Annotated in this window: 50 protein-coding genes, 2 pseudogenes and 1 riboswitch (2 of these 53 only partly in view); of the genes and pseudogenes, 29 read left to right on the top strand and 23 right to left on the bottom strand. The window is 72.2% G+C overall.

Annotation, left to right across the window (positions count from 1 at the left end):
• A protein-coding gene (locus OG933_RS24155) for an RNA polymerase sigma-70 factor (protein ID WP_405628885.1) crosses the window boundary here: on the top strand, window positions 1-678 show its 3' portion. 192 nt of this gene lie to the left of the window's left edge; only the last 678 of its 870 coding nucleotides appear in the window; the start codon falls outside the window, past its left edge; the stop codon is at window positions 676-678.
• Between the two features lie 63 nt (window positions 679-741).
• Here the strand turns inward: OG933_RS24155 and OG933_RS24160 are convergent, their stop codons facing one another.
• Window positions 742-1,317 (bottom strand): TerD family protein, encoded by a 576-nt coding sequence (locus OG933_RS24160; protein ID WP_020130301.1) that lies wholly within the window; start codon window positions 1,315-1,317, stop codon window positions 742-744.
• A 199-nt stretch (window positions 1,318-1,516) separates the two neighbouring features.
• On the opposite strand from OG933_RS24160, the gene arfB reads away from it, so the two are divergent.
• Together arfB and OG933_RS24170 are read left to right on the top strand one after the other, a co-directional pair.
• Window positions 1,517-1,954, top strand: coding sequence for an alternative ribosome rescue aminoacyl-tRNA hydrolase ArfB (gene arfB / locus OG933_RS24165; RefSeq protein WP_362528516.1), 438 nt, complete (start codon window positions 1,517-1,519; stop codon window positions 1,952-1,954).
• Between the two features lie 135 nt (window positions 1,955-2,089).
• Entirely contained in the window at window positions 2,090-2,953 is an 864-nt protein-coding gene (locus OG933_RS24170; RefSeq protein WP_405628886.1) for a sigma-70 family RNA polymerase sigma factor, read from the top strand.
• A gap of 70 nt (window positions 2,954-3,023) precedes the next feature.
• On the opposite strand, the gene OG933_RS24175 is transcribed toward OG933_RS24170, so the two are convergent.
• Window positions 3,024-3,500 carry a GNAT family N-acetyltransferase gene (locus OG933_RS24175; protein WP_054243893.1) on the bottom strand — a complete coding sequence of 159 codons (477 nt, stop codon included), beginning with the start codon at window positions 3,498-3,500 and terminating at the stop codon, window positions 3,024-3,026.
• 50 nt (window positions 3,501-3,550) lie between these two features.
• Window positions 3,551-4,141, bottom strand: coding sequence for a flavin reductase family protein (locus tag OG933_RS24180; protein WP_362528510.1), 591 nt, complete (start codon window positions 4,139-4,141; stop codon window positions 3,551-3,553).
• Window positions 4,142-4,506: 365 nt separating this feature from the next.
• Here OG933_RS24180 and cdgB point away from each other — a divergent pair, with 365 nt between their 5' ends.
• A complete protein-coding gene (gene cdgB / locus OG933_RS24185; RefSeq protein ID WP_267022477.1) occupies window positions 4,507-6,174 on the top strand; it encodes a diguanylate cyclase CdgB in 1,668 nt (555 codons plus the stop codon).
• Between the two features lie 120 nt (window positions 6,175-6,294).
• On the top strand, window positions 6,295-7,245 hold the full coding sequence (locus OG933_RS24190) for a carbohydrate-binding protein (protein WP_362528507.1): 951 nt from the start codon (window positions 6,295-6,297) through the stop codon (window positions 7,243-7,245).
• A 10-nt stretch (window positions 7,246-7,255) separates the two neighbouring features.
• Here the strand turns inward: OG933_RS24190 and OG933_RS24195 are convergent, their stop codons facing one another.
• The 3 genes from OG933_RS24195 to OG933_RS24205 form a co-directional block, all read right to left on the bottom strand.
• Window positions 7,256-8,185 (bottom strand): 1-phosphofructokinase family hexose kinase, encoded by a 930-nt coding sequence (locus OG933_RS24195; RefSeq protein WP_405628887.1) that lies wholly within the window; start codon window positions 8,183-8,185, stop codon window positions 7,256-7,258.
• 136 nt (window positions 8,186-8,321) lie between these two features.
• Window positions 8,322-9,503 carry an N-acetylglucosamine-6-phosphate deacetylase gene (gene nagA / locus OG933_RS24200; protein WP_362528501.1) on the bottom strand — a complete coding sequence of 394 codons (1,182 nt, stop codon included), beginning with the start codon at window positions 9,501-9,503 and terminating at the stop codon, window positions 8,322-8,324.
• The gene (locus OG933_RS24205; RefSeq protein ID WP_362528498.1) at window positions 9,503-10,444 is read right to left on the bottom strand and encodes an ROK family protein; all 942 of its coding nucleotides are present in this window, start codon (window positions 10,442-10,444) and stop codon (window positions 9,503-9,505) included. The genes nagA and OG933_RS24205 overlap by 1 nt, the downstream gene beginning before the upstream one ends.
• Window positions 10,445-10,659: 215 nt before the next feature.
• Between OG933_RS24205 and OG933_RS24210 the strand changes: the two genes are divergently transcribed.
• From OG933_RS24210 to otsB, 3 genes are read left to right on the top strand one after another with little or no spacing between them, the layout of a single operon-like run.
• On the top strand, window positions 10,660-11,895 hold the full coding sequence (locus OG933_RS24210) for an ABC transporter substrate-binding protein (RefSeq protein WP_405628888.1): 1,236 nt from the start codon (window positions 10,660-10,662) through the stop codon (window positions 11,893-11,895).
• Between the two features lie 51 nt (window positions 11,896-11,946).
• Window positions 11,947-12,192 carry a DUF3263 domain-containing protein gene (locus OG933_RS24215; protein WP_020130290.1) on the top strand — a complete coding sequence of 82 codons (246 nt, stop codon included), beginning with the start codon at window positions 11,947-11,949 and terminating at the stop codon, window positions 12,190-12,192.
• 30 nt (window positions 12,193-12,222) lie between these two features.
• Window positions 12,223-13,095 (top strand): trehalose-phosphatase, encoded by an 873-nt coding sequence (gene otsB, locus OG933_RS24220; protein WP_362528496.1) that lies wholly within the window; start codon window positions 12,223-12,225, stop codon window positions 13,093-13,095.
• Here the strand turns inward: otsB and OG933_RS24225 are convergent.
• Window positions 13,083-14,495: a trehalose-6-phosphate synthase gene (locus tag OG933_RS24225; protein WP_362528493.1), complete on the bottom strand. Its 1,413-nt coding sequence runs from the start codon at window positions 14,493-14,495 to the stop codon at window positions 13,083-13,085. The two genes, otsB and OG933_RS24225, sit on opposite strands and share 13 nt — an antisense overlap.
• 116 nt (window positions 14,496-14,611) lie before the next feature.
• Window positions 14,612-15,556 (bottom strand): glucosyl-3-phosphoglycerate synthase, encoded by a 945-nt coding sequence (locus OG933_RS24230; protein ID WP_362528490.1) that lies wholly within the window; start codon window positions 15,554-15,556, stop codon window positions 14,612-14,614.
• 170 nt (window positions 15,557-15,726) lie between these two features.
• Window positions 15,727-15,892, top strand: a riboswitch (SAM riboswitch).
• 18 nt (window positions 15,893-15,910) lie between these two features.
• Between OG933_RS24230 and thrC the strand changes: the two genes are divergently transcribed.
• The 4 genes from thrC (at window position 15,911) to groL (ending at window position 20,231) form a co-directional block, all read left to right on the top strand.
• Entirely contained in the window at window positions 15,911-17,209 is a 1,299-nt protein-coding gene (gene thrC / locus OG933_RS24235; protein WP_362528488.1) for a threonine synthase, read from the top strand.
• A gap of 118 nt (window positions 17,210-17,327) precedes the next feature.
• Entirely contained in the window at window positions 17,328-17,603 is a 276-nt protein-coding gene (locus tag OG933_RS24240) for a MoaD/ThiS family protein (protein WP_020130285.1), read from the top strand.
• A gap of 453 nt (window positions 17,604-18,056) precedes the next feature.
• Window positions 18,057-18,263 carry a cold-shock protein gene (locus OG933_RS24245; protein ID WP_007493268.1) on the top strand — a complete coding sequence of 69 codons (207 nt, stop codon included), beginning with the start codon at window positions 18,057-18,059 and terminating at the stop codon, window positions 18,261-18,263.
• Between the two features lie 345 nt (window positions 18,264-18,608).
• Window positions 18,609-20,231, top strand: a complete 1,623-nt coding sequence (gene groL, locus OG933_RS24250; protein WP_020130284.1) for a chaperonin GroEL — start codon at window positions 18,609-18,611, stop codon at window positions 20,229-20,231.
• Between the two features lie 149 nt (window positions 20,232-20,380).
• Here groL and OG933_RS24255 read toward each other — a convergent pair whose 3' ends face one another.
• Window positions 20,381-21,061 (bottom strand): methyltransferase domain-containing protein, encoded by a 681-nt coding sequence (locus OG933_RS24255; protein ID WP_362522849.1) that lies wholly within the window; start codon window positions 21,059-21,061, stop codon window positions 20,381-20,383.
• A 179-nt stretch (window positions 21,062-21,240) separates the two neighbouring features.
• Between OG933_RS24255 and OG933_RS24260 the strand changes: the two genes are divergently transcribed.
• From OG933_RS24260 to OG933_RS24275, 4 genes and pseudogenes are all read left to right on the top strand, one after another.
• Window positions 21,241-22,368 carry an NADH:flavin oxidoreductase gene (locus OG933_RS24260; protein WP_405628891.1) on the top strand — a complete coding sequence of 376 codons (1,128 nt, stop codon included), beginning with the start codon at window positions 21,241-21,243 and terminating at the stop codon, window positions 22,366-22,368.
• Between the two features lie 73 nt (window positions 22,369-22,441).
• Window positions 22,442-23,296 carry a metallophosphoesterase gene (locus OG933_RS24265; protein WP_362522845.1) on the top strand — a complete coding sequence of 285 codons (855 nt, stop codon included), beginning with the start codon at window positions 22,442-22,444 and terminating at the stop codon, window positions 23,294-23,296.
• A gap of 101 nt (window positions 23,297-23,397) precedes the next feature.
• Window positions 23,398-24,888, top strand: coding sequence for an MFS transporter (locus OG933_RS24270; protein ID WP_362522843.1), 1,491 nt, complete (start codon window positions 23,398-23,400; stop codon window positions 24,886-24,888).
• A 130-nt stretch (window positions 24,889-25,018) separates the two neighbouring features.
• Window positions 25,019-26,577, top strand: a pseudogene (locus OG933_RS24275) (carboxylesterase/lipase family protein).
• On the opposite strand, the gene OG933_RS24280 reads toward OG933_RS24275, so the two are convergent.
• Window positions 26,574-27,149, bottom strand: a complete 576-nt coding sequence (locus OG933_RS24280; RefSeq protein WP_362522839.1) for a hypothetical protein — start codon at window positions 27,147-27,149, stop codon at window positions 26,574-26,576. The pseudogene OG933_RS24275 and the gene OG933_RS24280 overlap by 4 nt on opposite strands.
• Before the next feature lie 178 nt (window positions 27,150-27,327).
• Here OG933_RS24280 and OG933_RS24285 point away from each other — a divergent pair, with 178 nt between their 5' ends.
• Window positions 27,328-28,878, top strand: coding sequence for a subtype B tannase (locus tag OG933_RS24285; RefSeq protein WP_405628893.1), 1,551 nt, complete (start codon window positions 27,328-27,330; stop codon window positions 28,876-28,878).
• Here the strand turns inward: OG933_RS24285 and OG933_RS24290 are convergent.
• The 3 genes from OG933_RS24290 to OG933_RS24300 are packed head-to-tail and all read right to left on the bottom strand — an operon-like array spanning window position 28,811 to window position 32,160.
• Complete coding sequence (locus OG933_RS24290) at window positions 28,811-30,262, bottom strand: PTS transporter subunit EIIC (protein WP_362522835.1); 1,452 nt, start codon at window positions 30,260-30,262, stop codon at window positions 28,811-28,813. The genes OG933_RS24285 and OG933_RS24290 overlap by 68 nt on opposite strands.
• A gap of 16 nt (window positions 30,263-30,278) precedes the next feature.
• Window positions 30,279-31,214 (bottom strand): N-acetylmuramic acid 6-phosphate etherase, encoded by a 936-nt coding sequence (gene murQ, locus OG933_RS24295; protein ID WP_405628894.1) that lies wholly within the window; start codon window positions 31,212-31,214, stop codon window positions 30,279-30,281.
• 52 nt (window positions 31,215-31,266) lie between these two features.
• Window positions 31,267-32,160 (bottom strand): MurR/RpiR family transcriptional regulator, encoded by an 894-nt coding sequence (locus OG933_RS24300; RefSeq protein ID WP_405628896.1) that lies wholly within the window; start codon window positions 32,158-32,160, stop codon window positions 31,267-31,269.
• 55 nt (window positions 32,161-32,215) lie between these two features.
• On the opposite strand from OG933_RS24300, the gene OG933_RS24305 reads away from it, so the two are divergent.
• Window positions 32,216-32,599 carry a hypothetical protein gene (locus tag OG933_RS24305; RefSeq protein WP_267022497.1) on the top strand — a complete coding sequence of 128 codons (384 nt, stop codon included), beginning with the start codon at window positions 32,216-32,218 and terminating at the stop codon, window positions 32,597-32,599.
• Window positions 32,600-32,606: 7 nt separating this feature from the next.
• Complete coding sequence (locus OG933_RS24310; protein WP_405628898.1) at window positions 32,607-32,873, top strand: DUF4031 domain-containing protein; 267 nt, start codon at window positions 32,607-32,609, stop codon at window positions 32,871-32,873.
• A 71-nt stretch (window positions 32,874-32,944) separates the two neighbouring features.
• On the opposite strand, the pseudogene OG933_RS24315 reads toward OG933_RS24310, so the two are convergent.
• A pseudogene (locus OG933_RS24315) lies at window positions 32,945-33,439 on the bottom strand (GNAT family N-acetyltransferase); the annotation flags it as partial.
• 11 nt (window positions 33,440-33,450) lie between these two features.
• A complete protein-coding gene (locus OG933_RS24320; protein ID WP_362522827.1) occupies window positions 33,451-34,095 on the bottom strand; it encodes a hypothetical protein in 645 nt (214 codons plus the stop codon).
• A 122-nt stretch (window positions 34,096-34,217) separates the two neighbouring features.
• Between OG933_RS24320 and OG933_RS24325 the strand changes: the two genes are divergently transcribed.
• Window positions 34,218-34,937 (top strand): copper homeostasis protein CutC, encoded by a 720-nt coding sequence (locus OG933_RS24325; protein ID WP_405628899.1) that lies wholly within the window; start codon window positions 34,218-34,220, stop codon window positions 34,935-34,937.
• A 17-nt stretch (window positions 34,938-34,954) separates the two neighbouring features.
• On the opposite strand, the gene OG933_RS24330 is transcribed toward OG933_RS24325, so the two are convergent.
• Window positions 34,955-37,018: a HelD family protein gene (locus OG933_RS24330; RefSeq protein WP_405633490.1), complete on the bottom strand. Its 2,064-nt coding sequence runs from the start codon at window positions 37,016-37,018 to the stop codon at window positions 34,955-34,957.
• A gap of 417 nt (window positions 37,019-37,435) precedes the next feature.
• On the opposite strand from OG933_RS24330, the gene OG933_RS24335 reads away from it, so the two are divergent.
• Entirely contained in the window at window positions 37,436-37,618 is a 183-nt protein-coding gene (locus tag OG933_RS24335; protein ID WP_054243921.1) for a hypothetical protein, read from the top strand.
• Window position 37,619: 1 nt separating this feature from the next.
• On the opposite strand, the gene OG933_RS24340 is transcribed toward OG933_RS24335, so the two are convergent.
• Entirely contained in the window at window positions 37,620-39,266 is a 1,647-nt protein-coding gene (locus OG933_RS24340) for a DNA repair helicase XPB (protein ID WP_057601091.1), read from the bottom strand.
• Between the two features lie 161 nt (window positions 39,267-39,427).
• On the opposite strand from OG933_RS24340, the gene OG933_RS24345 reads away from it, so the two are divergent.
• Window positions 39,428-39,982 (top strand): hypothetical protein, encoded by a 555-nt coding sequence (locus tag OG933_RS24345; RefSeq protein ID WP_385252981.1) that lies wholly within the window; start codon window positions 39,428-39,430, stop codon window positions 39,980-39,982.
• A 96-nt stretch (window positions 39,983-40,078) separates the two neighbouring features.
• Here the strand turns inward: OG933_RS24345 and OG933_RS24350 are convergent, their stop codons facing one another.
• Window positions 40,079-42,736, bottom strand: a complete 2,658-nt coding sequence (locus OG933_RS24350) for a helicase-associated domain-containing protein (RefSeq protein ID WP_405628900.1) — start codon at window positions 42,734-42,736, stop codon at window positions 40,079-40,081.
• A 182-nt stretch (window positions 42,737-42,918) separates the two neighbouring features.
• Here OG933_RS24350 and OG933_RS24355 point away from each other — a divergent pair, with 182 nt between their 5' ends.
• Entirely contained in the window at window positions 42,919-43,908 is a 990-nt protein-coding gene (locus tag OG933_RS24355) for a hypothetical protein (protein WP_362522823.1), read from the top strand.
• Window positions 43,909-43,931: 23 nt separating this feature from the next.
• Window positions 43,932-44,579: a haloacid dehalogenase-like hydrolase gene (locus OG933_RS24360; RefSeq protein ID WP_362522822.1), complete on the top strand. Its 648-nt coding sequence runs from the start codon at window positions 43,932-43,934 to the stop codon at window positions 44,577-44,579.
• Here OG933_RS24360 and OG933_RS24365 read toward each other — a convergent pair.
• The gene (locus tag OG933_RS24365; RefSeq protein WP_020130261.1) at window positions 44,555-44,806 is read right to left on the bottom strand and encodes a hypothetical protein; all 252 of its coding nucleotides are present in this window, start codon (window positions 44,804-44,806) and stop codon (window positions 44,555-44,557) included. The genes OG933_RS24360 and OG933_RS24365 overlap by 25 nt on opposite strands.
• 181 nt (window positions 44,807-44,987) lie before the next feature.
• Between OG933_RS24365 and OG933_RS24370 the strand changes: the two genes are divergently transcribed.
• Window positions 44,988-45,371, top strand: a complete 384-nt coding sequence (locus OG933_RS24370) for a cold-shock protein (protein ID WP_020130260.1) — start codon at window positions 44,988-44,990, stop codon at window positions 45,369-45,371.
• Window positions 45,372-45,411: 40 nt separating this feature from the next.
• Here OG933_RS24370 and OG933_RS24375 read toward each other — a convergent pair whose 3' ends face one another.
• From OG933_RS24375 to OG933_RS24390, 4 genes are all read right to left on the bottom strand, one after another.
• Window positions 45,412-46,299: a 1,4-dihydroxy-6-naphthoate synthase gene (locus OG933_RS24375; protein ID WP_362522821.1), complete on the bottom strand. Its 888-nt coding sequence runs from the start codon at window positions 46,297-46,299 to the stop codon at window positions 45,412-45,414.
• Window positions 46,289-47,038 (bottom strand): futalosine hydrolase, encoded by a 750-nt coding sequence (locus tag OG933_RS24380; protein WP_405628901.1) that lies wholly within the window; start codon window positions 47,036-47,038, stop codon window positions 46,289-46,291. The genes OG933_RS24375 and OG933_RS24380 overlap by 11 nt, the downstream gene beginning before the upstream one ends.
• A complete protein-coding gene (locus OG933_RS24385) occupies window positions 47,008-47,520 on the bottom strand; it encodes a DUF2771 domain-containing protein (RefSeq protein WP_362522819.1) in 513 nt (170 codons plus the stop codon). Before OG933_RS24385 ends, OG933_RS24380 begins: the two co-directional genes overlap by 31 nt.
• Window positions 47,521-47,594: 74 nt before the next feature.
• A complete protein-coding gene (locus OG933_RS24390; RefSeq protein ID WP_362522818.1) occupies window positions 47,595-49,028 on the bottom strand; it encodes an MFS transporter in 1,434 nt (477 codons plus the stop codon).
• Window positions 49,029-49,415: 387 nt separating this feature from the next.
• On the opposite strand from OG933_RS24390, the gene OG933_RS24395 reads away from it, so the two are divergent.
• The 4 genes from OG933_RS24395 to OG933_RS24410 all read left to right on the top strand — a co-directional run.
• Window positions 49,416-50,378: a DUF3027 domain-containing protein gene (locus OG933_RS24395; RefSeq protein WP_362522817.1), complete on the top strand. Its 963-nt coding sequence runs from the start codon at window positions 49,416-49,418 to the stop codon at window positions 50,376-50,378.
• Between the two features lie 674 nt (window positions 50,379-51,052).
• Window positions 51,053-54,256 carry a sacsin N-terminal ATP-binding-like domain-containing protein gene (locus tag OG933_RS24400; protein ID WP_362522816.1) on the top strand — a complete coding sequence of 1,068 codons (3,204 nt, stop codon included), beginning with the start codon at window positions 51,053-51,055 and terminating at the stop codon, window positions 54,254-54,256.
• Between the two features lie 148 nt (window positions 54,257-54,404).
• The gene (locus tag OG933_RS24405; protein ID WP_362522815.1) at window positions 54,405-55,172 is read left to right on the top strand and encodes a calcium-binding protein; all 768 of its coding nucleotides are present in this window, start codon (window positions 54,405-54,407) and stop codon (window positions 55,170-55,172) included.
• Between the two features lie 162 nt (window positions 55,173-55,334).
• A protein-coding gene (locus OG933_RS24410; protein WP_362522814.1) for a hypothetical protein crosses the window boundary here: on the top strand, window positions 55,335-56,149 show its 5' portion. The gene runs 115 nt beyond the window's last position; the window shows 815 of its 930 coding nt (coding positions 1-815); the start codon lies at window positions 55,335-55,337; its stop codon lies beyond the right edge, outside the window.

Here is a 56,149-nt window from a genome sequence, read left to right on the forward strand (position 1 = left end):
CTGCGCGCGTTGTCGCGCAGCCGGGAGGACTACGTGGGCGAGTGGCTGCCGGAGCCGCTGCTGACCAGCCCCGACGTCGCCGAGGACGTCGAACTCGCGGAGAGCGTCTCGATCGCGATGCTGACCGTGCTGGAGACGCTCGGGCCGACGGAGCGGGCGGTGTTCGTGCTTCGTGAGGTCTTCGACCTGCCGTACGGCGAGATCGCCGGGGCGACGGGCAAGTCCGTGGCCGCGGTACGCCAGATCGCGCGGCGGGCCCGCGAGCACGTGGCGGCCCGGCGGCCGCGGATGCGGGTGAGCCGGACGGAGCAGCGGGCCGTGATGGAGCGGTTCCTGGCCTCGCTGCGCACCGGGCGGTTGCAGGAGCTGATGGAGGTCCTGGCGCCGGACGTGGTGATGATCGCCGACGGCGGTGGGATCGCGGCGGCGGCGCTGGCTCCGGTGTGTGGAGCCGCGCAGGTGGCGGCGGTGCTCGCGCGCGCGAACCAGTTGGTGGCGGGAGCCTGCGAGACGACGACCGTGTGGCTCAACGGCGCGCCCGCGGGCCGGATCGACATCGACGGCGAGCCGACCGCGGTGAGTGTCGTGGTGGAGAACGGCCTGGTCACCCGGGTCTATCTGATGAGGAACCCGCGGAAGCTGACCCGGCTGGACGAACCGGCCGAACTCGCCAGGTAGGCCGCGGAGCCCCCGGCCTGGTGGCCGAGGGCTCCGATGAGGCGTGCGCGTGGGCGCAGGACGTCAGACGCTGACGCCGAAGTCCTGGGCGATGCCCACGAGGCCCGAGGCGTAGCCCTGGCCGACGGCGCGGAACTTCCACTCCGCGCCGTTGCGGTAGAGCTCGCCGAAGACCATGGCCGTCTCGGTGGCCGCGTCCTCCGAGAGGTCGTAGCGGGCGATCTCGGCGCCGCCGGCCTGGTTGACGATACGGATGTAGGCGTTGCGGACCTGGCCGAAGTTCTGCGAGCGGTTCTCCGCGTCGTAGATCGAGACCGGGAAGACGATCTTGTCGATGTCGGCCGGGAGACCGGCCAGGTTGACGTTGATCGCCTCGTCGTCGCCCGCGCCCTCGCCGGTGCGGTTGTCGCCGGTGTGGACGATGGTCTGGTCCGGCGTCTGCTTGTTGTTGAAGAAGACGAAGTGACCGTCGGAGTAGACCTTGCCCTGGGGGTTGACCGCGATCGCCGAGGCGTCGAGGTCGAAGTCCGTGCCGGTGGTGGTGCGGACGTCCCAGCCGAGGCCCACGGTGACGGCGGTCAGGCCCGGAGCCTCCTTGGTGAGCGAGACGTTGCCACCCTTGGACAGGCTTACAGCCATGGTTGGGAGTCCTTCCCTCGTTGCGTACGGCTTCGTACGGGGCTTCGTACGGGCACGAAGCTACAGCTATCCCTATGAACGCAGCGAAGGGTGCTCAAGGTTCCCCGCCACTCCGCGTTTCTTTACTTTCTTTACCAAGATGACCGCGCGGCGGGTTCCGGGGATATTCGCGTGACGTGGGGGCGGCGCGAGCGGGAACATGGTGGGCATGTCTGGTCCCTATGTCGTCCGCGGCTCCGTCTCGCTTCCCGAGGCCGAGCTCATGTGGCGTTTCTCGCGGTCTTCGGGGCCGGGCGGGCAGCACGTCAACACCAGTGACTCGCAGGTGGAGCTCCGCTTCGACGTCGCGGGCACCGAGGCGCTGCCCGAGGTGTGGAAGGCGCGGGCGCTCGAGCGGCTGGCCGGCCGGCTCGTCGACGGCGTCGTCACCGTCCGCGCCTCCGAGCACCGCTCCCAGTGGCGCAACCGCGAGACCGCCGCCGTGCGCCTCGCCGCCCTCCTCGCCGAGGCCACCGCCCCGCCGCCCAAGCCGCGCCGGCCGACCCGGATCCCGCGCGGGATCAACGAGCGCCGGCTGCGGGAGAAGAAGCAGCGCTCGCAGACGAAGCGGGGCCGGAACGGACGAGACTGGGGCTGACCGGGCTGACCGGACGGGATCGTTCCTGACTGGTATTGATCGAATTTCCCGGCACCTTGCGTGCGTGTGTCACATCTCGGGCGCGACATCCGTCAGTTACATGACAGTCAATCGCGACCGGGGATGTGACGAACGATGGCAACAGATGACGCCGAATTCCTCGCTGAGCGCTTCGAAGCGCACCACAGCCGCCTGCATGCTGTCGCGCACCGCATGCTCGGGTCCGCCATCGAGGCCGACGACGCCGTGCAGGAGGCGTGGGTACGGCTCAGCCGGAGCGAGAGCGAGAGCGCGGGCAGGGAGATCGACAACATGGCGGGCTGGCTGACGACCGTCGTCGGCCGGGTCTGCCTGGACATGCTGCGCTCGCGCCGCTCACGCGCCGAGGAGCCGCTGGACGACTGGGCGCCGGCCCCGTCGTGCGAGGACCCCGACCCGGCGCAGGACGCGCTGCTCGCCGACTCCTTGGGCGTCGCGCTGCTCGTCGTCCTGGACACCCTCACCCCCGGCGAGCGGCTGGCGTTCGTGCTGCACGACCTGTTCGGCGTGCGCCACGAGCAGGTCGCGAGCATCGTCGACCGGACCCCGGAAGCCGCCCGGCAGCTCGCGGGCCGGGCCCGGCGCCGGGTGCGGGGCGCACAGGAGCCGGACGTCGATCCCGCCCGGCGGCGCAAGGTCGTCGGCGCCTTCCTGTCCGCCGCGCGGGACGGGGACCTCGTCAAGCTGCTCGCCGTGCTGGACCCGGACGTCGTGGCCCGCTCGGAGGCCGGCGTGGTCGCGGGCGCGACGGCGGTCGCGGCGGTCGCGTCCGGCTTCGCCTTCGTCGGGGCCGTCGTCAGGCCCGCCCTCATCGACGGCGCGACCGGACTGGCGGTGCTGTTCGAGGGCCGGGTGGAGCGAACGCTCGGCTTCGCGTTCGTGCGCGGTGGCCGGATCGCCGTGATCGACGTCGTGGCCGACCTCGATCGCATCTCCGAACTGGAGGTGGAGCTGCTCTAGTTCCGAAGGCGGGCCCCGGGGCGGGAAGGCGTCTCCGGGGCCGGAAGGCGGGCTCCGGGGCCGGGGGCGGCTAGTCCAGGGCGAGGACGCCGACCGTCTCTCCCTCGCTGGTCTCGCCGTTCTTCCGGAAGCCCAGCCCGAGATAGAAGTCCGCGGGACCGTTCTCGCCCTCGTGCCAGGTCACGTACATCTCCTCGGTGCCCCGGCGGCGCAGTTCCGCGGCCACGGACCGCACGGCGAACCGGCCGTAACCGCGGCCCTGTTCACCGGCGGCGATGTTCAGCCGCCACAGTCCGGAGCGGATCGGGCCGCCGTCGCCGCGCCCGTTCCAGTCGATGTCGAGAAAGGCCATCAGAAAGCCGACGGCCCGGTCGCCGTCCATGATCAGGCGTGGCCAGGCGACTCCCGCGCGATGGACGTAGGCCTCCGCGAGCGACTGCATCACCGGAGAGACGGCGAACTCCTGGTCGGGGCGGACCCGAATGCCGGTCGCGGCCTCGAAATTCGCGGGAGTGATGATTTCGAGTCGGGGCCCTGAAGTCGTCATGCGGGCACCCTAGGCGGGCCGATCGTCCGGCGGCCACGGCATTTCCGGTGTCACCCCAACTGCCGGTAACGGCCCCGGAAATGCACCAGCGGACCGCCGTCCGCGCTCGGTACCGACGCGGTGAGCACGCGGCCGATCACCAGCGTGTGGTCGCCGGCCGTGATCTGCTGCTCGGTGCGGCACTCCAGGGTCGCCAGGGCGCCGCCGACCAGGGGTGCGCCGGCCACCTCGCCGCGGGTGTACGGGATGTCCTCGAAGAGCAGCCGGTCGCTGATGCGGCCCTTCATGGCGAAGCGGCCGGCGATGTGCCGCTGGCTCTCGGAGAGCACCGAGACCGCCCACAGGGGCTGCTCGTCGAGCAGGTCGTCCATCCGGGAGCCGGTGCGCAGACTGACCAGGACCAACGGCGGGTCCAGGGAGACCGACATGAACGCCGTCGCGGTCATGCCGACGTCCTCGCCGTCCGGCGCCCCGGGGTCGTCCGGGTCGAGGGACGGCTCCCGGGCGGTCACCAGGACCACGCCGTCGGCGAGCCGGGACATGGCGGCGCGGAACTCGTCGTTGCTCACTCCCTCAGCATGCCTGGAGCGGGTCTCGGACACGGTCTTGAGCACAGTCGGCTCGAGTACGTCTGGGGGCATGTCCGAAACGCTAGTGTCCGTCCGGTGCGCGGCGCATCGGACCTCCGCCCGAGTAGGGTCGTAGGACCGTGGACCGATTCCCCCGGCGCCCGATTCCGGTGTCCGTCCGGGCATGTTCGTGCCTGTCCGTGTTCAGGAAACACACAGGAAAACGCGGAAACTCCACTCAAATGTTCATCTTCACCTGTGACTTGAGTCACAAGAAGCATTAATTGTTGACCCTGTGTACCGAGTGGGCAGCGCGCTGTGATTCAGTGGCGGAGGCGTCACAAGGAGACACACACCGACAGCACAGCACCAGAAACGACGTTACGCCGAGAACAACCCTTGATTCGCTGCGAAGTCTCGGGGGGAGGGCGAAACACATGGAGACCGAGTCGGAGCCTTACGTCCGCCTTGCGTCCCTGCGACAGCTGCACCAGGTCATGGCCGACATGAACACGGCCCGCAGCCTGGCCGACACCTTGCAGACCGTCGCCGACGGCGTGGTCACGGCACTCGGGTACGAGCTGGCGTGCGTCAACCTCGTGCGTCCCGACGGCGATCTCGTGGTCGCCGCCTTCGCCGGCAACCCGGCCGCCGAGGCCCTGATCACCGGCCGGGTCGGCTCGCGCGAATCCTGGGACCGGCGCCTCGCCATGGGGGAGACCTGGGGCGACCTGATCTTCATACCCCACACCGAGGGCTGGGTCCTCGACGACGACGACGTGCCCCAGTGGTACACCGACGGGCCCGCGCCCCGCTTCGAGGACGAGTGGCACCCCTCGGACCGTCTCTTCGCCCCCATGTACATGCCCGCCGCCCCCGGCAGCGGAGGCACCTGCGGTGAGCTGATAGGCGTCCTGTCCGTGGACCGGCCGCGCAACGGCCGCCGGCCCGGCGCGTGGGGGCGCGAGGCCCTCCAGATGTACGCCTTCCAGGCCGCCATCGCCATCAGCAACGCGCGTCTACGCGCGAATATGCAGCGGGCACTGGTACGGCTCGAACGCGAGCAGCAGGCCCTGCGCGCCAGTGAGGAAAGCTTCCGGCAGGCCTTCGAGTACGCCCCCTCCGGCATGGCGATAGCCGAGATGGGCGGCGACCAGCACGGTCGGATACTCCGGACCAACGACGCCCTGTGCCGCCTGCTGGGCCGCCCCGCCTCCGCGATGCGCCGCTACTCCTTCTCCGACCTCGTCCACCCCGAGGACATAGGCACCCTGCTCCGCACCTCCGCCGAGGGCGGGCGGGCCGAACTCCGCCTCGGCCGCCGGGACGGCACCTACGTCTGGGTCAGCCTCCGCAACTCCGTCGTGGCCGACGCCGCCGACGGGCCCCGCTTCCTCCTCACCCACGTCGAGGACATAGAGGACCGCAAGCGCCGCGAGCTCCAGCTCGCCCACCGCGCCTCGCACGACTCCCTCACCGGACTGCCGAACTCCGCCGAACTGCGCTCGCGGCTCTCCGCCCGGCTCTGTCAGCGCCCCCAGTCCACCCACCCCGCCGCCGTCGACGCCATGGACACGGCGTACGGCCATGCCGCCTTCGACGCCAACGGGCACGGCTTCGACTACCGGCCCGGCGGCACCGAGTCCTTCGACGGCTACGACCACCATGTGCACACCGCCGCCCCCGAGGAGGGGCGCGACGACGGCACCAAGGGGCTCGCGGTCCTCTTCTGCGACCTCGACGGCTTCAAGTCGATCAACGACCGGTTCGGCCACAACGCCGGCGACGCGGTCCTCATCGAGGTCGCCCGCCGGCTCTCCCGCCAGGTCCGCGACGGCGACACGGTCGCCCGGCTCGGGGGCGACGAGTTCGTGATCCTCGCCGACGGCCTCGGCCGCGCCGACGCGGCCGACCTGGCCGTACGGCTGCGCAACGAGATCATCCAGCCGATCCGCGCCGAGGGCCGGGCCGTGCGGGTGGGCGCGAGCTTCGGTATCGGCTGGGCACATTGCGGGATGACCGCGGACGAAGTGCTGAAGTCCGCCGACGAACGCATGTACGTCGAGAAACGATCTCGTCCCAAACAGCACCGGCGTGCGGGATGATCACCAGGTCAGCGAGCTGATGCGATCAGAGTCACCTGTTTGGGCCATCCGGAGCGGGTAGGCTCGCCAGTCTGACCGCACCATCGCATCCGACCCGCACTTGCTGAGGAGTACCAAGGGATGACGTCCGGCAACAACGGCGCGAGTACGCCCGAGGACGACGACCCGTTCGGCTACCTCTACGCCGACGGCCAGGCCAACGGCGCGCAGCCGCCGTCCGGTGGTGGCTACGGCTACCCCAACTCGGTCAGCAGAGTGCGCGCGGTCGGCGAGCGCCAGTACGGACAGCAGCAGACCGCGCAGTACGGGCAGCAGCCGACGATGCCTCAGCAGCAGGGCACGTACGGCCAGCCGAACGCGCACTACGCCGCGCCCGAGAACTTCGGTGGCGGCGGCCCCTCCACCGGCCGTCAGCCCGCGCAGAACGGCGGCGGCCGCGGCCGCGGCCCCAACACCAAGGGGCTGCTGATCGGCGCGGTCGCGGTGGTCGCCGCGGTCGTGATCGGCATCGCGGTGGCCATGGCGAACGGCGACGACGGCTCCGACGACAACAAGGCGAGCGACCAGCCCGCCACCTCGGCCTCCGCCTCCGCGAGCCCCTCGCCCAGCGAGTCGGCCGGCGACGACGAGAACAAGGCCGAGATCCCGCCGGTGGACGCGAAGGCGCTGAACCTCGGCGGCAGCGCCGCCCTGGCCTCGGACGTCGAGGGCGCGCAGGCGGCCGGCGGGGTCTACGTCGGCAACCTCAACCAGGTCGGCAACTCGGTCACCTGGACGGTCAACGGCGTCCCGTCGGACGGCGATTACACCCTCTTCGCGCACTACAGCGTGCCGGGTGAAGACCAGGAGATGACGCTCACGGTCAACGGCAAGACCTTCGGCAGCAAGTTCCCCCTCAAGAACTACGCCAAGGGGCCCGCCGGCGACTTCGTCAAGGGCTGGACGACGAGCTACACGTATCCCACGCTCACCAAGGGCACCAACACGCTCACCCTCTCCTGCCAGGACGGCGACAAGTGCAACGTCCTGCTGGACCAGTTGTGGGTGAAGTCGGGCCACGTCAAGAGGTGAGCCCGCGGGTTCAGGCCGCGGTGATCTCCGCGGCCACCGTGATCCGGCCGAGCAGCTCCTCGTAGGCGGCGCGGTCGAACTCGCCCGCCGCCGGGGCCGCCACGGTCGCCGCCGACAGGGCCACCGCGCGGGACAGGCGGTCCGGCCAGGGGAGGCGTTCCACCAGGCCGGACAGCAGGCCCGCGACCGCCGAGTCGCCCGCGCCGGCCGGATTGCCGTGGACGCGGCGTGGCGGGGCGGCGCGCCAGCGGCCCTCCGGGGTGACCGCGAGGAACCCTTCGGCGCCCAGCGAGGCCACGACGGCGTGCGCGCCGCGCCTTCGCGCGTCCCGGGTTGCCTGCAACGGCTCGTGCGAACCGGTGAGTTCGGCCAGTTCGATGGCGTTCGGCTTGACGATGTCCGGGCGGGCGGCGACCCCGCGGCGCAACGGCTCTCCGCTCGTGTCCAGCAGCACGGGGACACCCGCGGCCCGTGCCCGCCGCACCAGGACCGCGTACGCGCCCACCGGCACCCCCGGCGGCAGACTGCCGCACAGGGCCACCGCGTCGGCGCCGGCGAGCAGTCCCTCGTACGCCTCCTGGAACGCGGACCACTCGGCCGGCGCGATCACCGGGCCGGGTTCGTTCAGCTGGGTCGTGTCGCCGGTGCGGGCGTCGACGACCGCGACCGTGCGGCGGGTGGCCCCGGCGACCGGGACGAGGGCGTCCACGATCCCGGTCACGGCGGTGAGCCTTTCCTGTACGACCCGGCCGGTGGGGCCGCCCACGAAACCGGTCGCCGTCACCTCGTGGCCGAGGGCGGCCAGCACCCGGGCGACGTTCAGCCCCTTGCCGCCGGGCCGTTCCCGCACGTCGGTCACCCGGTGCGAGGCGTGCGGCCGCAGCGCGGGCACGCGATAGGTGAGGTCGAGAGCGGTGTTCAGGGTGACGGTGAGGATCACCTGGCGGCCTCCCCCGGCTGGCGTGCGTACATGAACGGTTCCGGAACTTTCCCGCTTCCGGAGGCCTGATCATGCCAAAGAGACGGCGACCGGCCCAGTGCGCGGGTCGGCCACCGTTCCTGTGCGGGGGGACGTTTCAGGCCAGTTGGGGATCCACCACCCAATCCCCCTTGCGCATCACGCCCTTGAGCTCGAAGTTCTCGTCCAGCAGGACCAGGTCGGCGTCCTTGCCGGGTTCCAGCGAGCCCACCCTGTCGTCGATGCCCAGCAGCCGTGCCGGATTGGCGGACAGCGCGGCGACGACGTCCTCGACCGGCAGCCGGTCGATCGTCACCGCCCGCTGGAAGGCGCGGTCCTGGGTGAGCGTGGAGCCCGCGATCGAGCCGCCCTCCACCAGCCGGGCGACGCCCTCGCTGACCTCGACCTCCAGCGGACCGAGCAGATAGCGGCCGTCGCCGATGCCGGCCGCGTCCATCGCGTCCGTGATGAACGCCACCCGGCCCGGGCCCGCGTGACGGAACGCCAGCTCCAGGGCGGCCGGGTGCAGGTGCGTGCCGTCGTTGATGAGCTCGACCGTCACCCGCTCGTCCTCCAGGAGCGCGGCGATCGGCCCGGGGCTGCGGTGGCCGAGCGGCGGCATCGCGTTGAAGAGGTGGGTGGCGACGGTGGCTCCGGCCTCGATGGCCTGAACCGTCTGCTCGTACGTCGCGTCCGTGTGCCCGACGGCGGCGATCACGCCGTGCTCGGCGAGCAGTCGTACGGAGTCCAGGCCGCCCGGGAGTTCCGTCGCGAGGGTGACCATGCTCGCCCGGCCGCGCGCCGCGTCGATCAGCTTGCGCACCTCCGCAGGGTCGGGGTCGCGCAGCAGCGCCTCGGAGTGCGCGCCCTTGCGGCACGGCGAGATGAAGGGGCCCTCGAAGTGGATGCCGGCCAGGTCGCCCTGCTCGGCCAGCTCGCTCAGCAGGCCGGCCTGACGGACCAGGAAGTCCATCTCGTCGGTGACGGTCGAGGCGACGAGGGTGGTGGTGCCGTGCAGCCGGTGGGTGTGGATGGCCTTCAGGACGTCCTCGGCCGTGCCGGAGAAGGAGGCTCCGCCGCCGCCGTGGTTGTGCAGGTCGATGAAGCCGGGGACCAGCCAGTGGCCCGTGACGTCGAGGACGTCCCCGTGCGGGGCCTCGGCCGCGATTTTCGTGCCGTCGATCGTGAGGCGGCCGTCGGGAACCGTGCCCGTCGGCAGTACCACCCTGGCGCCGATGAGTACCTGCGGGCGCGTCGTGGGTCGTTGCGCAGTTCCCCGCGCCCCTAGGGGGGTGGCCATCAGGGTGTTACCTCCATACCGTCGGTTGTGTTGAGGAGATCCCAGGCCAGGAGGCCCGCGCCCAGGCAGCCGGCGGTGTCGCCCAGGGCCGCCGGCACGATCTCCGGCAGCTTCTGGAAGGTCACCCGTCGGCGGACCGCGTCCCGTAGGGGCGTGAACAAGGTTTCCCCCGCCTCGGCGAGGCCGCCACCGATGACGAGCGTGCGGGGGTCCAGCAGGGTGAGGGCGGTGACCAGGCCGTCGGCGAGCGCGTCCACGGCCGTCTGCCAGACCCGGACGGCGTTCGGGTCGCCGGACGTGACGGCCTTCGCGCAGTCCGCGGCGTCCGCCTCCGGGTCCCCGCAGGCCGCCGCCCATGCCTCGCTGACCGCCGCGGCCGACGCGAAGCGCTCCAGACAGCCGTGCTGTCCGCACGGACACGGGGTTCCGCCGGGCCGTACGACGATGTGGCCGATCTCGCCCGCGAAGCCGTGGGCGCCCGCCTCCACCCGGCCGTCGACGCCGATGGCGCCCGCGATGCCGGTGCCCAGCGCCACGAACAGGAACCGGTCCGCGCCCCGGCCCGCGCCGATCCGGCCCTCGGCGAGGCCGCCGGTGCGCACGTCGTGCCCGAGGGCGACGGGAGCGCCGAGGCGGTCGGCGAGCAGTGCGCGCAGGGGTACGTCCCGCCAGCCCAGGTTGGCCGCGTAGGCGGCGACGCCGTTCGCCTCGTCGACGATGCCGGGCACGGCCACGCCCGCCGCGGACGCGGGCTCGCCGAACTGCCGGGCGCCGTGTTCGCGCAGCTCGGCGGCGAAGTCGAGGATGCCGGCGACGACCGCGTCGGGTCCGCGCTCACGGCCGGTGGGCCGGCGGGCCCGGTGCAGCAGTGCGCCGTCCGCGCCGACCAGGGCGGCCTTCATCCCGGTGCCGCCCACGTCCAGGGCGATGACATGTCTCACGGGGACAGTGTGGACCGAGGACCCGCGAGAGGTCTAGTCCACTCGCGGGTTGTGGGGGTACCGTGCCGCCCCGGAGGCCGAAAGAGGTCTAGTCCACATGGGTGGTGTAGACCTTAATCCGCATAGCGGTCCATTGGTATGATCAATCAGTTGGGAGCGTCACGGTGCAGCGGCGGGCACGGAAGTCAGGAACGATCACGGGTGCGGTCGCGGGGGTGTCGGCCCTCGGCATGGCCGCGGTCCTCACCGGCTGCGGACTCTCCGGAGACTCCGACGACGTCACGCTGAGACTCGTCGCCGCCGACTACGGCGACAGCAGCGCCAACAGTTCGAAGAAGTACTGGGACAAGCTCGTCGAGGGTTACGAGAAGGACCACCCCGGCGTCACCGTCGACGTGAGCGTCTACTCCTGGAACGACGTGGACGCCAAGGTCAAGGCGATGGTCGACGCGGGCGAGGCCCCCGACATGGCCCAGATCGGCGCGTACGCCGACTACGCGGCCGCCGACCTGCTCTACAAGGTGAGCGATGTGCTCTCCATCCCCGTCGAGGCCGACTTCGTGTCCCAGCTCGCCAACGCGGGCGAGGTGCACGGGGTCCGGTACGGCATGCCGTTCGCCTCCTCCACGCGGCTGCTGTTCTACAACAAGACCCTCTTCGCCAAGGCCGGCCTGACCCCGCCGACCACCTGGGCCGAGCTCGCCGAGGACGCGAAGGCGCTCAAGGACGAGGGCGTGAAGTACCCGTACGCGCTGCCCCTCGGATCCGAGGAGGCGCAGGCCGAGACCCTCCAGTGGCTGCTCAGCGGCGGGGGCGGCTACACCCAGACCGTCAGCGCCTACAGCATCGACTCCACCGAGAACGTCGAGACCTTCGACTGGCTGAAGGACGACCTGGTCGGCAAGGGCCTCACCGGGCCGGTCGCGCCGGACAAGCTGAACCGGGCCGCCGCGTTCGCCGCGTTCGCCGCCGGCGACGTGGGCATGCTCAACGGGCACCCCTCGCTGATGAAGGCGGCCGCGAGCAAGGGCGTGAAGTTCGGCATGGTGCCGATGCCCGGCGTCGCCGGCCCGACCAAGGTCTCCATGGGCGTCGCCGACTGGATGACCGCCTTCAAGCAGAACGGACACGCCGAGCAGGTCGGCGACTTCCTCGACTACGTCTACAGCGAGAAGAACGTGCTGGACTTCTCCCGCGAGTACGACCTGCTGCCGGTCACCAACTCGGCCTCCCAGGTCATGGGCGCGGCCAAGGAGGACGCCGACCTCAAGCCGTTCCTCGACCAGCTCCCGCTCTCCGAGACCTACCCCGTCGGACGGACCTCCTGGGCGAAGGTCAGCGCGGAGATCAAGCAGCGGATCGGCCGGGCCGTGACCGCGAACGGCGACCCGGCCGGCGTACTGGGCGAACTCCAGACCACGGCCACGACGCTGGACGCCGGCACCGGCTGACGAGCCGGCCGGCGCTGGGCCGCTGTCGGTGCCGGGCGTTACCGTGCGGACATGGAGCGGCGAGCGGAAGCGGACGGGCTGGGGGCGGGGGAGCGGGGCATCCTCGCCCTGGAGCGGCGCGGGTTCTCCGGCCCCGGCGCGAAGGAACGGGCGATACGCGAGGAACTGGACCTGTCCCCGGTCCGCTACTACCAACTCCTCAACGCCCTCCTGGACGACCCCCGCGCCCTCGCCCACGACCCGGTCACGGTGAACAGATTGCGCAGGGTGCGGGAGGCGAGGCGGGGGGAGCGCTAGCCGCGGGCGTGCGTTGGTTATCGTCGGCGTATGGGCACCCACGAGACGCACTCCTCGGAACCCGAACCCCTCTCCCTCCCCGTTCCGGTCACCCCGGCGGGCCGCGCCGCGCTCGACGCGATCGTCGGCCGGCCGGCCACCACGCTCGTCGCGCTCGACTTCGACGGCACCCTCGCCCCGATCGTCGAGAACCCCGAGGACGCCCGGGCGCACCCCGGCGCCGTCCCCGCGCTCACCGCCCTCGCCCCGAAGATCGCCGCCGTGGCCGTCATCACCGGGCGGCCCGCCGAGGTCGCCGTCCGGCACGGCGGATTCGCCGGGGCCGCAGGACTGGAGCACCTCGCCGTCCTCGGCCACTACGGCGCCGAACGCTGGGACGCCCGCACCGGCGCCCTGAGCGCCCCGGCCCCGCACCCGGGAGTGGCCGCCGTCCGCGCCGAACTCCCGCGGGTCCTGGCCGCCGCCGGGGACCTGCCGGGTGTCTCGGTCGAGGAGAAGGGCGGCCGGGCCGTCGCCGTTCACACCCGCCGCGCCGACGACCCCCGGGCCGCCTTCGAAGCGCTGCGGGCCCCGCTCACCGACCTCGCCGCCCGGCACGGCCTGATCGTCGAACCCGGCCGGATGGTCCTGGAGCTGCGCCCGCCGGGCATGGACAAGGGCGTCGCCCTGCTGGAGCACGTCCGCGAGACCGGCGCGCGGTCCGTCCTCTACGCCGGTGACGACCTCGGCGACCTGCCCGCCTTCGCCGCCGTGGAGAAGCTCCGCGCGGACGGTGTACCCGGGCTGCTGGTGTGCAGCGGCAGCACCGAGGTAGGCGAACTCGCGGACCGCGCGGACCTCGTCGTCGACGGGCCCGCCGGCGTCGTACGGCTGCTGCGGGAACTGGCCGCTCAGCTCGGCTGAATCTCCCGCAGCGCGTTCAGCTGGTCCAGGAACCACTGGGCCGGGGGAAGCGCGGTCGCCGCCGCGGACAGCCGCTTCGTGCGCTCGGCCCGCTCCTCCGGCTTCATGGTCAGCCCCTCGTGCAGGGCGCGGGCGGTCTCCAGGACGTCGTACGGGTTCACCGTGATCGCGTCCTCGCGCAGCTCCCAGTAGGCCCCCGCCTCACGGGACAGGACCAGCGCGCAGCCCTCGTCGGAGACGACCGGGACCTCCTTGGCGACCAGGTTCATGCCGTCGCGGATCGGGTTCACCAGGGCCACGTCGGCCAGCCGGTAGGCGGCGAGGGAGCGGGCGAAGTCGTCCTTGAGGTTCAGCAGGACCGGGGTCCAGCCGGGCGTTCCGTAGGCGTCGTTGATCTCCTCGGACAGCCGCTGCACCTCGGCCATGTAGTCGCGGTAGACGGCGAGGTCCTGGCGGGAGGGGTAGGCGAAGGCCACGTGGACGACCCGTTCGCGCCACTCCGGGTGGTCGTCGAGCAGCTGCCGGTAGGCCAGGAGCCCGCGCACGATGTTCTTGGACAGCTCGGTGCGGTCGACGCGGACGATCGCCTTGCGGCCCTCGCCGATCTCCGCGCGCAGCGCCGCCATGCGCTCGTCGACGTCCGGCCGGTGCGCGCGCTCGCGCAGGAAGTCGGCGTCGGCGCCGAGACCGTGCACGCCGATCCGCGTCCTGCCGGGGCCGCCGGCGAACTCCGTGCAGCACGCGGTGAACGCGTCCGCCCAGCGCCGGGTGAGGAAGCCCAGCCGGTCCGCGCCGAGCATCCCGCGCAGCAGCTGCTCGCGGATGTCCCCCGGCAGCAGCGCGAAGTAGTCCACCGGCGCCCACGGGGTGTGCGAGAAGTGGCCGATCCGCACGTCGGGCCGCAGCTCACGCAGCATCCCCGGCACCAGACACAGGTGGTAGTCCTGGACGAGGACCGCCGCGCCGTCCGCCGCATCCTCGGCCAGCGCCTCCGCGAACGCCCGGTTGTAGGCCTCGTACGACGCCCACTGGCGGCGGAACTCCGCGTCGAAGGCGGGCTCCAGCGGCGTCTGGTAGAGCAGGTGGTGGACGAACCACAGCACGGAGTTGGCGATGCCGTTGTAGGCGTCCTCGTGCACGTCGGCCGGAACGGCCAGCATGCGCACGCCCTCCTCGCCGACCCCGCGCCGGACCGCCTCCCGGTCGCCGTCGGAGAGCGCCGAGCACACCCAGAGGGCGCCCGCCTCGGGCCCGATGGCCGACAGGCCGGAGACCAGCCCGCCGCCGCCGCGTTTCGCGTGCAGCGAGCCGTCCTCGCGCACCTCGTAGGAGACCGGACCGCGGTTGGACGCGACCAGCACCTCGGCGGCCCGGGCGGCAGTGTCGTGCGTGGAAGCCATACGCCCAACCTAGCCCGGTCGGGAAACGCTCAAACGTACGGTCGCGCTGCGTGGACGGGCCGTATCCGGCCGTGTCGCCGTGGTCGGCGCCATGCCGTATACGGCCCGTCCGGCACTCACGCGACCTTGCGGGTCGCGTACTCCGCGATCTCCGCCATCGGCGGCCGTTCCTCGGTGTCCACGGAGTACGTGCGCGGCTCGAAGCCGTCCGCGCTCCGTTCGAACTGGGTGAGGGACGGGCGGATCAGGTGCCCGCGGGCCAGCCGGAGCTGGGCGGTGCGGTAGATGGCCGCCGCCATCCGGCCCAGCGCCTGCCCGTCCTGGTGACGGTGCTTGCGCACGCCGATGTCGACCTGGGCGAGGGCGTCCAGGCCCACCAGGTGCAGGGCGTCCACCAGCATGCCCAGCTCCACGCCGTAGCCGACGGGGAAGGGCAGCTGCTCCAGCAGGCTGCGGCGGGCCGCGTACTCGCCGCCGAGCGGCTGCACGAACCCGGCCAGCTGCGGCCAGTGCATGTTGAGCAGCGGGCGGGCCATCAGCTCGGTGACCCTGCCGCCCTGGCCGGCCGCGCCGCCCAGCGGACGGTCGTACATGCCCTTGACCAGATCCACCCCGGGGTCGGTCAGCAACGGGCCGACGATCCCCGAGACGAAGTCCGAGGAGAACTCCCTCAGATCGGCGTCGATGAAACAGACGATGTCCCCGGTGGTGACCAGCAGGGAGCGCCACAGGACCTCGCCCTTGCCGGGCACGGCCGGTATCCGCGGCAGGATGTCGTCCCGGTGGACGACCCGCGCGCCGGCCGCCGCGGCCACCTCGGACGTACGGTCGGTCGATCCCGAGTCGACGACCACGATCTCGTCGACGAGCGGGACCTGGTGCATGAGGTCGTGACGGATGATCGCGACGATGTCACCGACCGTCTCCTCCTCGTTCAGCGCGGGCAGGACGACGGACACCGACTGGTTCGTGGCGCGCTTCGCGGCCAGGATCCGGTGGAGCGGACGATCGGTCGCGGACCAGGAGCGGGTGGCCAGCCAGCGCTCAGTTTCTCGAAGCACAGTCTGCGGCTCCTCACTGTCGTGATCACACCGGGTGCACGGGAGGTGACCGTGTGATCCATCTCGCGGTTCGGACGACTATCTCAACTGTCCTGGCCTTCGGTTACAGTCTTGAACAACGCGGATGACCATCGCATGTCCGAGGTCTCCCCCCGTTCACAACTTCATACCGCTCATCCAGAGGGGCAGAGGGATACGGCCCGATGAAGCCCCGGCAACCCTCCAGCCGGTCTCGTAACGATCACTGATCCATGTGGTGATCGCTTCGCGAGGCTCCCGGCTCGGGAAGGTGCCAAATCCGTCTCACGGCGAGATGCGTCGTGAGGAAGATGAGGAGAAAGGGCCTCGCCTCACATGGCTGCGCAGACTGTTGCAAGCACCACCGACTCTACGACGTCCTCTGCTGTCGACCTCGGTCCGGCCGCGGCGTTGACCTGCCGCGAGTGCGGCCACCGCGTGCCCCTCGGCCCGGTCTTCGCCTGCGAGGAGTGTTTCGGCCCGCTCGAGATCGCCTATGACTTCTCCTCCTACGACACGGAGGAGCTCCGCAAGCGCATCGAGTCGGGGCCCGCGAACATCTGGCGCTACGCGCCGCTGCTGCCCGTCCCCGCGGACGTGGCCGACAAGCCCAACATCAACCCCGGCTGGACCAAGCTCGTCCAGGCCGACAACCTCGCCCGTGAACTGGGCGTCGACGCCGGCAAGCTCTTCGTCAAGGACGACTCCGGCAACCCGACCCACTCCTTCAAGGACCGGGTCGTCGCCCAGGCCATCGAGGCCGCCCGCGCGTTCGGCTTCACCACTCTCTCGTGCTCCTCCACGGGCAACCTGGCCGGTGCCGTCGGCGCCGCCGCCGCCCGGGCGGGCTTCCGGTCCTGCGTGTTCATCCCGCACGACCTGGAGCAGGGCAAGGTCGTCATGGCCGCCATCTACGGCGGCGAGCTCGTCGGCATCGAGGGCAACTACGACGACGTCAACCGCTTCTGCTCCGAGCTCATCGGCGACTCGGCGGGCGAGGGCTGGGGCTTCGTCAACGTCAATCTGCGGCCGTACTACGCCGAGGGTTCCAAGACGCTGGCGTACGAGATCTGCGAGCAGCTCGGCTGGCGGCTGCCGGACCAGCTGGTCGTGCCGATCGCCTCCGGCTCCCAGCTCACGAAGATCGACAAGGGCCTCCAGGAGCTGATCAAGCTCGGGCTGGTCGAGGACAAGCCGTACAAGATCTTCGGCGCGCAGGCCGAGGGCTGCTCCCCGGTGTCCGTGGCCTACAAGGCCGGGCACGACGTGGTCCGCCCCCAGAAGCCGAACACCATCGCCAAGTCGCTGGCCATCGGCAACCCGGCGGACGGTCCGTACGTCCTCGACATCGCGCGGCGCACCGGCGGCGCGGTGGAGGACGTGACCGACGAGCAGGTCGTCGACGCGATCAAGCTGCTGGCGCGCACCGAGGGCATCTTCGCGGAGACCGCCGGTGGTGTGACGGTGGGTGTGACGCGCAAGCTGATCGAGAACGGTCTTCTCGACCCGACGCTCACCACCGTCGTGCTGAACACGGGTGACGGTCTGAAGACGCTGGACGCGGTGGCCGGCAGCGGCCTGACCGCGACCATCCGCCCGACCCTGGAGTCGTTCCGGGACGCGGGTCTCGGCTGAGAGATTTGTTGTTCGTCTGCGGGCCGTGGGGCTGGTCGCGCCCACGCGGCGGCAGCCGCACGATCCAGACAGCCCCGCGCCCTTCGGGGCGCTCCGCCTGACCGGAGGTCGAAAGAGCATGAGCGTCAACGTCCGCATCCCCACCATCCTGCGCACCTACACCGGCGGCCAGGCCGAGGTGAAGGCCGAGGGGGCGACCCTCGGTGAGGTCATCGCCGACCTGGAGAAGAACCACACCGGCATCGCCGCCCGGGTCCTGGACGACCAGGGCAAGCTGCGCCGGTTCGTCAACGTGTACGTGAACGACGACGACGTCCGCTTCGAGCAGGGTCTGCAGACGGCGACCCCGGACGGCGCCGGCGTCTCGATCATCCCGGCCGTCGCAGGTGGCTGACCGTAGTTCAGTACCCATCGGTAGTAACCGTCGGTAACAGCGATTACCGAGCGTTCATCGAATTGCCCTCTCCGCGATAGAAGCGGAGGGGGCAATTCAGTGTGGTTGAGCGCGGTACAGTTGGGGAACCCGGTCCGGATCACCGGATCCGGAGCCTTTGATTTCTGCCCCGCGCCCGATAAGAAGCAGCCAATGTGTGCGCCTCTTTCGTGGCATTTGTGGCTTATGCAGGGCCCGACTTGCCCTTAATTCAGGCGAATTCTCGCCACATTCCGGATCCCGTGCGTCCGGAATTCTCGTCCGACTGACCTGTTGCAGACGGCAGTTGGACAGATACATTCAGCCGCGGTCGACGCGTTCCGGCGCACGCCCCCAAGCCAACCGGGGGGTGAGGTCTGACCCGGATCCGCGAAGTGTGGATCCGTGCAAGGGCCAGTAATAGGGGAGTTAGGCATGGCTCAGGGCACCGTCAAATGGTTCAACGCGGAGAAGGGGTACGGCTTCATCGCGGTCGACGGTGGTGCGGATGTTTTCGTCCACTACAGCGCGATTCAGATGGACGGCTACCGCACCCTGGAAGAGGGTCAGCGGGTCGATTTCGAGATCTCGCAGGGTCAGAAGGGGCCGCAGGCGGACATGGTCCGGCTTGCGACCGGCTGAAGCACGCGCCGACTGAAAGCGTCGTTCTTCTGTACAACTGACGAAGGGCTCGCACCCCCACGGGGGGCGAGCCCTTCGGTCTGTCCGGGGGCGCCCGCGAGGCGTCGGCGAGACGTCCGCGAGGGGTGTCCGCATGGGCACGGTTCCGGCGGAGGCGCTTGCACTCTCATGGGTCGAGTGCTAATCATTGGCGTTAGCACTCTGAAGGTGAGAGTGACAACGAGGACCGGGTCGGTGAGGCCCGCAGGCCAGGTGGGGCAAGGAACCACGAGGCCGGCGAGCCGTCCGTCGCGGGCGCCAGCGCGGTCCGGAGCAATCCACCCCAGTCCGGGAGGACCACTTCACATGGCCAAGATCATCGCGTTCGACGAGGAGGCACGGCGCGGCCTCGAGCGCGGCATGAACCAGCTCGCGGACGCCGTGAAGGTGACGCTCGGCCCCAAGGGCCGCAACGTCGTCCTCGAGAAGAAGTGGGGCGCACCCACGATCACCAACGATGGTGTTTCCATCGCCAAGGAGATCGAGCTCGAGGACCCGTACGAGAAGATCGGCGCCGAGCTGGTCAAGGAAGTCGCCAAGAAGACGGACGACGTCGCCGGTGACGGTACGACCACCGCGACCGTCCTCGCCCAGGCCCTGGTCAAGGAAGGCCTGCGCAACGTAGCCGCCGGCGCCAACCCGATGGCCCTCAAGCGCGGTATCGAGAAGGCCGTCGAGGCCGTCTCCGGTGCCCTGCTCGAGCAGGCCAAGGATGTCGAGACCAAGGAGCAGATCGCTTCCACGGCCTCCATCTCCGCCGCCGACACCCAGATCGGCGAGCTCATCGCCGAGGCGATGGACAAGGTCGGCAAGGAAGGCGTCATCACCGTCGAGGAGTCCCAGACCTTCGGTCTGGAGCTGGAGCTCACCGAGGGTATGCGCTTCGACAAGGGCTACATCTCGGCGTACTTCGCCACCGACATGGAGCGTATGGAGGCCGTCCTCGACGACCCGTACATCCTGATCGCGAACTCCAAGATCGCGAACGTCAAGGACCTGCTCCCGCTCCTCGAGAAGGTCATGCAGGGCGGCAAGCCGCTGCTGATCATCGCCGAGGACGTCGAGGGCGAGGCCCTGTCGACGCTGGTCGTCAACAAGATCCGCGGCACCTTCAAGTCCGTTGCGGTCAAGGCCCCGGGCTTCGGCGACCGCCGCAAGGCGATGCTGAACGACATCGCCATCCTCACCGGTGGCGAGGTCATCTCCGAGGAGGTCGGTCTCAAGCTCGAGAACACGACCATCGACCTGCTCGGCAAGGCCCGCAAGGTCGTCATCACCAAGGACGAGACCACCATCGTCGACGGTGCCGGCTCCTCGGACCAGGTCGCCGGTCGGGTCAACCAGATCCGCGCCGAGATCGAGAACAGCGACTCGGACTACGACCGCGAGAAGCTGCAGGAGCGCCTGGCGAAGCTCGCCGGCGGTGTCGCGGTCATCAAGGCCGGTGCCGCCACCGAGGTGGAGCTCAAGGAGCGCAAGCACCGCATCGAGGACGCCGTCCGCAACGCGAAGGCCGCCGTCGAGGAGGGCATCGTCGCCGGTGGTGGCGTGGCCCTCATCCAGGCGTCCTCCGTCTTCGAGAAGCTGGACCTCGAGGGTGACGAGGCGACCGGCGCCAACGCCGTGCGCATCGCGCTCGAGGCCCCGCTGAAGCAGATCGCCGTCAACGGTGGTCTCGAGGGTGGCGTCGTCGTCGAGAAGGTCCGCAACCTGCCCATCGGTCACGGCCTGAACGCCGCGACCGGTGACTACGTCGACATGATCGCCGAAGGCATCATCGACCCGGCGAAGGTCACGCGCTCTGCCCTGCAGAACGCCGCCTCCATCGCCGCGCTGTTCCTCACCACCGAGGCCGTCATCGCCGACAAGCCGGAGAAGGCCGCCGCGCCCGCCGGCGGCGGCATGCCGGGCGGTGACATGGACTTCTGATCGACCTCTGGTCGATCACCCGTCCTTCGGACCGAGGGCGGCACTTCCCGGAAACGGGGGGTGCCGCCCTCGGGCGTTCTCGGGGTGCTGAGGAGGACGTGGAGCTGGAGGCCGAACCGTGATGCCTGTTCCCGGGAGGGGCCGTCGGTTCAGGAAGCGGTGTAGTGGGAGGCGATGGCGGGCTGGCCCGTGTAGTTGGGGCCGGCGGTCGGGTCGGCGCCCAGGTAGCGGAACGGGAGGCGGACGGCCCTGGCGCCCCGGAGGGTGAGGCGGTGGTGGCGGGGGCTGTAGTCGTAGCCTGCCGCGCGCAGGGCCGAGACCGCCCCTCTCGCGGCGGTCGAACCGTCGGCGTAGCGCACCGACTCCGGGTCGAAGTGGGCTACCAGCAGGCCGTCCTCGGTCAGCCAGGACGCGGCGCGGCCGAGCAGGCCGAGCTGGTCGCCGACGTAGTGCAGGCCGTGGACGCAGGTGATCAGGTCGTAGGTCCGGGCCGGGGTCCAGGAGCAGACGGAGGCGACTATCTCCTCCAGGGCGGGCGGGGCGGGCCGCGGAACGAGCGGGCCCACCAGGTCGACGGCGGTGAGGACCGCCTCGGCCGGCAGGACGGACGCCGCCTCACGCAGGGCGCGGCCCTCGCCGCTGCACAGGTCCAGCCAGGAGGGCGCGGGGCGGTGCGCCAGGTGGGCCAGGAGGTCGACGCCCAGTTCACGGGCGTAGCTGTTCACGCCGGTGAGGCCGCGCTCGCGGTTCATGGTGTTGTTGGCGACCACGGAGGACCGTTCCAGCTCGGGGGAGGAGAGCAGGGAGCTGAGCGGCGGGGGCTTCGGCATGGCGTCATTCTCGCGGCCGGGACGGGTGGCGGAGAGGTGCGGCCCGGGTGCGTGGCCGGGATCACAGGGGCTGTCTCCCGGGGCCAGGAATGGCGCGAGGGGCCGGGGGGTTTCAGTGGGAGAGGCACTAAATGCATGTGCACATACCCACCGGTCCATCGCCCCGAGGAGCCCCCCACGTGAGCATCACCCCGCCCGCCGCTACGCGCGCCGCCGAGATTCTCGCCCGCCCGGTGTCCATCAACGGACTCACCGTCCCGAACCGCATCGCCATGGCGCCGATGACGCGCATGTTCTCCCCGGACGGCGTTCCCGGCGAGGACGTCGTGTCGTACTACGGCCGTCGGGCCGCCGCCGGTGTGGGCCTCATCGTCACCGAGGGGACGTACGTCGGGCACGAGTCTGCGGGGCAGAGCGACCGGGTGCCGCGCTTCCACGGCGCGGAGCAGCTCGCGGGCTGGGCGAAGGTCGCGGAGGCCGTGCACGCGGGCGGCGGGAAGATCGTGCCGCAGCTGTGGCACCTCGGGATGGTGCGCAACCAGGGTGAGCCGCCGTTCGCGGACGCGCCCGCCGTCGGCCCCTCCGGCATCCGGGTCGACGGTACCGAGGGCACCGGCAAGGCGATGACCCAGCGCGACCTGGACGACGTCATCGGCGCGTTCGCCGAGGCCGCGGCCGCCGCCGAGCGCATCGGCTTCGACGGCGTGGAGATCCACGGCGCCCACGGATACCTCGTGGACCAGTTCCTGTGGGCCGGCACCAACCGCCGCACCGACGCCTACGGCGGCGACGCCGTGGCCCGTGCCAAGTTCGCCGCCGAGCTCGTGGCCGCCGTGCGCGAGACCGTCTCGGCCGAGTTCCCGATCATCTTCCGCTACTCGCAGTGGAAGCAGGAGGCGTACGACGCGCGACTCGCCGAGACGCCGGAGGAGCTGGAGGCCATCCTCGCCCCGCTCGCCGCCGCCGGTGTCGACTCCTTCCACGCCTCCACCCGCCGCTACTGGCTCCCGGAGTTCGACGGCTCGGACCTCAACCTCGCGGGCTGGACGAAGAAGCTGACCGGCAAGCCCACCATCACGGTCGGCTCGGTCGGGCTCGACGGCGACTTCATCAAGGCCTTCGCGGGCCAGGGCTCCCCGGTCAAGGGCATCGACGACCTCCTCGACCGGCTGGAGCGCGACGAGTTCGACATGGTGGCCGTCGGGCGTGCGCTGCTCCAGGACCCGCAGTGGGCGGCCAAGGTGCTCGACGGCCGTCTCGACGAGCTGAAGCCGTACGACGCCGCCGCGCTGCGCACCCTCAGCTGAGCGACTCCTCGCCGAGGCACTCCTCGCCGAGCGACACCTCGCTGAGCGTCAACTCGCGGGTATGGTCCGGGAGATGAGAATCCTGCATCTCTCGGACACCCATATCGGCCGCGTCGACGGGCCCGACGGCCGTCGTGTCGACGCCGCCGACTCCCTGCGGCTCCTGCTCGGCGAACTCCGCCACCTGCGGGACGTGGACGCGGTCGTCGTCACCGGCGACCTCGCCGACGACGGCTCGGTGGCGGCTTACACGACCGTGCGGGAGCTGATCGGCGGCTTCGCGCGCTCTCTCGGCGCGCCCGTCTTCTACACCACCGGCAACCACGACGAGCGGTCCGCCTTCACGAAGGTGCTGGGCAGTGGGCACCCGGATGCCGTCCTCGACTTCCCCGGCGCCGAGCGGGCCGCCGTCAGCACGGTGGGCGGTTGGCGGCTCGTCACCCTCGACTCGCTGGTTCCGGGGGAGGTGTACGGCCGGCTGGGCGCAGGCCAACTGGACTGGCTGCGCGACGTGTTGAGCACGCCGGCCGAGCAGGGCACCGTCGTCGCCTTCCACCATCCGCCGATCAGCCTCGACATCTCGGCGACCCAGCAGGTCTTCGGGCTGCGCGACCCCGAGGGGCTGGCGGAGGTGATCCGGGGGAGTGACGTCCGCGTGCTGCTCACCGGGCACTTCCATCTCCAGCTCTTCGGGCTGCTGGCCGGCGTGCCGGTGTGGGTGACGCCCGGGGTCGTCAACCGCATCGACCTGACCACCGCGCCCGGCACCGAACGGGCGGTGCGTGGGGCGTCCGCGTCCCTGGTGGAGCTGGGCGGGGCGACGGGGCCGATGTTCCACACCCTGCACGCACGGGATCCGCGTGCCCACGAGACGGTGTACGAGCTGGACGAGGAGCGGACCCGGGAGATCATCGCGCGCCACGGCTGAGGTCCGGGCACGGGAGATTTAGCTTGCTTAACTCAATCAATCTGCATAAGCTTGCTTGAGTCAAGCAGTTCACCCCTCGTGCATCCGACGGAGGCCCTGTCATGTCCGACGCCCTTGCCCGACCCGCTGCGGCGGGAACATCCGCCCCACCGAGGTCGAACGCCGTGGTGGCGGTGCTGGCCCTGGCCGGGATCGTCGTCTCGCTGATGCAGACGCTGGTCATCCCGATCGTCCCCGAGCTGCCCAAGCTGCTGGACGCGCCCGCCTCCGACACCGCCTGGGCCGTCACCGCCACGCTGCTCGCCGCCGCCGTCGCCACCCCGGTCGTGGGGCGGCTCGGGGACATGGTCGGCAAGCGGCGGATGCTGCTCACCAGCATCGTGCTGCTGGTGTCCGGCTCGGTGGTCTGCGCCCTCGCCGACTCGCTCGTCCCGATGATCGTCGGCCGTGCGCTCCAGGGTCTGTCGGCCGCCGTGGTGCCGCTGGGCATCAGCATCCTGCGGGACACGGTGTCCGCCGAGAAGCTCGCCGGTTCGACTGCGGTGATGAGCGCCTCCCTCGGCGTCGGCGGCGCGCTCGGTCTGCCCACCGCCGCGTTCATCGCGGACAACTGGGACTGGCACATCCTCTTCTGGACCTCCGCCGCCCTCGGGGTCGTCTCCTTCCTGCTCGTGCTGCTGTTCGTCCCGGAATCGCAGAACCGCGTCGGCGGCCGTTTCGACCTCGTCGGCTCGCTCGGTCTGTCCGCCGGTCTGGTCTCGCTGCTGCTGGCCGTGTCCAAGGGCGCCGACTGGGGCTGGACCTCCGGTACGACACTGGGCCTGGGCGCCGCCGCCGTTCTGATCCTGGCCGCCTGGGGCCGGTGGGAGCTCAAGGCGAAGCAGCCGCTGGTCGACCTGCGCACCACCGCCAAGCCGCAGGTGCTCTTCACCAACCTCGCCTCGATCGCCCTCGGCTTCTCGATGTTCGCGATGTCCCTGGTCCTGCCCCAGCTGCTCCAGCTGCCCGAGCAGACCGGCTACGGCCTGGGCAGGTCGATGCTGACCGTCGGTCTGGTGCTGGCCCCGCAGGGCCTGGTGATGATGGTCATGTCCGCCGTGTCCGCCAAGATCACCAAGGCCAAGGGCCCCAAGGTCACCCTGATGATCGGCGCGCTGATCGTCGCCTCCGGCTACGGCCTGAACATCGCGCTCATGTCCGAGGTCTGGCACCTGATCCTGGTGTCCTGCATCATCGGCGCCGGAATCGGCTTCACCTACGGCGCGCTCCCGGCCCTGATCATGGGCGCCGTCGACCCCTCCCAGACGGGCGCGGCCAACAGCCTCAACACCCTGATGCGGTCCCTGGGCACCAGCTTCGCGAGCGCCATCGCCGGTGTGATCCTCGCTCAGATGACCACCGACTTCGGCGGCTACGCCCTTCCCTCGGAGAACGGCTTCAAGGTCGTCATGGCCATCGGAGCCGGCGCGGCCCTGGCCGCCTTCCTCCTCGCCACCTTCATCCCGAAGCGCAAGGCCCCCGCCGGGCTCTCGGTGGTGGAAGACGCGGCAGGCCCGGAGGGCGCCGAGGAGGCCGCTCCGGTCAAGGCGTGAGCGCCACCCGCGTGACGCCCAACTGACGTGCCGGAGGCGGCTGTCACCCACACGAGGGGTGACGGCCGCCTTCGGCACTTTCGCCGATCACCGTCCGTTCCACGAGCAGCCGCCATTTCAGGAGTGATCCATGACGACACCCGACGCCACCGACACCACCGACCGGCTCGTCGCCCGCACCACCGCCGGCGCCGTACGGGGTCGCCGCGAGGAGGACCTGACGGTCTTCCGCGGTATCCCCTTCGCCGCGCCGCCGGTCGGCGAGGCCCGCTTCCAGGCCCCGCGCCCGCCCCGTCCGTGGGACGGGATACGGGAGGCGTACGCCTTCGGCCCGCCGCCCCCGCAGGAGGCCGGCATCCAGGGCCGGGCGGGGATCCCGGACGCCCCGACCGGCGACGACTGGCTGACGGTCAACGTCTGGACCCCGGACCCGGAGCCGGACCCGTCGGCCGCCCGGCCGGTGATGGTGTGGATCTACGGCGGCGCCTACAAGCTCGGTCACTCCGGCAGCCCCGGCTACGACGCGCAGCACCTCGCCCGCGCCGGTGATCTGGTCGTCGTCACCTTCAACTACCGGGTCGGCATAGAGGGGTTCGCGCGGATCGAGGGCGCGCCCGCCAACCGGGGGCTGCTGGACCAGGTCGCCGCGCTGGAGTGGGTGCGGGACAACATCACGGCGTTCGGCGGCGACCCCGGCCGGGTGACCGTCTTCGGCGAGTCGGCGGGTGCCGGTTCGGTGGCCTCGCTGCTGGCCATGCCGAGCGCCCGCGGCCTGTTCGGGCGGGCCATCGCGCAGAGCGTGCCCGGCACGTACTTCTCCGACGAACTGGCCCGCGACCTCGCGAGCGCGATCGCCGCGGAGGCCGGCCTGCGTCCGACCGCCGCCGACCTGGGCACGGTGGACCCGCGCACGCTGACCGAGGCCGGTGCGGCGCTGGGCGCGAAGATGGCACAGCGGGTGGACCGGTGGGGGCAGGTCGCGCCCACGGTCACCCCGTTCTCTCCCGTGGTCGACGGCGAGATCCTGCCGACGACCCCCTGGCGGCGGGCGCCGCTCGGGACGTCGAGCTGATCGTCGGACACAACGCGCAGGAGTTCCGGCTGTTCCTCGTCCTGGGCGGCCTGCTGGGCAAGGTGACCGAGGAACAGGCGACGGCCGTGCTGCGGCTGTTCGCCCCGGGCGGGGGAGCGGAGGGCGAACAGGCCTACCGGTCGGCCTTCCCGGACGCGGACGCGGGCGAGCTGTACGAGAGGGTGCAGTCGGACTGGCTGTTCCACATACCCTCCCTGCGGCTGGCCGAGGCGCAGGTGGCGGGCGGTGGCCGGGCCCATGTCTACGAGCTGACCTGGCCGGCCCCGGGAGCCGGCGGCACCCTGGGCGCGTGCCACGGCCTGGACATCCCGCTGCTGTTCGGCACCTACGCGGCGGACCTCGGCAACCTGCTGTTCGCGGGGGCGGAGGTGACGGACGAGGCCCGGGCCCTGACGGCGGAATTCCAGCGGTCGTGGACGTCCTTCGCGCGGACGGGAGACCCGGGCTGGCCGGCCTACGACCCGGAGCGGCGACTGGTACAGGTGCTGGACGCGGAGCCGGAGGTGCGCCCGTACCCGGAGGAGACGTCCCGCCGGCTCTGGGAGGGCCATGACTTCCCGCCGCTGCCGTTGTCGGACGGGAGTGCCGGGGCCTAGAGGTTGCCGAGGGGCTCGATGTCGACCTTCACCGGGGTGCCCCAGATGCGCAGTACCTCGTAGTCGGTGAACTCGTGCACCAGGCGGTAGGCCATCGCGGGCCGGGATCCGCGGCGCAGGGCGGCGATGTAGAGCTCGGCCTCGCGGCGGTCCCTGCGCGGCGTCCCGCAGAGCTGCCACTCCTGGCCGGTCCACAGCTCCGCCAGCCAGCGTTGCTGGGGCTGCGGGCGGTCGGCGCGGGTGCCGTATCGGGAGGTGGAGGGGGTGGGGGCGCTGTAAGGGACCTGCGGGGCGGGGCCGTTGAACTCGGCGCGGCGGGCCGCCCGGCGGCGGGTCTCGCAGAGCAGGCACAGGTCGGGGGCCGCCTCGTCGACCGGGCCGTGCGGGTGCTCGGCGCAGCGGGTGGTGGGCGTGGCGCCGACGACGCTGTCGTCCAGCAGGTCCAGGGCACGCCGCAGATCGGCCTTGACCTCGTGCAGCCGGGTGTCCGGGGTGTCGGCGTTGAGCGCTTCACCGTGCTCGCCGAGGAGTCGGAGGGCACGGCCGAGCGCGGTGAGCTGGGCGTGGTTCATGGCTCCAGGGTAGGGCGGGCGCGGCGGGTGACGGCTCTCGGCCAATCTGCGCGGCGCAGCTGTGATTGTTGACAATTTCGGTGACGATTCGAGGGTGCGGGTGGTAGCAAGGGGGCGACGGCAAGAGCTGCCTACTCAAGAGACGGATGTGAAGCGAGTGAAGCGCAGGACTGTGGTCATGGGGCTCACCGCGGCAGGAGCCGTGCCTGCCCTCGGGCTCGCCCCGGAGGCCGCCGCGACCGGGAAGGACGGGACGGTCGGGAACGGCGGGACGGTCGGGAAGGGCGGGGCCTCCGTCGGCTCCGGGGCGGCGGCCGACACCTCCCTGGTCTTCGACCCCACCGCCTACACCGAGCAGACCATCAGCATCAAGGACACCACCGGCACCGCGCACAGCGTGACCTACCGCTTCTTCAAGGTCGCCAGTTACGTGGCCGCGCCGGTGAACGCGGCCTACCAGTCGTTGAACGTCAGCGTCCCCGTGTCCATCGACGGCACCGCGGTGGACGCCTCCGACGCGCCCATCCTCTTCGCCAACGCCGTCGGCGGTTACATGCCGTCCTCCGTCGCGAACGCCACCGGGATCAGCGCGTCCGGGATGGGCGGCGGCACCAGCCGGCAGGGGCTGGCACTGGCCGCCGGGTACGTGGTCGTGGAGCCCGGCGCCCGCGGCCGTAGCCTCGTCGACGCGAACGGCACGTACTACGGCACGGCGCCCGCCGCGATCGTCGACCTCAAGGCGGCGGTGCGGTACCTGAAGTTCAACAAGGGCCGCGTCCCCGGCGACGTCGAGCGGATCGTCTCCAGCGGCGTCAGTGCCGGAGGCGCCCTCTCCGCGCTGCTCGGTGCCTCCGGCGACAGCCCGCTGTACGACCCCTACCTCGCGGAGATCGGCGCGGCGGACACCTCCGACGCCATCTTCGCCAGCGGCGACTGGTGCCCCATCACCGACCTGGAGCACGCCGACGCCGCCTACGAGTGGTGCTGGGGAACCAACCCGCTCGCCTCCGGCGCGACGGTCGACGCGACGGTCTCCGCCGACCTGAAGGCCCGGTTCACGGACTACCTGGCGTCCCTGAAGCTGCGCGCCAAGGGCTACGGCGCCCTCACCGCCCGCAACCTGGACACCTATCTGCTGGAGACGTTCATCCAGCCCTCGGCCACGAAGTACCTGGCGGCCCTGACGGACACCGCCCGCGCCGCCTACCTCGCCGCCAACCCCTTCATCACCTGGTCCGCGGGCAAGGCCGGCTTCACCTGGGCGGACTTCCTCACCCATGTCGGCGCCCGCAAGAAGAACGCCCCCTCCTTCGACGGCTTCGACCTGTCCACGCCCGAGTGCAACCTCTTCGGCACCGGCACCACCAAGGCCCGCCACTTCACGCTCTACAGCCTCCGCCACGAGGCCGGCGACAGCGCCCGCCTGGACGCCGACCTCCCCGCCAAGCTGCACCTGATGAACCCGATGTACCACCTCGTCGACAAGGTCAACCCGCACCGCGCGAAGCACTGGTGGATACGCCTCGGCACGAAGGACAGCGACACCTCGCTGTCGGTGGCCGCCAACCTCGCGACCCGCCTGACCGCGCTCGGCGACGACGTCGACACGGCCTACTACTGGGACGCCGGCCACGGCGCCGATCTGGACCCCGGCGACTTCGTCAGCTGGATCGGCGAGGTGTCGGGCCACCAGGGCTTCCGCTCCCGCTCCGGCTCCCGCGGGAAGTAGCGCCGGCCATCACGCGGTCGGTGACGCCGAAGGCGTAGGTCGCCGCGAAGCCGACCGCGTACCCCGTCAGCAGCCCGCCGGCGTAGACCGCCGCCGTCGGGCCCAGTCCCCGGTTGCCCGCCAGCAGCGGGAACAGGGCCCAGCCGGACGGGCCGATCGCCGTCGCCCCCACCTTGTCGCCGAGCATCGCGAAGAAGCCGACGAAGGCGCCGCCGGCCGCCCCGCCCGCGCAGGCGGTGAGGAAGGGACGGCCCAGCGGCAGCGACACCCCGTAGATCAGGGGCTCCCCGACGCCCAGCAGCCCGGCCGGCAGCGCCGACCTGATCGTCGTCCGGAGGGAGGTGTCGTGGCGCAGCCGTACGTACACCGCCACCGCCGCGCCGACCTGGCCCGCGCCCGCCATCGCCAGGACGGGCAGCAGAACCGTGTAGCCCTGCTGGTCGATGAGGGTGGTGTGGATGGGGATGAGGGCCTGGTGCAGGCCGAGCATCACCAGCGGCAGGAAGAGGCCGCCCAGCACCAGCCCCGCGAAGGCGCCCGTCGTCGCCAGCAGCCAGTTCGCCCCGGAGCCGATGGCCGAGGACACCACGCCGGCCGCGTACATCAGGCCGTACAGCGTGCCGAGCCCGGCGACCAGGACCGTCAGGGTCGGGGTGAGGAGCACGTCCAGCGCCTCCGGGACCCGGCCACGGCACCACTTCTCGACCCGGGTCGCGAGGAGCGCGGCCGCCAGCGCGCCGAGGACCCCGCCCTGGCCGGGGGCGAGGGTCACCCCGAACGCCGTCACCTTCGCGACCCCCGGGTGGACGACGATCGCCGCGACCGCACCGCCCAGGATCGGGGTGCCGCCGAACTCCTTCGCCGTGTTGTGGCCGACGAAGACGGCGATCAGCGCCATGAAGCCGGAGGCGACGGCGGCCAGGGCGGGGCTGAGCCCGGGCAGCCACCCGGTGTTGAGCAGCAGACCGTTGATCCCGGCGAGGATCCCGCAGCCGATGAGGGCGGGGATCAGCGGGACGAACACGGCGGCCAGCCGGCGCAGACCGGCCTTGAACGGAGTCGCGTTGCCCCTGCGCCGCTCCTCCCGCAACTCGGCCCCGCGCGCGCCCAGTTCGTCGGCGGTGGACGGCCGGGCGAGCAGCTGCTCGAACTCGGCCGTCACCCGTGTCACCACGCCGGGCCCGAGGACCACCTGGTACGAGCCGTCGTCGACGACGACCCCGAGCACCCCGGGCAGCGCCCGCAGCGCGTCCTCGTCCGCGCGGGACGGATCGGCGAGGCCCAGCCGCAGCCGGGTCATGCAGTGGGCGACGGACGTGACGTTCGCCGGGCCGCCCACCAGGGGCAGGATCGCGGCGGCTGTGGAAGAGGAGTCGATACGCACCCCCCGAGCGTGCGGCTCAGCCGCGCGCCGCACCGAGCGCGGCGCGCAGATGTCCCCCGGACTCCTCCAGAAGGCGGGCGGCCGCCGGCCCGTCCACCCCGGCCAGCAGGGCGAGGATCGCGTTCTTCACCTCGCCGTCGGTGGCCGCGAGGGCGGCCTCGATCTCCGGCTCGTCCGCCCCGGTCGCCAGCGCCACGATCCGCCGGGAACGGGCGCGAAGCTTCTCGTTCGAGGCACGGACGTCGACCATCAGGTTCCCGTACGTCTTGCCCAGCCGGATCATCGTGATCGTCGAGACCATGTTGAGGACCAGCTTCTGGGCCGTGCCCGCCTTCAGCCGGGTGGAGCCGGTGAGCAGCTCCGGCCCCACGACCACCTCGATCCCGTGCTCGGCGGCGGCGGCCAGCGCGCTGCCCGGGTTGCAGGCCAGCCCGACGGTCAGGGCGCCCCGGGCCCGCGCGTACCGCACGGCGCCGACGGCGTACGGGGTGCGACCGGAGGCGGAGACGCCGATCACGGTGTCGTCGGGGGTGAGGGCGAGGGCGGCCAGATCCGCCTCGGCGAGTTCCTCGGAGTCCTCGGCGCCCTCGACGGAGGTGACCACGGCCGACGGGCCGCCCGCGATCAGTCCGACGACCTGGCCGGGCGTGGTGTTGAAGGTCGGCGGGCACTCGGAGGCGTCGAGGACCCCGAGCCGCCCGGCGGTACCGGCACCGGCGTAGACCAGCCGTCCGCCGCGTGCCATGCGTGCGGCGACCGCGTCGATGACGGCGGCGATCTGCGGAAGCCGCACACCGACGGCGGCGGGGACGTCGGTGTCCTCCTCGTTCATGAGGTGGGCGATGTCTAGGGTGGGGAGCCGGTCGATCTCGGCGAGGTCGGGGCGGAACGCCTCGGTGGTGAGGGATTCGAGCGCGGCGCGCAGCTCACTGGGGTCGGGCTGGGAGGTCATCGGGAGGGCTCTTTCCGGTGCGGGTCGGGACAACTGTCTGCACCTCCACGGTCTACCGGTGCCGGTGGGCCAACGCCTCGTACGACGCGGCCAACGCCGGCGCGGCCGTCGCGTAGGTCCGCTGGGCCACCCCTACGAACAGGCAGTCCACCACCAGCAGCTGACTCGTGCGGGACGACATCGCCGCCGGGCGCAGCTCGCTCTCCCGCGCGGTCGAGGTGGCCAGCACATGATCGGCGTACTGCGTCACCGCGCTCTTCGGCCGTCCGGTGACGGCGACGGTGGTGGCCCCACGCTCGAACGCCACCCGCAGCGGTTCGATGACGTCCCGCGTCGCGCCGGAGTGCGTGATGGCGATCGCGAGGTCACCGGAGGCCAGCTGGACCGCGTTCGTCACCGCGAGATGGGTGTCGCTGTGGGCGTGCGCGATGAGCCCGATCCGCAGCAGCTTCTGGGTGAGGTCCTGGGCGACGAGCCCGGACGCCCCGACGCCGTACACGTCGATGCGCCGCGCGGCCGCCGCGGCGGTGACGGCCGCCTCCAGCTGGGCGGTGTCGAGGGCGGCGGCGGTGTCGGCGAGGGTCTGCCGCTCGTCGTGGGCGAGTTTGGCGACCACGTCCGCCAGCGGATCGTCGACCGCGATGTCGGTGGTGATGGAGGGCGCCCGCCCGGACCGCTGCTGCGCCGCCAGCCCGGCGAGGGCGAGCCGCAGATCGCGGTAGCCGGGGTAGCCGAGCAGCCGGGCGGTGCGCACGACGGTCGCCTCGCTGGTACCGGTGAGTTCGGCGAGGCCGGTGACGGTGAGTGCGGCGCAGCCCGCCGGGTCGTTCGCGACGGCTTCGGCGACGCGCCGCATGGAGCGGGTCAGGGAAGGGGCCAGGGTGCGGACCTTGGCCGCGAGGGCGGCAGGATCGGGACTGAAGGTTTCCTTCACTGCCTTGGTCACCTCTGAAAGCTATTTTCTGTTCGGGCTCGGGGTCAAGCGTGCGCACAATGGGTGCATGGACCCCATCAGCCCCCTGGAACAGGCGTTGCACACGGCACGCGCCCTCGTGCTGGCCGATCTGGCCTCGGGCGAGGTCGCAGCCGCGGACGTGGTGTCGCTGGTCGAGGACTCCGTCGTGCAGCGGCGCTGGTGGGTCGAGCAGTGGCCGGACGGCGTGGCGTACGTGGCGGGACTGGTGGCGCAGGACGTGCAGGACGCGCTGCTGGAGCGGTACGGGCGCTGGCCGATCTGCCCGGTCTGCGGTTCCGGCGACCCGCACGCGCTCGAGGTCGAGCCCGAACTCGGGCCCGACCCGCACTGGGTGTGCCACAAGGCGGGCGTGAAGGTCGCCTCGGTGGGCTCGCTGGGGCCGGCCCTGGGAGGGGACCCGTCCTCGTGAGGCTCTCGTGACCGTCTACATCGATCCGCCGGCCTGGCCGGGCCACGGCCGTATGTGGTCCCACCTCGTGAGCGATGTCTCGTACGACGAACTGCACGTCTTCGCCGAGGGGTTGGGCGTCCCGCGGCGCGCCTTCGAGCGCGATCACTACGACATTCCGTCGCACCGCTACGCCGAGGTGGTGGCGGCCGGCGCGGTCGAGGTGAGCAGTCGTGAGGTGGTGCGCCTGCTGACGGCGGCCGGCCTGCGCAGACGCAAGGGCGCCGGCCGGTAGGTGCCGGGGCACAGGGCGGGCGGTTGTGGGCAGGCCGGGCGGTGCGGGCAGGCCGGCCGGCGCGGGGCGTCCTACGGCAGGTGCTCCGGCCCGCGCAGCTCGTACGCGTCCTCCTCGTCGCCCGCGGCCACCTTGACGAACCCGGCCCGCTCCAGCACACCCCGGGACGGGGCGTTGGCGTGCTCGACGACCGCGAACAGGCGCCGTACGTCGTCGCGTGCCAGCGCCCAGCCGGCCAGTGCGCGCAGCGCCTCGGTCGCGTAGCCGTGGCCGCGGGCGGCCTCGACCAGGTCGTAGCCGATCTCCGTACGGCCGTCCTCGTCCGGAGCCGTGTGGAAGCACATGCTGCCGACGGCCCGGCCGTCCGCCCGCCGTACGAGGACGTACAGGCCGAACTCCGGCCGGTGCGTGCCGGACACGTACGCCCGCACCATCATTCCCGCGGCGTCCCGCGTCCCGTCGAACGGTCCGCCGTCGAGCCACACGAAGCCTCCGCCGCCGCCCGCCCGCAGTCCGGCGGCGGCGCTGGGCGTGACGCCTTCGAGGGTGAGGCGTTCGGCGGGGATGCGCGGGGTGGTCACGAGGTGAGCAGTTCCAGTTCGCCCCGCAGGTTGTAGCGGGCCGTGGCCTCCCACCGCTCGCTCGCGTACGGCGTCCTGAACAGCCTCGGCAGGTCGAGGAGTTGGCGCAGGATGTCCGCCCGGCCGGCCCGGAAGGCGTCGCTGGGGACGAAGTGGTACTCCTCGCGGACGGCGGCGGTGTAGGCGGCGTACGCGGTCGGCGGCGCGGCCAGGATCGCGAGGTCGGCGTCGCACAGGACCTGGCCGTCGAGGTCGTCGTCGGCCGGATCGTGGGTGACGGTGAGCCGGACGAGCCTCGCGACCTCGGCGGTCCGCTCCGGCGACACACCCGCCTCGGGCAGCGCGCGCTCGGCGAGGCGGGCGGAGCGCTCCTCGTTCTCGGACCGGTCGGGCAGATAGACGGCGTCGTGGAACCAGGCGGCCAGCCGGACGACGTCCGGGTCGGCAGCGTGCTCCGCGAGGACGTCGACGCGGTCGAGGACCTCGGTGAGGTGCGTGAGCGTGTGGTAGCGGCGCTGCGGCTCCCGCCAGCGGGCGAGGAGATCGTCGGCGTACGGCTCCGGGTCCGGGCCGCCGGCCGGGCCCCGGGTCCTGTCCAGGGTGTGGCTGAAACGGGTGCGCAGGGCGTCGAGATCGGCCATGGCCCCATTGTCGCGCGTACGGACGGGGTTCTCCGGCGTATTCTTGAATTGGACTAGACCTGTAGTCGCCCGATGAAGCCGGCGAAGCCGACGCAGCCGATGAAGCAGACGAATGGGGTGCCATGAGCAAGCGTGCAGTCCTGGAGGTGATCGCCCTCGACGTCGAGGACGCCGTCGCCGCCCAGACGGGAGGTGCGGACCGCCTCGAGCTGGTCACCGACATGGCCGCCGACGGGCTCACCCCGCCGGTCGCGGTCTTCGCCGGGATCCGGGCCGCCGTCGACCTCTCCCTGCGCGTGATGCTCAGACGCTCCGAAGGCTTCGCGGCGGGAGCCGCCGAGGAGGTCGACTCCCTGGTGCGGGTCGCCGGCGAGCTGCGGGCGGCCGGCGCGGACGAGTTCGTGCTCGGGTTCCTCGACGCGGAGGGCGGGGTGGACCTGGCGGCGGTGGAGCGGGTCGTCGCCGAGCTGGACGGCTGCCGCTGGACCTTCCACCGCGCCCTCGACCACGCCGGCGACCGCGACGCCCTGCGCAAGCAGCTGGACGGCCTGCCCGGACTGGACACCTACCTCACGGCCGGTTCCGCCACCGGCGTCGACACCGGCCTGCCCACCCTGCTCGCGGAGGCGGCACGGCAGGGGGAGCAGGGCTATGAGCAGCAGCTCCTCGTCGGCGGCGGGCTGCGCCTCGACCATGTGCCGGTGCTGACGGCCGCCGGCGTCGACGCCTTCCACATCGGCGGCGCGGCCCGACCGGACGGCTGGACCGGGCCCGTGTCGGCGCAGGCCGTGGGCGAGTGGCGACGAGCGGTGGACAGGAAGCATCAGGAGCAGGACGCGTAGACGGAGTCCCGGGCGGGTCAGGTGAGCTGGGGCGGCAGGGGGGTCGTGTGGGTCACGATCAGGCCCGATACCGCTCGGGTCAGCGCCACGTACAGCCGCCGCAGGCCGGTCCGCTCGTCCGGTTCGCCGTCGACCACCGCCTGGGGTTCGTCCAGGACGACGTAGTCGTACTCCAGGCCCTTGGCCAGGGAGGCCGGGACCAGGGTGAGGCGGGTCTCGGCCGTGGTCTCCTCGCCGGGGGCCAGGTGGCCGATGCCCCGCGCGGTCAGCGCTTCGGCCAGCGCCGGGATCCGGGCGTCGGCCGCGATCAGGCCCGTCGAGCCCTCGTTGCGCAGCAGCTCCTCGCAGGCCGCGACGGTTTCGGCGGTGCCGGTGACCGGCCGGAGGTCGAAGAAGCCCGGGTTCTCGCGGACCGAGGCGACCGGGGTCAGGCCCGGCGCGATGTGCGGGAGCAGGCGGGACGCGTAGGTGATGACGTCCGTCGGCACGCGGAAACCGGCCGTCAGTTCCTCGATCACCGCGTCCGCCTTGCCCAGGTGACCGAGGGCCTCCTGCCAGCTCCGGGTCGCCCACGGGGTGGTGCCCTGCGCCAGGTCGCCCAGCACGGTCGCCGAACCCGTCGTGCAGCGGCGGCCGACCGCCCGGTACTGCATGGGGGACAGGTCCTGCGCCTCGTCCAGGACCACATGGCCGAGGGAGTGGGTGCGCTCGACGATGTCGGTCGCCTCGTCGATCAGCACCGCGTCCGCCGCCGACCATCGGGCCGCCTTCACGGACCGGGCGGGCCTTCTGCCGGATCCCGGCAGCGCCCACAGGATCGTCTTCTGCTCGTCCTCGCTCAGCACGCCCTTCGCGTGTTCGGCGAGGAAGTCCGCGTCCGTGAGCAGCCGCAGCACCAGCTTCGCCGGATCGACGGCCGGCCAGACCTCCTTCACGGCCGCCTTCACCGCGCTGTTGCGGGCGACGGCGTCCTGCACCCGGTCGTCCGGGGCCTCCCCCGAGCGTTCCATCTGCACCAGGACGGCATGCGCGATGCGCTGCGGCAGCGCATCGCGGGCGGCGCCGTAGCGGATGTCCCGGTCCAGCAACTCCCGGACCATCTCCTCGAGTTCGTACGCCGGCAGCCGCCACCGCCGCGAGCCGCGCACGACGACGAGCGGTTCGCTCGGCATGCTGACGTGCGAGTACACGGCCCGCCGCAGCACCTCCGCCATCCTCGCGTCACCCTTGACGACCGCCGCGGCCGCGTCGTCCGTGCCGCGCACCTCCACGTGGGCCACCAGGTCGTCGACCGTGCCCTGGCGCACCGCCAACTCGCCCAGTGCGGGCAGCACCTGCTCGATGTAGTGGAGGAAGGACCGGTTCGGTCCGATGACCAGCGTGCCGGTGCGGGCGAGCCGCTCGCGGTGGGCGTACAGCAGATACGCCACCCGGTGCAGACCGACGGCCGTCTTGCCGGTCCCGGGCCCTCCCTGGACACAGACCGTGCCGCCCAGCCCGCTGCGCACGATCTCGTCCTGCTCGGGCTGGATGGTGGCGACGATGTCCCGCATCGGTCCGACCCGGGGCCGCTCGATCTCCCGCTGGAGCAGCTTGCTGGTCCGTGCCGCCTCCGCCGGGTCGGACAGGTGCTCGTCCTCGTAGGCGGTGAGGGCGCCGCCGGTGTAACCGAAGCGGCGGCGCAGCCCGACGTCCATCGGATCCTTCTTCGAGGCCCGGTAGAACGGCTGCGAGACCGGTGCACGCCAGTCGATGACCATCGGGTCGCCGTCGCCGTCGTGCACATGCCGACGTCCGATGTAGAACTGCTCCCCCTCCGCGCCCTCCGCCCGCTCGGCGCCGGGAGCGTGCAGGTAGTCGAGCCGGCCGAAGAACAGCGGCGTGTCGCTGAGGTCGGCGAGCGCCTTGATCCGCTCTTCGATCTGGCGCTCCAGGATCTGGGCGTTGACCCAGTTCGCGGTGACGTCGCTGATGTCGAGGGACTCGGCGTCCTCGCGCATGGCACGCAGGGCACCCCGGGAGGAGGCGAGGTGGGCGCGTTCACGGGCGAGCGGATCGTCGTCGACAGGCGTGGACGGCATGGACGGCGTGAGCGGCGTGGACAAGGGGGTGCCTCCGGACCGGCTGAGGTGGGCGCTGCGGTGAGTCCGTCCGGTTTCCGTCCGGACGGCGGCACTCCGGGAAGGGAGGCGGGCAAGAGCGGAGATTGTAGGTGAACGGCGGAGGAGCGTGCCAACGCATTTATCCGGCCGCCACCCCGATGGGAGCCGGCCGCCACCCCGATGGGAGCCGGCCGCCACCCCGATGGGAGTCGGCCGCACCCTCGGTGGGGACCCGGCCGCACCCCCGATGGGACCGGCCGTACCCCCGTGGGACCCCTGACCGACGGCCCTCCGTCCCGTAGGGGAGACCCCCGCCCGCAGGTGTACCCGAGGAGTAGGCCGAATGGGGACCTGGGACCGATGCCCGCTTTATGCCCCGGAGCCCATCATGGAGACATGAGTGCAGCGACCCTGACCCCGGCCCCCGGTCGCCCGTCCGGCGCGACCTCCCTGTCCGACATACACCGCCACCGCCTCGGCGACGCCCTGCGCGCCGTGAAGGTCTTCGTGGGCGCCGCCTTCGACGTGATCATCCTGGGCGAGTACGGCGAGGAAGCGGGCGTCCGCCGCCGCAGGTGACTCAGGCCTCACCCGCGAGCAGCTCGTCCGCGTCCATGATCCGGTACGCGTAGCCCTGTTCCGCCAGGAAGCGCTGGCGGTGCGCGGCGAAGTCCTGGTCGAGGGTGTCCCGTGCCACGACCGAGTAGAAGTGGGCCTGGTGGCCGTCCGCCTTGGGGCGCAGGACGCGGCCCAGACGCTGGGCCTCCTCCTGGCGGGAGCCGAAGGTGCCCGAGACCTGGATGGCGACCGTCGCCTCCGGCAGGTCGATCGAGAAGTTCGCGACCTTGGACACCACCAGCACGCTGATCTCGCCCTCCCGGAAGGCGTCGAAGAGCTTCTCGCGCTGCGCGTTGGAGGTCTCGCCCTTGATCACGGGGGCGTTCAGGTGCTCGCCCAGCTCGTCCAGCTGGTCGATGTACTGGCCGATGACCAGGATCTGCTGTCCCGCGAAGCGGCGGACGAGCGCCTCCGTCACCTTCCGCTTCGTCGCCGTCGTCGCGCAGAAGCGGTACTTCTCCTCCGCCTCGGCGGTCGCGTACGCCAGCCGCTCGGAGTCCGTCAGGTTGACCCGGACCTCGACGCAGTCGGCGGGCGCGATGTAGCCCTGCGCCTCGATCTCCTTCCACGGCGCGTCGAACCGCTTCGGCCCGATCAGGGAGAACACGTCCGACTCACGGCCGTCCTCGCGGACGAGGGTCGCGGTCAGCCCGAGGCGGCGGCGCGCCTGGAGGTCCGCCGTGAACTTGAAGACCGGCGCCGGCAGCAGATGCACCTCGTCGTAGAGGATGAGCCCCCAGTCCCGGGAGTCGAACAGCTCCAGGTGCGGGTAGACGCCCTTCCGCCGGGTCGTCAGCACCTGGTACGTGGCGATCGTGACGGGCCGGATCTCCTTGCGCGTCCCGCTGTACTCGCCGATCTCCTCCTCGGTCAGCGACGTCCGCTTCACCAGCTCGTGCTTCCACTGCCGCGCGGAGACGGTGTTCGTGACGAGGATCAGCGTGGTCGACTTCGCCTGCGCCATCGCCCCGGCGCCGACGAGGGTCTTGCCCGCGCCGCACGGCAGCACCACGACACCGCTGCCGCCGTGCCAGAAGTTCTCCACCGCCTGCTTCTGGTAGGGCCGCAGCGCCCAGCCGTCCTCGTCCAGCTCGATCGGGTGCGCCTCGCCGTCGACGTACCCCGCGAGGTCCTCGGCCGGCCAGCCCAGCTTCAGCAGCGTCTGCTTGATCTGCCCGCGCTCGGAGGGGTGCACGGCGACGCTGTCCGGGTCGATCCGCACGCCGACCAGCGGAGCGACCCGCTTGGAGCGCAGGATCTCCTCCAGCACCGGCCGGTCGGTGGTGGTGAGCACGAGCCCGTGCGCCGGGTGCTTGCTCAGGGTCAGACGGCCGTAGCGGTCCATCGTCTCGGCGATGTCGACGAGCAGCGCGTGCGGCACCGGGTAGCGGCTGTACTGCACGAGCGCGTCCACGACCTGCTCGGCGTCGTGGCCTGCGGCCCGCGCGTTCCACAGGCCCAGCGGGGTCAGCCGGTAGGTGTGGATGTGCTCCGGCGCCCGCTCCAGCTCCGCGAACGGCGCGATGGCACGACGGCAGTCGTCCGCCTGCTCATGGTCGACCTCCAGGAGCAGAGTCTTGTCCGACTGGACGATCAGCGGTCCGTTCACGTACGCCATCCCTTCCGCACGGGCCAAACCTCCAGTGTGCCGTACGGCGCGCCGTAGTGGCGGCCCGCTTCTTCCCGGCCGCCCTGCGCAACCCTGACCTGCGTTCGTGGGTCTGACCGGGGGAGCAGCGCGATGGGCGCGACGCGGTGGGGAGTCACGGTATGTCGGTCCTGTCGTTCCGCAGAGGTGCGGTCGGCGTGGGAGCCGCGGCGGTGCTGGCGGCCACGGGCACCTGGGTGATGTGGCCCGCGGGCATCGACGGGGGGCTGTGGAGCGAGGTACGGCCGGTGATCGAGGCCAGGATCGCGGCGGAGTCGCGGGGGAGCGGTTACGGCGAGACCGTGCCCGCGCTCGAGGCGCGCTGGTTCTGCCAGGCGAAGGCGCTCGAACTGGAGGAGCACGCGGGCGTGGTGCGGGCCGGCGTCAACACGCTGTGCGTCGAGTACGGGGTGCAGGACGACAGTCTCGTCGAGTGCGGGGCCGGACAGTATCCGCAGGTGGTGCGGCTGGAGCGGGACGAGGCGGCCGCCGGGGGCTACCGGGTCGTCGCCCGGGAGGAGCCGCCGGACGGCGAAGGGTACGGGCGCTGGACGGAGTCCCACTTCGGCGTCTTCACCCGGTCCTCCCTCCAGGACCCGATGTCGCCCCACGCCCTGGAGGCCACGGCCCGCGCCCACTTCGGCCTGCCTGCGGACGCCTCGATCGGCGAGTGCTGACCGGCCGGGCCCCGGTCCGTCGGCCATCGATCGGCGGCTTCCGGCCCGACGGCCGTGTGCCCGGTGGTTTCCGGCCGGGCGGCGGGCCCGCCGGGGTCAGTCGTCCGCCAGTTCCGCGACGCCCGTGATGCGGTGCAGTGGGTAGGTGCGGACCTCGTCCGCCGTGTGGTCGTACGCCGTCACGAAGCCGCCCTCCACCCGGACCGGGGCGATGACGCGCTGGCTGGCGGTGCCCTCGGCGTTGACGTAGCCGATCCACAGGGCCTCGCCGGTGAGGACGGCGGCCTGCATGGTCGCGAGGGTCTCGGCGGAGCTGGTCCGGGGGAGTTCGCCGGGGGCGAGCGGGGCGGCGTCCTCCGTCGGTTTGCGGGGGGTCGTGGCGGCCAGGTCGCCGGCCCTGATCGCGCGGATCGCCGCGGTGAGCAGCGTCGTGTCCGGTACCGGCGGACCGTCCGGCACCGGCTCGGGAGCCGTGCGGGGCGGGGTGCGGTGGGCATGGGCGCGGGTGATCAGGACGTCCCCCTCGGCCGACTCGGCGGCGGGTGCGAAGCCCATCGCGCGCAGGCCCTCGAGGAGGGCGGCCGGGTCGGCCTGGGTCGCGAGCACCGTCGGGGCCAGGCGGCGCAGGCGCAGGGCGGTGGCGCGCTTGTCGGCGAGGATCTCGTTCAGCAGGGCGTCGTCGTCGCAGCGGACGTAGGCCGAGGCCGAGCCCACCCGCAGATGGCCGTGCCGGCGTGCCACGTCGTCGATCAGGTACGCCAGCGGCTGCGGAACCGGCGTACGGGAGTGCTCGGTGAGGAAGGCGTGCAGGTCGGAGGCGCTGCGGCCGGCGTCCAGGGCGCGGCGCACCGAGCCGGGGGTGAAGCGGTAGACGGTCGCGCCGCCCTTGGACTCGACGTCCGCGAGAACACTCAGCACGTCGGCCAGCGGGCGCCGCAGCGGGCCGGGGGCGACCGCGGTCAGGTCGGCCTGGAGCAGGACGTGGTCCAGGGGCTCGGGGAGCAGCGGGGCGATCAGACGGGCGGCGGCCGCGGTGGCCACGGCCTGCTCGGGAGGCGAGAGAGGCGTGGCCGGGGGTCCGGCGGCGGCCGCGCGGTGCGGGGCGGGCAGCTTGTCGCCGGGGCCGGTCGGACCGGCCGGACCGCTCCGTCCGGTCGGGTCGTCCTGCGCGGTGGGAGTGGGGGTGGCGGTGGCGGGGGGTCTGGGCGCGGACCTCGCACCCAGCAGGGCCCGTCCGTGCGCCGACAGCGCGCCCCGGCCGGTCACGCCCAGGAGTTCGGCCTCCGTCAGGGTCCAGCGGGCCAGCCGGGCCCGCAGGTCGTCGTCGCCCTGAGGCCCCTGCGCAGCGTGCTGTCCCTGCTGTCCCTGCGCACCCTGTGGGCTCTGCTGGCCCTGCGGTCCGCGCAGCGGGCGCTCCCAGCGCAGCCGGGCCAGCAGAGCCTCCGGGTCCGGGGCGGCACCCTCGGGCAGCCCGGCCAGCAGGGTCAGCACCCGGTGACGCACCTCGGGCGCGGCGGACCGGTCCAGGCCCGGCCCCAGCGCCGACAGGGCCCGCTCCTTGAGATCCCGGCCGCCGACTACCCCGGACGTCCGGGTCGCCGCCAGCCACGCCTGCGCGAGCTGCGCCCACCGGTCGGCGGGCGGCCGTTCCAGCCACTCGTCGTACTCCGGGGTGGCCGCGTACCGCTCGTCGGCCTCCCCGTCGGAGGCGAGCAGTCCGGCCGCGTACGCCAGCTCGACCCAGAACGCGGCCATCGGCTCGGACACGTCGAGGGCGACGGCCGTCCGCTTGAGGTCGCGCACGCTCAGCCCGCCGGCCCGCAGGACCGCGGGGCCGCCCTCGTGCCAGTCCTTCAGCAACTCCTCCACGGTCGCCAGCGTCGTGTACGCCTGCCCGGCCGCCGTCGCGTCCACCACCTGGGGACGATGCGTGGCGACCGGCTCGACGGTGGGCGGCACGGGTTCGGCCGCCCGGTGGGCCCGGCCCTCGCGCAGATGCAGGGCGACCTCGCGCGGCAGGACGACGGTCCCGGGCGCCGTGGGCAGCAGCAGCCCGCGATCGAGCAGCCAGCGCAGCCGCGCCGCCGGATCGGCCGTGACCTGCCCGTACGGCGGTCCCCACATCAGCCGCTTCAGGACGTCGACGGAGTCGGCGGGCGCCTTCGCGAGCAGGGCGGCCATCTTCTTGCGGTGCGTGAACAGGGCGGTGAGCGCGCCGACGGCGGACACCGAGTCGTGCGTGGACGGCAGCCCGGCCGTCGCCACCAACTCCTGGATCCGGCCCGGTGACATCCCCGCCGTCGCCTCCCGCACGCTCGGCCCGAGCCCCGTCGGGGAGGGGTGCTGCGCGGACGGCGCGAGCAGTTCACGGGCGGTGCGGACGAGGCGGAGGCTGCCTTCGTCGCCCCAGACCAGGGCCTGTTCCCGCAGGGCCGTCAGGGCGCCGGGCAGGGCGTCGACGACCGCCTGGTCGCGGGCGTCGCCGGCCATCAGCCCGAGCAGTTCGGCGTACGTCGCCGGGTCGCCGGCCACGGCCAGCGCCTCCGCGGTCTGGAGGGCGAACCGGTCGAGCCGCTCCAGCGCGCGGACGACGGAGGCGCGGGTGCCGGCGCGGGTGGCGAGCTGGGTGAGGTCGGTGGGGACCGGGGTGATGAGGTCGGGGCGGGCGCGCAGGAGTGCGGCAAGTGAAGCGTCGTCCCGGGCGCGGAGCGCTGCCGCTAGGGAGCGGGGGGCCCGCTGGTCCTCGGTGCTCATCTTGCCCACGGTAGCGGTTGGCGTCCCCCGGGGGCTGCGCCCCCAGACCCCCGCTTCGGCCCTGAAGGGGCCTTGTCCTCAATCGCCGGACGGGCTGGATGGTCCGGGCCGGCGCTCGACCGCTGACGAGGTGTCGGTCCTCAGGAAGCGGTCGGGGTGGGGAGAAGCGGTAGCTTCTTCCCGTGGGGATCGAGAGCGACCAAGTCGTCTACGAGTATCTGAGCCGGGTCGGGGATGTCGCGCAGCAGCGGCAGTTGTCGTCGGCCACCCGGATGCGGCTCGTCTCCGAGCTGCGCAACGAGATCGACCGGCGCCGCGCGAAGGCGGTCGTCGACTCGCCCGCCGCCGTCCGCCGCATCATCGACCGCCTCGGCAGCCCGGACGACATCGTCGCGGCCGCGGCCGGCCGGACCGGGGACGCGCCGCAGACGCCGGCGCCCTCCGTGCCCGCGCAGCGCGACCGCGAGGAGGAGCCGGAGCGGGCGAAGGGGATCCGGCGGGTCGTGCCGCGGCCCCGGCCCGGCACACCGCCTCCCGCAGCCCCCTCCGACGTGGCGTCCCCGCCGCACCGCGCCCCCGCGCACGAGCTGGGCGACAGTCGCGAGACGCCCGACTGGTGGCTGAGCGAGCCGACTCCGCTGGGCATCGGTGAGGACGTGCCGGGGTTCGTCGGCGGAGTGGAGATCCCGGACCTGCTCAAGCCTCCGCGGCCCAGGAAACTGGAGGAGGAGCAGGACGAGCAGGAGGAAGAAGAGGTCGAGGGGGAGGCGGACGAGGGCGGTGGCCGTCGGCGTCGGCTGCGCCTCCTTCGGCGGTCGCCCTCCGGCGAGCGGGCCCGCTGGAGCAACCCCCTGCTGCTGATCGCCGCCGGCTGTCTCGTCGTCGGCGCGGTGCTCGGGAACTGGTTCGGGCTGATCCTGGGGTGGCTCCTCGCCTACGCCTCGCGCCGGCTGACCGAACGGGAGACGAAGTTCGCCGTCATATGGCTGCCGGGGCTCGCGCTCACGGCCGGGCTCGTCTGGCTGTGGGGGCGGTCCGAGGGGCGCTGGGGCGACCCCATCGCGGACGGGCACATGAACGACGCCGTCGCCCAGACCTGGCCGTGGGTGATCCGGGGCGCCGCCGTCGCGTCGGCGCTGTTCCTGGTCTGGCGGTCACAGAAGCCGAGGTAGGGAGGGTGTACCGGCCAGGCAGAATGGGCCGTATGACGTCACCCGTGATCACCGTCGGCTTCGACCTCGACATGACCCTCATCGACTCCCGGCCCGGTATCCGCGCCACGTATGTGGCGCTCGCCGAGCGGACGGGGACGTACATCGACGCCGATCTGGTGGTCACCCGGCTCGGGCCGCCGCCCGAGACCGAGCTGGCCCACTGGTACCCGGCGGAACGGGTCGCGGCCGTCGCCGACCTGTACCGCTCGCTGTACCCCGAGCACGGCGTCACCGGCGCGACCGCGCTGCCCGGCGCCCGCGAGTCGATCGCGGCGGTGCGGGCGGCCGGCGGGCGGGCGATCGTCGTCACGGCCAAGCACGAGCCCAACGCCAAGCTCCAGGTGGAGCATCTGCGCCTCGGTCCCGACGCGGTCATCGGCAACCTGTGGGCCGAACAGAAGGCGGAGGCGCTGCGCGAGCACGGCGCGAGCGTCTACGTCGGCGACCACGTGGGCGACGTCCGCGGGGCGCGTGCCGCCGGGGCGCTGTCGGTGACCGTGCCGACCGGGCCGATCGGTGCGGAGGAACTGCGGACGGCCGGTGCGGATGTCGTGCTCGCCGACCTCACCGAATTCCCGGCCTGGCTGGCCGGTCACCTCGAGGCCTACCGCGCGGCGCCCCGCGCCTGACGCCGGCCGGCGGCGACCGATTGCAGGACGCCGGCGCCCGCGACGAGGAATCCGACGCCCATGAGCATGCTCAAGCCGAACATGTAGGTCGGAAAAGGCGTCGTATCGAGGAGGAGTGGGGCCACTGTGACCAGTGTGGCCACAGCGCCGACGAAGAAGACGATGGCGCCGGCACGGATCAGTCGGTCACCGGGAGCGGCGGAATTCGTTTGGGTTTTGTCACGCACCGGACCAGGGTAGTTCCCTGCGCGAAGGAACAACCGGGGGACGTCTTGTCACCGGCCCGAAGACCATTAGCCTTGGTACCGGCGGGTCGTGGTCGACCCGCCCGAGTGCTATCCAGAGCCGTTCAGAGCTGTTTCGGTGTCGAGAAGCAGCTTTCCGACGAGTACGAGGACGAGGACAGACGTGCCTACCGGCAAGGTCAAGTGGTTCAACAGCGAGAAGGGCTTCGGCTTTCTCTCCCGTGACGACGGCGGTGACGTCTTCGTCCATTCCTCCGTCCTGCCTGCCGGAGTCGAGGCACTGAAGCCGGGTCAGCGAGTGGAGTTCGGCGTCGTCGCCGGACAGCGCGGCGACCAGGCCCTCTCCGTCGTCATTCTCGACCCGACCCCTTCGGTCGCCGCCGCACAGCGCAAGAAGCCCGACGAACTGGCTTCCATCGTCCAGGACTTGACCACCCTCCTCGAGAACATCACGCCGATGCTCGAGAAGGGCCGTTACCCGGAGAAGACCTCCGGCAAGCAGATTGCCGGACTGCTGCGCGCGGTCGCCGACCAGTTGGACGTCTGACCGGTACCGGCCGACGGAAAATCGGTATCCGCCGGGGGCGTCACGGGAAATCGAGTGCATCCGGGCCGAGGGGCGGCAACAGCCCCTCGGCCGCCGCACGCGTCAGCAATCCCCTGACCGCCGCATAGCCGTCCTCGCCCAGGTCCGCCGTGAACTCGTTGACGTACAGACCGATGTGCTGGTCGGCGACGGACGGGTCCATTTCCTGGGCGTGTTCCATGACGTACGGGCGGGAGACCTCGGGGGCGTCCCAGGCGGCGCGTACGGAGGTACGGATCGAGTCGGCGAGCCGGGTGAGGGCCCGCGTGCCCAGTGAGCGCTTGGCGATGATGGCGCCGAGCGGGATCGGCAGGCCGGTCGTGGACTCCCAGTGCTCGCCCATGTCCGCGAGCTTGTGCAGCCCGTAGTCGCGGTAGGTGAAGCGGGCCTCGTGGATCACCAGCCCCGCGTCGACCTTTCCGTCCCGCACGGCCGGCATGATCTCGTGGAACGGCATGACGACGATCTCGCCGACGCCCCCCGGCACCTGCTCCGCCGCCCAGAGCCGGAACAGCAGGTACGCCGTCGACCTCTCGCTCGGCACGGCGACCGTGCGGCCGGTCAGTACCCCACCGCCGACCGCGTCGGAGCCCCCGGCGCTCCCGGCACTCCCGCCCTCGCGCGTCAGCACCAGCGGGCCGCAGCCCCGGCCCAGCGCGCCCCCGCACGGCAGCAGCGCGTACTCCTCGAGGACGTACGGCAGCACGGCGTACGACACCTTCAGCACGTCGAACTCACCGCGCTCGGCCATGCCGTTGGTGATGTCGATGTCCGCGAACGTCACGTCGAAGCCGGGCGCGCCCGGCACCCGGCCGTGGGCGAGGGCGTCGAAGACGAACGTGTCGTTCGGGCAGGGCGAGTACGCGATCTTCAGATCGTCACCGGTCATGCGGGTTCCAACTCTCCAGGACGGGTGTGAGCTTCCCGAAGGCCGTGGTCAGGGCGGCGAGCGCGGCGCCGATGCGCCAGGCGTCGCGGTCGCGCGGGCCGACGGGGTTGGAGACCGCGCGGATCTCCAGCACGGGTACGCCGTGCGCGGCGGCGGCCTCGGCGACCCCGAAGCCCTCCATCGCCTCGGCGAGGGCGCGCGGGTGCAGCGCGCGCAGGGCGGCGGCCCGGGCGGCGGTCCCGGTGACCGTCGAGACGGTCAGGACGACGCCGGTCAGGGCCCCGGTGGCGGCCGCGGACTCTCGTACGAGGGACTCGGGCGGACGGTGGGTGACGGTGCCGAAGCCCAGCTCGTTGACGGGCAGGAAGCCGTCGGCGGTCTCGGCGCCCAGGTCGGCGGCGGTGATCTCGTCGGCGAGGACCAGGGAGCCGACGGGGGCGTCGGGCGCGAAGCCGCCCGCGATGCCCGTCGACACGACGAGGCCGTAGGGGTCGCCGCTCAGCGCGGCGGCCGTGAGGGCGGCCGAGACGGAGGCGGCGGCCAGGGCCGGGCCGACCCCGGCGGCGAGGAGGTCACAGGGCTCGTCCGCGCGGTGCAGGGTCACGCCCGGCAGCCGTACCTCGCGGCCGGGCCCGGACAGCGCCCGGGCCACCGCGTCCCGTTCGGCGGGGACGGCGGTGGCCACGAGGACGCGGGTGCGGGACGTGGTCAGTCGTCCTTCTTGAGCTTGAACGACCACAGGCCGGTCACCGCCTGGCTGTCCTTCTTCCCGTCGCCCGCCTTGATGGAGACGAGGGTGGAGTCGCCCTGGGCGCCGTACTGGGCGTTGAAGAACACGCTGCCCGGGATCGTGCGGTAGGTCTTGTCGCTGTCCTCGGTGAGCGGCTGACCGTTCATCAGGATCGTCCAGCGCTTGTCGGCCACGTCGGGGTCGACGCCGAAGCGGACGGTCTCGTCCGGGTCGACGGTGATCGACTTGATGTCCTTGTCCGCGAGGCACTTGGTCAGCGCGGCGGCCTGGAGGGTGTCACCCTCCCCGCCACAGGTGGCCTCGGCGCTGACCGAGGTGCGGCCGACGGTGATCGTGGAGAGCGGCGTCGGCTTGTCGCAGGCCGACAGGACGAGCAGTCCGGCGGAAACGGCGCCGGCGGCGGCGACGACGCGGCGGCGTCGCGCGACGCCAGGTACATCAGCGGCTCCGCCGCGGGGCATCGTGGTCATGGCGGAAGGCTATCGGGCACGCCCGGCCGTCTCTTTACGTGGGGGGCGGCGTGGCTGTGTGTTACGCCACGCGGTTACGCCACGCGGGGCTTCGCACCGCTCCCGTGCCGCACCGAGGACAGCAGACCGCGGACCGTGGTCAGCCAGCCCAGCGCGACCACCGCGGCGGCCACCGACAGGCCCAGCGCGCCGTTCAGCGGCATCACGATGCCGACCGCGCCGCCGAACACCCAGCACACCTGGAGCAGCGTCTCCGAGCGGGCGAACGCCGAGGTGCGCACCAGCTCCGGCACGTCCCGCTGGATCAGCGCGTCGAGGGACAGTTTGGCCAGGGCCTGCGAGAAGCCGGCGACCGCCGCCATGCACGCCACCAGGAACGCCCCGAAGAACACCGCGGCGGTGATCGCCGCGCCCAGCACGACGGCGACGACCGTCACGATGATCAGCTCCGGGGCCTTGGAGCGCAGCCACGCCCCCACCGCCGTACCGAGCGCGTTGCCCACGCCCGCCGACACCGCCACCATGCCCAGCGACACGGCCGCGCTCTGCCCCGTCAGCGGGTGCTCGCGCAGCAGGAACGCCAGGAAGAAGGTCAGGAACCCGGACAGCCAGCGCAGGGCGGCGTTGGCGCCGAGGGCGTGCGTGACGGCGATGCCGACGGTCCTGAGGCCCGGCCGCTTCACCGGCTGCCGGTGCGGGCCGTGCAGATGCTGTTCGTCGGCGGCGAGCAGCGCCACGGCCTCGCCCTTGGCGGAGTCGACCTTGCGGGGCAGCGAGAAAGACAGGAACGTACCGGCCACGAAGATCACGAAGGCGCCGTAGAGCGGATAGCGCGGCCCGAGGGCCTGCAGTCCCGCCCCGACGGGCGCGGCGATCCCGGTGGCGAGGAGACCGCCGAGGGTGACCCGTGAGTTGGCCTTGACCAGGGAGAACCTGGGCGGCAGCAGCCGGGGCACCACGGCGCTTCTGACCACGCCGTACGCCTTGGAGGAGACGAGCACGCCGAGCGCGGCCGGATACATCTCGATGCTGCCGGTGGCGACGGCCCCGGACAGCACGAGCGCGAGAAGCGCGCGGGCGAGCATGGCCCCGGCCATGGCGGCGCGCCGCCCGTGCGGGAGCCGGTCCAGCAGGGGGCCGATCACGGGGGCGAGGACGGTGAAGGGGGCCATGGTGATGGCGAGGTACAACGCGACGCGTCCGCGGGCCTCGTCGGTGGGCACCGAGAAGAACACGGTGGAGGCGAGCGCGATGGTGATCATGACATCGCCGGCGCCGTTCACGCCGTGCAGCTCGATCAGCTTGCCGAGGCCGGACTCGCCGGCGCCGTGCGCGTGGGTGGCCTTCCGGATCCCGCGGGCGGTGCCGGTGAACGGGAAGTGCAGGGCACGGCCGACCGCGCGGACGGACCCGCTCATCCGGCCCGAACCGCTCACCCGGCTCCTCCCCTTGTTCCCCTTCGTCGCACCGATCCCGGTGGCGCCCTGGGGTGTCCTCGCGGCTGCCACCCCGTCATAGTGCCCCGGAAAAGCGGTACGTAGTGCGGTTACCGCGCGTATGGGCGTGTGATCGTCGCCGCGCCGGGCCGGTCGGGAGAGGGTTCGGCGGCGGTTCGGCGGCTTCTGTGAGCGGGAAACGTCCCGTCGGTGTAGGCCGAGCGTCCGCGAGCAGGTAGCGTGCGTAGCGCGCCGTGGCGATTGTTCTCGGCCGCGCGCCTCCCGGCCATCCCGCAGAATGGATGACAGCAGGTGCGCCCGAGCGCGATCGGGCGCGGACGTCGACGCGGCACTCCCCCAGTGCTTGAAGAGCCTGGGAGGTACCCCCAGCCGCTCCGTCCGCACCCGCCGCCTTCAGGCCGGCGCACCGAGAGACGGCGTAGGAGAGAAGCGATACCTGTGAGCGCAGCGACCACGCGAAGCCGCACCCCCGACCGCCTGTGCGCCGAGGCCGTCGACCTCGCACGCGCCGCAGCCGAGGAGGCAGCCGCCCCCGGCGTGGTCGGCGAGCATGCGGGGCTGCTCTCCGAGGGCGACCGGGTGGTCACCCACTACTTCGAGTGCAAGGAACTGGGCTACCGCGGCTGGCGCTGGGCGGCGACGGTGGCACGGGCCTCGCGCGCCAAGGTCGTCACGCTCGACGAGGTGGTCCTGCTGCCCGGCCCGGACGCGGTCCTGGCTCCCGAATGGGTTCCGTGGAGCGACCGGCTGCGCCCCGGCGACATGGGCCCCGGCGACCTCCTCCCCACGGACGCGGAGGATCTGCGTCTGGAGCCCGGGTACACCGGTGAGGACGATCCGCGCCTCCAGCCGGGTTACTTCGACTCGGACGAGCCGACGCCGAACTCGCCCCTCTCCGAGGAGATGGCCGAGCTGGTGGAGGCGGAGGACGCGGAGGTGACGCCGGCCCCGCCCGCGGCCCTTCCGTCGGCTCCGCGCCGGGGCACCATCGCCGCGGTCGCCGAGGAACTGGGTCTGCGTCGCGCCCGGGTCCTCTCCCGCTACGGCCTGCACACCGCGGCCGACCGCTGGGAGGACGGCTTCGGCCCCAAGACGCCCATGGCCCAGGCGGCCCCCGCGTCCTGTGTGAGCTGCGGTTTCCTCACTCCCATCGGCGGCTCCCTCGGGCAGGCCTTCGGCGTCTGCGCCAACGAGTTCTCCCCGGCCGACGGCCGGGTGGTCTCCCTGGCGTACGGCTGCGGCGGCCACTCGGAGGCGGCGGTCATGCCGACGCCCCCGCGGCCCGCTCCGCCGGTGATCGACGAGACCCGGGTCGACCCGTTCCCCCTCCGCCCGTCGGCGGACTCGGGCTCGGTTCCGGAGAAAACGGACGACGACACCGCAGAACTGGGCCACTCCTAGCCCCCGTCCCACCGGGGCCCGTCCCGTCCCGGCCTTCCTCCGGGGGCCGATCCCGGGTTCCTGCAGTCCCGGCCTTCCTCCGGGGCCGATCCGGGTTCCTGCGGGCTGAGCGGGCTCCTTTCCCGGGGCCGATCCGGCTCCCTTTCCGGGGGCGATCCGGGTTCTGCGGGCGATGCGGCTCCTTTTCCGGGGGTGATCCGGCCCCGGAGGGCCGATGCGGCTCCCTTCCGGGGTCGATTCGTGTTCCCGTGGGGCCAAGCGGGCTCCCTGTCCGGGCCGATCCGGCCCTGCGGGGTCGAGCGGGCGCCTGCCAGGCTGAACCCGGCCTTCAGGGCGCCCAGCCCCGGTCCCAGGGGCCACAGCCCCAGGCCTCGGCCCCAGGGGCCACAGCCTCGGCCCCAGGGGCCACAGCCCCGGCCCCAGGCCACAGCCCCGGCCCCAGGGCCGCCTCCGGCCCCTCCAAGGCACCCCAACGCCCCTCCCGAACCGTTGCACCCGGTGTTCTTCGAGGGGCTGGGTGGGGCCCAGGTGAGGGGCTTGTGGCCCGTGGGGGCTCAGTTGTTGTGTGATTGTGATGTAAGGGGTGGCCGGGCTCCCGGAGCGGGTTCGTGGGACGGTCTGGCGGTGCTTCGGCTCGCGGTACCTTCGAGCCCACGCCGATGAGGAGAGTGAACGTGAGCAAGTTCGTGCGGCCGGCACCCGAGGGCGCGGACCCCTTCGGCACGGCCCGCCTGCGTCGCGGAGTCCTGGACGCCTGGGCGACGAGCCCGGCCCGTTTCCGGGAGGACGCCAACGCCGAGGAGGACCTGGTCCTCGGCGGGTACCGGGACCGGCTCGTCGTCGAGCTCGCTCAGAACGCCGCCGACGCCGCGGCCAGGGCCGACGTGCCCGGGCGGCTGCGGCTCACCCTCCGGGACGGCGTCCTCGTCGCCGCCAACACCGGCGCGCCCCTGGACGCCACCGGTGTGGAGTCCCTCGCCACCCTCCGCGCCTCCGCCAAGCGCGAGGCCCGGCAGTCGGCCGTGGCCGTCGGGCGGTTCGGTGTCGGCTTCGCCGCCGTCCTCGCCGTCACCGACGAGCCCGCCGTCGTCGGGCGGCACGGCGGCGTCCGCTGGGACCTGGCCGAGGCCCGCGCGCTCGCCTCCGAGACCGCCCGGCACAGCCCGGGGCTCGGCGACGAGATCCGGCGGCGGGACGGGCATGTGCCCCTGCTCCGGCTGCCCTTCGCCGCCCAGGGCACCGCCCCGGACCCGTACGACACGGCCGTGATCCTGCCGCTGCGGGACACCGCGGCCGCCGACCTCGCCGAACGCCTCCTCACCGCCGTCGACGACGCCCTCCTGCTCGCCCTCCCGGGCCTGGAGGAGGTCGTGATCGAGATCGGCGACGACGCGCCCCGCGTCCTGCGCCGGGGCACCGACGCCGACGACGACGCCCTCACCGTCGTGGCGGACACGCGGGACGGGACCACCCGCTGGCGCGTCGCCGCCGCGCACGGCCCCCTCACGCCGGACCTCCTCGTCGACCGCCCGGTGGAGGAGCGGCTGCGCCCCCACTGGTCGGTCACCTGGGCCGTACCGGTCGACGACGACGGTTCGCCCGCCCGGCCCCGCACCACCCCCGTCGTGCACGCCCCCACCCCCAGCGACGAGCCCCTCGGCGTCCCCGCCCTGCTCATCGCCTCCTTCCCGCTCGACACCACCCGCCGGCACGCCGCCCCCGGCCCGCTCACCGACCACCTGGTGCAGCGCGCCGCCGACGCGTACGCCGAACTCCTCGCCGGCTGGCGGCCGGTGGGCGCGGGGATCATCGACCTGGTGCCCGGGCCGCTGGGCAAGGGGGAGCTCGACGGGGCGCTGCGCCAGGCGATCCTGGAGCGGCTGCCGCGGACCGCGTTCCTGCCGCCCGCCGTCCGGCCCGTCCCCGAGGACGGGGAGGGCGACGGGGTCGACGGGGTCGAAGTGATCGAGCTTCCGGAGGCGCTGCGCCCCCGGGACGCCGAGGTCGTCGAGGGCGCCGGCGCCGACACCGTACGGGTGCTGGCGGAGGTGCTGCCCACCCTGCTGCCCGCCGGGCTGGAGCGGCGCGTCGAGCTGCGCACGCTGGGCGTCGCCCGGATCCCGCTCGCCGACGCGGTGGACCGGCTGGCCGGCCTGGAGAAGGACCCGCAGTGGTGGTACCGGCTCTACGACAGCCTGGCCGGTGTGGACCCGGACCGGCTCTCGGGACTGCCGGTGCCGCTGGCTGGGGGTACCTCCCAGGCTTTCGGCACTGGGGGAATGCGGACCACCATCGGCCCCCGCCAGGTGCTGCTGCCCACCGCGGACGCGGCCGGTCCCGACCCGGAGATCCTCGCCCGCCTCGGCCTCAAGGTCGCCCACCAGGACGCGGCGCACCCCCTCCTGGAGAAGCTCGGCGCGCTGCCCGCCACCCCCCGCGCCGTCCTGACCACGCCGCAGGTGCGGGCCGCCGTGGCCGCGTCCATGGACGACGACGGCGGCGCCTGGGACGACCAGGACACCCCGGACGCCGAGGAACTCGCCGACACCGTGCTCGCGCTGGTCCGCGACGCCGGACTGGACCCCGGCGACGAACCCTGGCTCGGCGCCCTCGCGCTGCCCGACGAGGAGGGCGAACTCGTCCCCGCCGGTGAACTGGTGCTGCCGGGCAGCCCGTTCGCCTCCGTCGTCCGGGAGGACGAACTCGCCTTCGTCGACGCCGAACTGGCGGACCGGTGGGGCGAACAGCCCCTCGCCGCCTGTGGCGTCCTCGCGAACTTCGCGCTCGTCCGCGCCACCGACGTCGTCCTCGACCCGGACGAACTGGAGCCCCGCGAAGGGGACTTCGCCGAACCCGACGACGCGGGCCTGCTGGACGCCGTCGACGTGTGGTGCGAGGACATCCTCGACCGGTTCCCCGACAGCCCGGTGCCTCCCGTCGCCACCGAGCTGGTCGCCGTCCGCGACCTCGACCTCGTCGACGAGGACCGCTGGCCCCAGGCCCTCGCGCTGCTCGCCCGGCCGCCGCTGCGGGACGCCCTCACCCAGCCCGTGCGGATCCTGCTGCCCGACGGCACCCACGAGGTCGTCCGGCCGTACACCGCCTGGTGGCTGCGCGGGAACCCGGTGCTCGACGGCCGCCGCCCGGCCGGTCTGCTCGCGGCCGGCGGGGATCCGCTCCTGCACGGGCTGTACGAGGAGGCCGACGCCACCGGCTTCGACGACGAGCAGGTGCTGCGCGCCCTCGGCGTGCGGACCTCCGTGGCCGCGCTGCTCGAGGAGCCCGGCGGCGCCGCCGAACTCCTCGACCGCCTCGCCGACCCGGAACGACCCGTCGCGGCCTCCCAACTGCACGGCCTCTACGGCGCGTTGGCCGAGCTGGATCCCGAGCAGGTGACCCTCCCGGACGAGCTGCGGGCGGTGGTCGACGGGCGGGTCGAGGTCGTGGACGCGGCCGAGGCCGTCGTCGTCGACTCGCCCGATCTGCTGCCCTTCACCGGGGGCGTGCCGCTGCTTCCGGTACGGCCGTCCCGGGCCGCCGAGCTGGCCGAGCTGTTCCAGGTGCGGCGGCTGAGCGAGTCCGTGACCGGGCAGGTCGACTCCGAGGGTGTCGAGCACGACGTACCGGAGTCGGTGCGGGTGCTGCTCGGGCCGCGCACGCCGGGCACGTACGTCGAGCACGAGGAACTCGTCGTGGACGGCGTGGAGATCGACTGGCGGCTGACCGACGACGGCGTCCTGCACGCCGCGACCCTGGAGGGCGTCGCCGCCGGCCTGGCCTGGGCGGCGCGGCAGTGGCCGCGCCGTTTCGAGGTCGCCGCCCTGCTGGAGGACCCGTCACGGACCGCGGAGCTGGCCCGCGACCGCTGGTTCGACTGACGGCGTCGCGGTCCGCGTTCGAGCGCCCTCGCGGTCATCCGCGGGGGCGCTCACATCTTCTCCGTATTTTCTCCATCGAACGTGCAACCGTCGGACTGGGGTACGAGTCTCTTCCCGTGAATCGTGATTCTCAACGGGGGGAAAACCTATGCGCATCCGCGCCACCGCCGCCGTCTCCTTCGGCGCCCTGGCCCTCGCGGGCCTGGCCGTTCCCGTCGCGCAGGCCGCGCCGAGCGACGGCGGCAGCGGCGACACCCGGATCACCAAGGTCGTCGTCGACGGTGACAACAAGGTGCCCGTCTCCACCAACGCCGCGAAGACCATCTCCATCAGCGTGACTGCCACGGACAACTCCGGCATCAAGAGCGCCGAGCACTTCACGCTGACGGGCCCCGACTACGGCTTCGAGATGACCGGCACGCCGTCGTGCAAGAAGGTCAACACCACCACCTCCACGTGCACCGCTTCCGTGAAGGTGGACCCGAGGACCGACTACTTCAGCAACAAGAACGCCGGCACCTGGTACGTCGACGCGTGGATCGACGCCAACGACGGCGACTTCGTGTGGAAGGAGAAGGCCGGCTCCTTCCACTTCCAGCGCGTCTCCAAGCTGACGGTCAACGCGACGCCGGAGCCGGTGAAGAAGGGCAAGACCATCACCGTGACCGGCTCCCTCACCCGCGCCAACTGGGAGACGCTCAAGTTCGGCGGCTACGGAGCCGCGTCGGTGCAGCTCCAGTACAAGAAGAAGGGCTCCACCAAGTGGAGCACCCTGAAGACCGTCAAGACGACCTCGACCGGCGGTCTGAAGACCACCGTCAAGGCGACGGCGGACGGCAACTACCGCTACACCTTCGTGGGCAACACGAACACGGCGGCGGTCACGGCCGCGAGCGACTTCGTCGACGTCAAGTAGGCACGGGCGCACTCGAGAACGGCAGCCCGTCCGGGCGGCAGTTTTCCGTACAACCATTTTCCGGTTTCAGGAATCTGATCATGCGAGCCGACAGGCTCGTCGACCACTTGGGCTCGCTGGTGGCACCCGCCCGGAGAGCCCCTTGATCCCCTTGGGACATTCATGCGCATACGAGCCACCGTGGCCGCCGTCACCGGCGCCCTGGCCCTGTCCGCCTTCGCCGTGCCGGCCGCGCAGGCCACCGGCAGCGACTCGCACAACCCCGTCGACACCCTGAAGGCCCTCCACGCGGCCACCTCCGGCAAGAGCGCCTTCACCGGTTCGACCCCCGCCGACACCGGCACCCCGTACGCGCTGGACGCCAAGTTCGGCAACGTCAAGATCAACGGCGGCAAGCCGATCGTCGCCGGCACCAGCGGCAAGGTCACGGCCCCGGTCACCTTCACGGTCACGCACGGCGCGGGCGTCGACGTCACCGCGGACGACACCGAGCTGGACCTGATCATCTACCGCGGCGCGTTCGACGACCCGTCCAACATCCTCGTCGGCGACGACTGGCCCACCTGCACCAACACCTCGGCCACGGTCGCCTCCTGCAAGGGCACGATCGACATCCTCCCGGGCGAGGAGCTCTACAACGCCGACGCCACCACCTGGAAGGCGCTCGGCTACGTCATCGACTGGAACGACGTCGACCCGTACACCGACGACGACATCGACTGGACCAAGGTCGGTTACGCCGAGGGCGACGCCCTGGCCACCACCAAGCTCCAGCGGCTGTCCAAGCTGACGGTCAACGCGGCGCCGGAGCCGGTGAAGAAGGGCAAGACCATCACCGTCACGGGCAGCCTGACCCGTGCCAACTGGGACACCGCCAAGTACACCGGTTACTCCGGCGTCTACGCCCAGCTCCAGTTCCGCAAGAAGAACTCCACCACCTACTCCACGGTGAAGTCGGTCAAGACCACCTCGACCGG

The sequence above is a fragment of the Streptomyces sp. NBC_00016 genome (assembly GCF_045040885.1).
In the GTDB taxonomy this organism is placed as follows: domain Bacteria; phylum Actinomycetota; class Actinomycetes; order Streptomycetales; family Streptomycetaceae; genus Streptomyces; species Streptomyces coriariae.

Excerpts from the sequence above, each read along its gene's own strand:
- OG933_RS24350 (WP_405628900.1), bottom strand. The coding sequence starts at position 42,736 with ATGAGCACCGAGGACCAGCGGGCCCCCCGCTCCCTAGCGGCAGCGCTC.
- thrC (WP_362528488.1), top strand. The coding sequence starts at position 15,911 with ATGGCTGCGCAGACTGTTGCAAGCACCACCGACTCTACGACGTCCTCT.
- OG933_RS24160 (WP_020130301.1), bottom strand. The coding sequence starts at position 1,317 with ATGGCTGTAAGCCTGTCCAAGGGTGGCAACGTCTCGCTCACCAAGGAG.
- OG933_RS24325 (WP_405628899.1), top strand. The coding sequence starts at position 34,218 with ATGAGCAAGCGTGCAGTCCTGGAGGTGATCGCCCTCGACGTCGAGGAC.
- OG933_RS24320 (WP_362522827.1), bottom strand. The coding sequence starts at position 34,095 with ATGGCCGATCTCGACGCCCTGCGCACCCGTTTCAGCCACACCCTGGAC.
- arfB (WP_362528516.1), top strand. The coding sequence starts at position 1,517 with ATGGTGGGCATGTCTGGTCCCTATGTCGTCCGCGGCTCCGTCTCGCTT.
- OG933_RS24270 (WP_362522843.1), top strand. The coding sequence starts at position 23,398 with ATGTCCGACGCCCTTGCCCGACCCGCTGCGGCGGGAACATCCGCCCCA.
- OG933_RS24345 (WP_385252981.1), top strand. The coding sequence starts at position 39,428 with ATGTCGGTCCTGTCGTTCCGCAGAGGTGCGGTCGGCGTGGGAGCCGCG.
- OG933_RS24305 (WP_267022497.1), top strand. The coding sequence starts at position 32,216 with ATGGACCCCATCAGCCCCCTGGAACAGGCGTTGCACACGGCACGCGCC.
- OG933_RS24245 (WP_007493268.1), top strand. The coding sequence starts at position 18,057 with ATGGCTCAGGGCACCGTCAAATGGTTCAACGCGGAGAAGGGGTACGGC.
- OG933_RS24265 (WP_362522845.1), top strand. The coding sequence starts at position 22,442 with ATGAGAATCCTGCATCTCTCGGACACCCATATCGGCCGCGTCGACGGG.
- groL (WP_020130284.1), top strand. The coding sequence starts at position 18,609 with ATGGCCAAGATCATCGCGTTCGACGAGGAGGCACGGCGCGGCCTCGAG.
- OG933_RS24360 (WP_362522822.1), top strand. The coding sequence starts at position 43,932 with ATGGGCCGTATGACGTCACCCGTGATCACCGTCGGCTTCGACCTCGAC.
- otsB (WP_362528496.1), top strand. The coding sequence starts at position 12,223 with ATGGGCACCCACGAGACGCACTCCTCGGAACCCGAACCCCTCTCCCTC.
- murQ (WP_405628894.1), bottom strand. The coding sequence starts at position 31,214 with ATGACCTCCCAGCCCGACCCCAGTGAGCTGCGCGCCGCGCTCGAATCC.
- OG933_RS24280 (WP_362522839.1), bottom strand. The coding sequence starts at position 27,149 with ATGAACCACGCCCAGCTCACCGCGCTCGGCCGTGCCCTCCGACTCCTC.
- OG933_RS24180 (WP_362528510.1), bottom strand. The coding sequence starts at position 4,141 with ATGCCCCCAGACGTACTCGAGCCGACTGTGCTCAAGACCGTGTCCGAG.
- OG933_RS24190 (WP_362528507.1), top strand. The coding sequence starts at position 6,295 with ATGACGTCCGGCAACAACGGCGCGAGTACGCCCGAGGACGACGACCCG.
- OG933_RS24285 (WP_405628893.1), top strand. The coding sequence starts at position 27,328 with ATGGGGCTCACCGCGGCAGGAGCCGTGCCTGCCCTCGGGCTCGCCCCG.
- OG933_RS24385 (WP_362522819.1), bottom strand. The coding sequence starts at position 47,520 with ATGACCACGATGCCCCGCGGCGGAGCCGCTGATGTACCTGGCGTCGCG.
- OG933_RS24170 (WP_405628886.1), top strand. The coding sequence starts at position 2,090 with ATGGCAACAGATGACGCCGAATTCCTCGCTGAGCGCTTCGAAGCGCAC.
- cdgB (WP_267022477.1), top strand. The coding sequence starts at position 4,507 with ATGGAGACCGAGTCGGAGCCTTACGTCCGCCTTGCGTCCCTGCGACAG.
- OG933_RS24225 (WP_362528493.1), bottom strand. The coding sequence starts at position 14,495 with ATGGCTTCCACGCACGACACTGCCGCCCGGGCCGCCGAGGTGCTGGTC.
- OG933_RS24255 (WP_362522849.1), bottom strand. The coding sequence starts at position 21,061 with ATGCCGAAGCCCCCGCCGCTCAGCTCCCTGCTCTCCTCCCCCGAGCTG.
- OG933_RS24330 (WP_405633490.1), bottom strand. The coding sequence starts at position 37,018 with ATGCCGTCCACGCCTGTCGACGACGATCCGCTCGCCCGTGAACGCGCC.
- OG933_RS24175 (WP_054243893.1), bottom strand. The coding sequence starts at position 3,500 with ATGACGACTTCAGGGCCCCGACTCGAAATCATCACTCCCGCGAATTTC.
- OG933_RS24405 (WP_362522815.1), top strand. The coding sequence starts at position 54,405 with ATGCGCATCCGCGCCACCGCCGCCGTCTCCTTCGGCGCCCTGGCCCTC.
- nagA (WP_362528501.1), bottom strand. The coding sequence starts at position 9,503 with ATGGCCACCCCCCTAGGGGCGCGGGGAACTGCGCAACGACCCACGACG.
- OG933_RS24215 (WP_020130290.1), top strand. The coding sequence starts at position 11,947 with ATGGAGCGGCGAGCGGAAGCGGACGGGCTGGGGGCGGGGGAGCGGGGC.
- OG933_RS24335 (WP_054243921.1), top strand. The coding sequence starts at position 37,436 with ATGAGTGCAGCGACCCTGACCCCGGCCCCCGGTCGCCCGTCCGGCGCG.
- OG933_RS24240 (WP_020130285.1), top strand. The coding sequence starts at position 17,328 with ATGAGCGTCAACGTCCGCATCCCCACCATCCTGCGCACCTACACCGGC.
- OG933_RS24375 (WP_362522821.1), bottom strand. The coding sequence starts at position 46,299 with ATGACCGGTGACGATCTGAAGATCGCGTACTCGCCCTGCCCGAACGAC.